At 65.7% G+C, this 57671-nt stretch carries 41 protein-coding genes (2 of these 41 cut by a window edge); 30 read left to right on the top strand and 11 right to left on the bottom strand.

Annotated elements, in window-relative coordinates:
- Window positions 1–571, top strand: partial view of a hypothetical protein gene (locus WJU21_RS05660; RefSeq protein ID WP_346322396.1) — the 3' portion only. 224 nt of this gene lie to the left of the window's left edge; only the last 571 of its 795 coding nucleotides appear in the window; its start codon lies off the left edge, out of view; the stop codon is at window positions 569–571.
- Window positions 572–642: 71 nt separating this feature from the next.
- On the opposite strand, the gene WJU21_RS05655 is transcribed toward WJU21_RS05660, so the two are convergent.
- Entirely contained in the window at window positions 643–1170 is a 528-nt protein-coding gene (locus WJU21_RS05655) for a VOC family protein (protein WP_346322395.1), read from the bottom strand.
- A 136-nt stretch (window positions 1171–1306) separates the two neighbouring features.
- Between WJU21_RS05655 and WJU21_RS05650 the strand changes: the two genes are divergently transcribed.
- A complete protein-coding gene (locus tag WJU21_RS05650; protein WP_346322394.1) occupies window positions 1307–2053 on the top strand; it encodes a rhomboid family intramembrane serine protease in 747 nt (248 codons plus the stop codon).
- 6 nt (window positions 2054–2059) lie between these two features.
- Here the strand turns inward: WJU21_RS05650 and WJU21_RS05645 are convergent, their stop codons facing one another.
- Window positions 2060–2356: a hypothetical protein gene (locus tag WJU21_RS05645; protein WP_346322393.1), complete on the bottom strand. Its 297-nt coding sequence runs from the start codon at window positions 2354–2356 to the stop codon at window positions 2060–2062.
- A gap of 48 nt (window positions 2357–2404) precedes the next feature.
- Here WJU21_RS05645 and WJU21_RS05640 point away from each other — a divergent pair, with 48 nt between their 5' ends.
- Window positions 2405–3715: an amidohydrolase gene (locus WJU21_RS05640; protein ID WP_346322392.1), complete on the top strand. Its 1311-nt coding sequence runs from the start codon at window positions 2405–2407 to the stop codon at window positions 3713–3715.
- A 276-nt stretch (window positions 3716–3991) separates the two neighbouring features.
- The gene (locus tag WJU21_RS05635; protein WP_346322391.1) at window positions 3992–4321 is read left to right on the top strand and encodes a hypothetical protein; all 330 of its coding nucleotides are present in this window, start codon (window positions 3992–3994) and stop codon (window positions 4319–4321) included.
- Window position 4322: 1 nt separating this feature from the next.
- Here the strand turns inward: WJU21_RS05635 and WJU21_RS05630 are convergent, their stop codons facing one another.
- Genes WJU21_RS05630 through WJU21_RS05620 form a run of 3 tightly spaced genes read right to left on the bottom strand, consistent with a single transcriptional unit; the run spans window position 4323 to window position 9089 of the window.
- The gene (locus tag WJU21_RS05630; RefSeq protein WP_346322390.1) at window positions 4323–7424 is read right to left on the bottom strand and encodes an efflux RND transporter permease subunit; all 3102 of its coding nucleotides are present in this window, start codon (window positions 7422–7424) and stop codon (window positions 4323–4325) included.
- The gene (locus tag WJU21_RS05625) at window positions 7411–8496 is read right to left on the bottom strand and encodes an efflux RND transporter periplasmic adaptor subunit (protein ID WP_346322389.1); all 1086 of its coding nucleotides are present in this window, start codon (window positions 8494–8496) and stop codon (window positions 7411–7413) included. Before WJU21_RS05625 ends, WJU21_RS05630 begins: the two co-directional genes overlap by 14 nt.
- A 2-nt stretch (window positions 8497–8498) precedes the next feature.
- Window positions 8499–9089, bottom strand: a complete 591-nt coding sequence (locus WJU21_RS05620; protein ID WP_346322388.1) for a TetR/AcrR family transcriptional regulator — start codon at window positions 9087–9089, stop codon at window positions 8499–8501.
- Window positions 9090–9241: 152 nt separating this feature from the next.
- Between WJU21_RS05620 and WJU21_RS05615 the strand changes: the two genes are divergently transcribed.
- The 10 genes from WJU21_RS05615 (at window position 9242) to WJU21_RS05570 (ending at window position 23101) form a co-directional block, all read left to right on the top strand.
- On the top strand, window positions 9242–9553 hold the full coding sequence (locus WJU21_RS05615) for a hypothetical protein (protein ID WP_346322387.1): 312 nt from the start codon (window positions 9242–9244) through the stop codon (window positions 9551–9553).
- Window positions 9553–10338: a glucose 1-dehydrogenase gene (locus WJU21_RS05610; protein WP_346322386.1), complete on the top strand. Its 786-nt coding sequence runs from the start codon at window positions 9553–9555 to the stop codon at window positions 10336–10338. The genes WJU21_RS05615 and WJU21_RS05610 overlap by 1 nt, the downstream gene beginning before the upstream one ends.
- A 9-nt stretch (window positions 10339–10347) precedes the next feature.
- Window positions 10348–12297: a S9 family peptidase gene (locus tag WJU21_RS05605; RefSeq protein WP_346322385.1), complete on the top strand. Its 1950-nt coding sequence runs from the start codon at window positions 10348–10350 to the stop codon at window positions 12295–12297.
- Between the two features lie 153 nt (window positions 12298–12450).
- Window positions 12451–12897, top strand: coding sequence for a (2Fe-2S)-binding protein (locus tag WJU21_RS05600; RefSeq protein ID WP_346322384.1), 447 nt, complete (start codon window positions 12451–12453; stop codon window positions 12895–12897).
- A gap of 3 nt (window positions 12898–12900) precedes the next feature.
- Window positions 12901–15051 carry a molybdopterin cofactor-binding domain-containing protein gene (locus WJU21_RS05595; protein ID WP_346322383.1) on the top strand — a complete coding sequence of 717 codons (2151 nt, stop codon included), beginning with the start codon at window positions 12901–12903 and terminating at the stop codon, window positions 15049–15051.
- Window positions 15052–15143: 92 nt separating this feature from the next.
- Window positions 15144–17054: a PQQ-binding-like beta-propeller repeat protein gene (locus WJU21_RS05590; protein WP_346322382.1), complete on the top strand. Its 1911-nt coding sequence runs from the start codon at window positions 15144–15146 to the stop codon at window positions 17052–17054.
- A 230-nt stretch (window positions 17055–17284) separates the two neighbouring features.
- Window positions 17285–18055, top strand: a complete 771-nt coding sequence (locus WJU21_RS05585; RefSeq protein ID WP_346322381.1) for a TIGR02281 family clan AA aspartic protease — start codon at window positions 17285–17287, stop codon at window positions 18053–18055.
- Window positions 18056–18160: 105 nt separating this feature from the next.
- Window positions 18161–19687, top strand: a complete 1527-nt coding sequence (locus WJU21_RS05580; protein WP_346322380.1) for a class I adenylate-forming enzyme family protein — start codon at window positions 18161–18163, stop codon at window positions 19685–19687.
- Window positions 19688–19793: 106 nt separating this feature from the next.
- A complete protein-coding gene (locus tag WJU21_RS05575) occupies window positions 19794–21317 on the top strand; it encodes a class I adenylate-forming enzyme family protein (RefSeq protein WP_346322379.1) in 1524 nt (507 codons plus the stop codon).
- 251 nt (window positions 21318–21568) lie between these two features.
- Complete coding sequence (locus tag WJU21_RS05570) at window positions 21569–23101, top strand: methyltransferase regulatory domain-containing protein (RefSeq protein ID WP_346322378.1); 1533 nt, start codon at window positions 21569–21571, stop codon at window positions 23099–23101.
- Between the two features lie 205 nt (window positions 23102–23306).
- Here WJU21_RS05570 and WJU21_RS05565 read toward each other — a convergent pair whose 3' ends face one another.
- Window positions 23307–24134 carry a crotonase/enoyl-CoA hydratase family protein gene (locus tag WJU21_RS05565; protein WP_346322377.1) on the bottom strand — a complete coding sequence of 276 codons (828 nt, stop codon included), beginning with the start codon at window positions 24132–24134 and terminating at the stop codon, window positions 23307–23309.
- A 419-nt stretch (window positions 24135–24553) separates the two neighbouring features.
- Between WJU21_RS05565 and WJU21_RS05560 the strand changes: the two genes are divergently transcribed.
- Together WJU21_RS05560 and WJU21_RS05555 are read left to right on the top strand one after the other, a co-directional pair.
- Window positions 24554–36604, top strand: coding sequence for a right-handed parallel beta-helix repeat-containing protein (locus WJU21_RS05560; RefSeq protein ID WP_346322376.1), 12051 nt, complete (start codon window positions 24554–24556; stop codon window positions 36602–36604).
- Between the two features lie 436 nt (window positions 36605–37040).
- Window positions 37041–37469 (top strand): hypothetical protein, encoded by a 429-nt coding sequence (locus tag WJU21_RS05555; protein ID WP_346322375.1) that lies wholly within the window; start codon window positions 37041–37043, stop codon window positions 37467–37469.
- A gap of 18 nt (window positions 37470–37487) precedes the next feature.
- Here WJU21_RS05555 and WJU21_RS05550 read toward each other — a convergent pair whose 3' ends face one another.
- On the bottom strand, window positions 37488–38276 hold the full coding sequence (locus tag WJU21_RS05550) for a DUF1295 domain-containing protein (protein ID WP_346322374.1): 789 nt from the start codon (window positions 38274–38276) through the stop codon (window positions 37488–37490).
- A 140-nt stretch (window positions 38277–38416) separates the two neighbouring features.
- Complete coding sequence (locus WJU21_RS05545) at window positions 38417–39655, bottom strand: acyl-CoA dehydrogenase family protein (protein ID WP_346322373.1); 1239 nt, start codon at window positions 39653–39655, stop codon at window positions 38417–38419.
- A gap of 69 nt (window positions 39656–39724) precedes the next feature.
- Between WJU21_RS05545 and WJU21_RS05540 the strand changes: the two genes are divergently transcribed.
- From WJU21_RS05540 to WJU21_RS05510, 7 genes are all read left to right on the top strand, one after another.
- Window positions 39725–40942 (top strand): threonine ammonia-lyase, encoded by a 1218-nt coding sequence (locus WJU21_RS05540; protein ID WP_346322372.1) that lies wholly within the window; start codon window positions 39725–39727, stop codon window positions 40940–40942.
- A gap of 36 nt (window positions 40943–40978) precedes the next feature.
- Window positions 40979–41746, top strand: coding sequence for an SDR family NAD(P)-dependent oxidoreductase (locus WJU21_RS05535; protein WP_346322371.1), 768 nt, complete (start codon window positions 40979–40981; stop codon window positions 41744–41746).
- A 10-nt stretch (window positions 41747–41756) separates the two neighbouring features.
- A complete protein-coding gene (locus WJU21_RS05530) occupies window positions 41757–43142 on the top strand; it encodes an amidase (protein WP_346322370.1) in 1386 nt (461 codons plus the stop codon).
- A 76-nt stretch (window positions 43143–43218) separates the two neighbouring features.
- Entirely contained in the window at window positions 43219–44562 is a 1344-nt protein-coding gene (locus WJU21_RS05525; RefSeq protein ID WP_346322369.1) for an AMP-binding protein, read from the top strand.
- Entirely contained in the window at window positions 44559–45464 is a 906-nt protein-coding gene (locus WJU21_RS05520; protein WP_346322368.1) for a class I SAM-dependent methyltransferase, read from the top strand. Before WJU21_RS05525 ends, WJU21_RS05520 begins: the two co-directional genes overlap by 4 nt.
- Window positions 45461–46246: a hypothetical protein gene (locus WJU21_RS05515; protein WP_346322367.1), complete on the top strand. Its 786-nt coding sequence runs from the start codon at window positions 45461–45463 to the stop codon at window positions 46244–46246. Before WJU21_RS05520 ends, WJU21_RS05515 begins: the two co-directional genes overlap by 4 nt.
- 2 nt (window positions 46247–46248) lie before the next feature.
- Complete coding sequence (locus WJU21_RS05510) at window positions 46249–47478, top strand: chorismate-binding protein (protein WP_346322366.1); 1230 nt, start codon at window positions 46249–46251, stop codon at window positions 47476–47478.
- 7 nt (window positions 47479–47485) lie between these two features.
- Here WJU21_RS05510 and WJU21_RS05505 read toward each other — a convergent pair whose 3' ends face one another.
- On the bottom strand, window positions 47486–48256 hold the full coding sequence (locus WJU21_RS05505) for an SDR family oxidoreductase (RefSeq protein ID WP_346322365.1): 771 nt from the start codon (window positions 48254–48256) through the stop codon (window positions 47486–47488).
- A gap of 202 nt (window positions 48257–48458) precedes the next feature.
- Here WJU21_RS05505 and WJU21_RS05500 point away from each other — a divergent pair, with 202 nt between their 5' ends.
- Both WJU21_RS05500 and WJU21_RS05495 read left to right on the top strand, forming a co-directional pair.
- Entirely contained in the window at window positions 48459–49244 is a 786-nt protein-coding gene (locus WJU21_RS05500) for a class I SAM-dependent methyltransferase (protein WP_346322364.1), read from the top strand.
- Between the two features lie 9 nt (window positions 49245–49253).
- Complete coding sequence (locus WJU21_RS05495) at window positions 49254–51401, top strand: acetate--CoA ligase family protein (RefSeq protein WP_346322363.1); 2148 nt, start codon at window positions 49254–49256, stop codon at window positions 51399–51401.
- A gap of 7 nt (window positions 51402–51408) precedes the next feature.
- On the opposite strand, the gene chrA is transcribed toward WJU21_RS05495, so the two are convergent.
- Complete coding sequence (gene chrA / locus WJU21_RS05490; protein WP_346322362.1) at window positions 51409–52755, bottom strand: chromate efflux transporter; 1347 nt, start codon at window positions 52753–52755, stop codon at window positions 51409–51411.
- A gap of 221 nt (window positions 52756–52976) precedes the next feature.
- Here chrA and WJU21_RS05485 point away from each other — a divergent pair, with 221 nt between their 5' ends.
- Window positions 52977–53858 carry an NAD(P)-dependent oxidoreductase gene (locus tag WJU21_RS05485; RefSeq protein ID WP_346322361.1) on the top strand — a complete coding sequence of 294 codons (882 nt, stop codon included), beginning with the start codon at window positions 52977–52979 and terminating at the stop codon, window positions 53856–53858.
- Entirely contained in the window at window positions 53858–55078 is a 1221-nt protein-coding gene (locus WJU21_RS05480; RefSeq protein WP_346322360.1) for a glycerate kinase, read from the top strand. The genes WJU21_RS05485 and WJU21_RS05480 overlap by 1 nt, the downstream gene beginning before the upstream one ends.
- A 107-nt stretch (window positions 55079–55185) precedes the next feature.
- Here the strand turns inward: WJU21_RS05480 and WJU21_RS05475 are convergent, their stop codons facing one another.
- A complete protein-coding gene (locus WJU21_RS05475; protein WP_346322359.1) occupies window positions 55186–55860 on the bottom strand; it encodes a helix-turn-helix domain-containing protein in 675 nt (224 codons plus the stop codon).
- A 278-nt stretch (window positions 55861–56138) separates the two neighbouring features.
- Between WJU21_RS05475 and WJU21_RS05470 the strand changes: the two genes are divergently transcribed.
- The 3 genes in view from WJU21_RS05470 to WJU21_RS05460 are tightly spaced (at most 52 nt apart) and all read left to right on the top strand, a layout consistent with a single transcriptional unit that may run on beyond the window.
- Window positions 56139–56750 (top strand): carbon monoxide dehydrogenase subunit G, encoded by a 612-nt coding sequence (locus WJU21_RS05470; protein WP_346322358.1) that lies wholly within the window; start codon window positions 56139–56141, stop codon window positions 56748–56750.
- Between the two features lie 37 nt (window positions 56751–56787).
- Entirely contained in the window at window positions 56788–57258 is a 471-nt protein-coding gene (locus WJU21_RS05465) for a (2Fe-2S)-binding protein (RefSeq protein ID WP_346322357.1), read from the top strand.
- Window positions 57259–57310: 52 nt separating this feature from the next.
- A protein-coding gene (locus WJU21_RS05460; protein ID WP_346322356.1) for a xanthine dehydrogenase family protein molybdopterin-binding subunit crosses the window boundary here: on the top strand, window positions 57311–57671 show its 5' end (the start). 2012 nt of this gene lie beyond the right edge of the window; 361 of the gene's 2373 nt are visible here — the first part of the coding sequence; its start codon is at window positions 57311–57313; its stop codon lies beyond the right edge, outside the window.

Here is a 57671-nt window from a genome sequence, read left to right as displayed (position 1 = left end):
CTACTGGCGCCAGCACCGGCACTGGCCGGATGGCTGGCGCCGCGAGCACGCGGGCGACTGGCGTGGCGGCCGTGGTCACGCCGACCGGCCGGGGCGCGGTGGACATGGCCGCCATCAGGATGCCAAGGTCGCGGGTGCCCAGCAGGGCCGGGCCGGGCCTGCATATGTCGGCGGCAAGGGCAAGCCGGACACAGCTCAGGCTGGTCAGGGCACTGGCTACAGGATGCCGAGGCTGGCCAGCAATCCAGCGCAGCTGCGCGGACAATTCAGCCGGGCCCGGGCGGCTGCGCGCCACGAATCCGCCGTCAGCCGCGGGATGCGGCAGGGCGGAGAGGGCAATTGGCGCGGCAGCGACCGGCGCCGCGAGGGCGGTATGTCGAAGGCGGAGCGACGGGACGCCGGTGCGGCTGCGCGCAGCTCTGGCAGGGGCAACAGCCGGTCGGATGGCGGCGCCCGGGGATCGGGCAGCGGTTCACGCGGCTCAGGCTGGAGCGGAGGCTCCGACGGCGGTGGCGGCTGGAGCGGCGGTTCTCGCGGCGGCAACTCCCGCGGCGGTGGCCGCGGCCGCTGAGGACAAGCAAACGGGGCGCCGAGCGCCCCGTTTTTTCGTTCCGGGAATTCGGCCCGGACCGGCGTCGGATATCAGCCCAGGTTCTTGAAGATGTCCTTGCCGTCCCAGGTTTCGGCGGCCTCGCGGATCATGGCGTACATACCGCGCACGCCGGGATGATCCTGATACAGCTCGATCATGTGGCCGAGCGCCTTGCGGGTGTCGGTGTAGCACAGGAACGTGGTCTCGCTGGTCTGGAACTCGTTGGCGATGGGAAAGCCCGCCGCCTCGAAGGCCTTCTTCTCGGCATCGTAATCCTCGCAGAAGATGGCGGTATGGTGGAAGCCTTCCTCGCCCGGCTTGAACATGTCGCGGTAGCAGCTCGGGCCGTCGTTGTGCTGCTGGATGAACTCGATGTTGAGATCGCCCGACTGGACGAAGGCGGCCGAGATGTCGAGCGGCGCCTCGCTGCCCCGATACCAGTTCTTCACCAGCGGGATGTGATCGAACACGAAGAACGGCCCGACGCCGTAAACTTCGTTATAGCGCTTGCACGCTTCGCGCAAGTCATTGACGACATAGCAGTTCTGGACGACGCTGGCGCGATTGAGCAACGGCATGACGGTTCTCTCCCCGAACACGTTGTGAGTCGCGGGTCATACTAGCCACGGTACATTCATGGATAAAGGGAACAATGGGCTCGTTCCGGCATTGAAAGCATGTGCGTGCGTGGCCAGCCCCCTGTAGAATCACCTGATGTTCCCACTTTTTGACGACAATCCGCATGGCGGCCGGTCCTATCTGACCTGGGCCATCATCGCCCTTTGCGTGCTTGTTTACCTCTGGCAGGCCGGGTTGTCGGAGCAGGATGCGCAGGAGGCTGTCTACGTCTTCGGCATGATCCCGGTGGTGTTGTTCAACAGCCTGCAACTGCCCGAAGAACTTGCCGTCATCCCGGCATGGGCGACGCTGTTCACCTCCATGTTCATGCATGGCGGGTTCATGCATCTGGCCGGCAACATGCTCTATCTGTGGATCTTCGGTGACAATGTGGAGATGGTGCTGGGCCGGGGGCGCTTCCTGCTCTTCTATCTGCTGTGCGGCGTGGCTGCGGCACTGACCCAGGCGCTGCTGCATCCCGACTCGAAGATCCCGATGGTAGGCGCGAGCGGCGCCGTCTCGGGCGTGCTGGGCGCCTATTTCCTGCTGTTCCCGCGGGCCAACGTGAAGGTTCTGATGTTCCCGTTCGGGCTGGTGTTCGTGCCGGCGCTGATCGTGCTTGGCCTGTGGTTCGTGCTGCAATTGCTCGATGGCCTACGCGGGCCGTCCGGCGAAGGGGGCGTCGCCTTCTGGGCCCATGTGGGCGGGTTCGTCGCGGGCATGGTGCTGCTGCCGTTTCTCAAGCCGGGGAACATCCCCTATTTCGCCCGCGGCCATCACCGCCCATTCAGCGTCATCCGCAAGAAGCGCGATCCGGCCGACGGCCCCTGGGGGCGGCGCTGACGCGGCTTATGCGTCGGGCGCCAGCCATCCCGCGAGGATATGGCGGGCGTGCCAGGGCTGGGTCTCGGGGTGATGGTGACGCAGGACGGTCACTGCCGCTTCGAAGGCACGCGGGTCGATCACGCCGCTCGCCCGCAACGCCGAATAGGCACGCAGCGCGGCATCGCGACTGGGGCTGCTTTCACTCAAAAGCTCCACCGGAATTCCTTTCATCGCCTGTTTCTTCCTCGGGATTGCGGACGCCGGATGGTCTGGCAGGGTCCACATCGGCGCATTGACCGGGATCAACCGTCTCGACAGCACGGACAGGGCCGCCTAGCCTCGATAGCCCGGCAAAGCGAGGAGCACGGCATGCGGAGAACGACCCTGATGCTCGGCGCGGTACTGACGTTGCCTCTGGCCGCGCCTGCCGCCGCTACCACGCCCGAACAGGCTGCCATCCGTGCGCAGGCCGCGGCCGTGGACGCGCAGGTGATTGCCTGGCGCCGCGACATCCATCAGCACCCGGAACTGGGAAACCGCGAGCACCGCACGGCGAAGATCGTCGCCGATCAGTTGCGCTCGCTGGGCCTGGAGGTGCGCACCGGCGTGGCGCATACGGGTGTTGTCGGCGTGCTGAAGGGCGGATTGCCCGGCCCGGTGGTCGCCCTGCGCGCCGACATGGACGCGCTGCCCGTGACCGAGCCCGCGGGACTGCCTTTCGCCTCCACGGTGAAGGCCGACTATAACGGCCAGCAGGTCGGTGTCATGCATGCCTGCGGGCACGACGCCCATACGGCGATCCTGTTGGGGGCTGCCACGGTACTGGCCGGCCGCCAGGCCGATCTGCCTGGCACGGTGGTGTTCCTGTTCCAGCCGGCCGAAGAGGGCGTGCCAGCCGGCGAAACCGGCGGCGCCAGACAGATGATCGCCGAGGGCGCGCTGGCCGATCCCAAGGCCGACGTGGTGTTCGGCCTGCATACCTGGCCGGGACCGCCGGGGCAGCTTACCGTGCGCAACGGCGGCACCATGGCGGGCTCCGACCAGCTTGCCATCACCGTGCACGGGCGGCAGACTCACGGCGCCATGCCGTCGAAGGGCGTCGATCCGGTGACCGCGTCGGCACAGATCATCCTGGGCCTGCAGACGATGGTGACCCGGCAGATGGACGCTTCGGCGTCCCCGGTGGTGATCTCGATCGGCCGGATATCGGGCGGCGTGCGCCACAACATCATTCCCGACAGGGTCGAGATGTCGGGCACCATCCGCCATTTGGACCCCGAGACCCATGACGCGTTCCTCGACCGCATTCGCGGGACCATCGACGGGATCGCGGAGGTGGTGGGCGCGAGCGCCGATGTGGAGATCAAGCCCTATGCGCCGCCGGTGTTCAATCCGCCCGGCCTGGTGGCGCGGATGATGCCGTCGCTGGAGCGGGTCGGCGCGGGCGCGGGCGGCATTTTGCGGGATGCGCCGGCGACCATGGGCGCCGAGGACTTCGCCTGGTACCAGAAGGAGGTGCCGGGGCTGTACTTTTTCCTGGGCATCAACAAGGCTGACGTGAAGGCCGGTGACGCCGCGCCCAACCACTCGCCGGACTTCCATGTCAACGAGGCCGCGCTGAAAACCGGGGTCGAGGCCATGGTGACCCTGACCCTGGATTACATGGCGGGCGCCAGATAAAGGAGGCCCCGGCCGGGGAGCCGGGGCCAAGTTGGGAGAACGGTACGGCGCGGGAAGCGTCTGCGGGTAAGCAATGTACCGTCCTGCGTCGGCGCGGACGGAGCCCGCGTGTCTGCATCACGATTTCACACCGGCGGGCAAGCGCCCGCATTGATCGCGATCAACGGCGCAGGGGACCGGCGGCGCCAGGGCGCTTTTTTCCGTCGCGGCATGGTCAAACTATCGGCGCTTTCTGGCGCTAGCGGTCGTGCAACGGAAATCGCAAGGGACAGGCAGATGCAGAACGTGGCAGGCATTGGGCTGGTGATCGCCCTGTGCGCCCTGTTCATGGGCGCGCCGTCGTGGCTTGCGGGTGTTGGGCTGCCCTTGCCGTTCGAAGTCAGAGGGGGCGCCGTCAAGCAGCTTGCCGACATGGCCGAGACCGGCGACGTCCAGATCTGCCTCGACGGCGACACGAACGCAGGAGCGACGATCAGCTACGACGGCAACGAGGGCATGCTCGCCTATGGCGATTGCGTGATGGTCCAGGCCCGGAACGTGGCAATCCGCGCCGCGGAGGACAGCCCGAGGGAAACGGTGGTCACCGGCGTCTACGCCATCCAGTAGGTCATTCCGCCGCGGCCGGGCGCCGGCCCAGCAGCCGGCGCGCCAGCCGTTTCACAGGCGTGCCGGCGTCTGCCATCAGCGTATAGGCGACGGGGACGATCAGCAGCGTCAGGAATGTCGAGGACAACAGGCCGCCGATCACCAGCACGCCCATGGGCCGGCGCCACTCGGCGCCGTCAGAGGTCGCGATGGCAATCGGCACCATGCCGAAGACGGCCGACAGCGCGGTCATCAGGATCGGCCGCAGCCGGAGCGGGGCGGCGGCGCGCATGGCCGCCGCCGCGTCCATGCCGCGGGCACGGAACTGGTTGGCGTATTCCACCAGCAGAATGCCGTTCTTCATCACCAGGCCCATCAGCACGATCAGGCCGATCTGGGCAAAAAGGCTGAGGCCGCTGCCGTCCAGCCAGATCAGCAGGAACGCACCGATGAAGGCGAGCGGGGCGCAGAGCATCATGATCGCCGGCTGCAGGAAGCTGTCGAACTGGCTGGCGAGCACCATGTAGATCACCAGCAGAGCCATCAGGAAGGCGAAGCCGATGGCGGCCGTCGATTCCTTCATGGTCTTGACCATGCCCTCCGACCGAACGGTATAGCCCTCGGGGATGTCCATTTCCGATACCAGCCGGCTCAACTCGGCGTCGGACTGTCCGAGCGTGACACCGGTGCTGTTGGCGGCGGTCACCTCGACCATGCGGCTGCGGTTCATGCGGGTGATCTCGACCGGCCCGTTGCCGATGGTGAGGCTGGCCACGTTGTCGAGATCGACCAGGTTGCCCCGGGCATTGGGGATCTGCAGCAGGCTCAGCCGCGACAGGTCGTCGCGCTGTCCTTCCTCCAGCCGTACCCTGACGTCGAAGCGCTCGCCGCCCTCCTGGTAGGTGCCGACGTCGACGCCGCCGACCAGCGCGCGGACCGTGCCGGCCAGCCGGTCGACCGACACGCCCAGATCGGCCGCGGTCTGCCGGTCGACGTGCACCTGAAGCTCGGGCTTGCCGGCCTCGAACGAGGTCTTGACGTCCTGGAAGACGGGCAGGGGACGCATCTGCGCCGCCAATTCCTGGGCAAGCCGGTCCAACTCGTGCAGGTCCTGTCCCTGGAACATCTGGTCGATGGGTTGAGCCGCGCCAGCACCCCCGGAAACCCAGGGAATCTCGGCAAGTTTCACCGATTTCAGCAGGCCGCTGTGCCGGCGCATGGCGGTGCGGACCTTGTCCATGATCTGGAACTGGGACAGGTCGCGGTCGTGCTTGGGCGTCAGGCCCACATAGAAGCTGGCCTTGTTCACCTTGTTCTGGACGCCGGCGCCGACGGTCAGGAACACCGATGCGACGCCCTCGATTTTCTCCACGTCGCGGGCAATGACCTGCGCCACCTTTCGGGTCTGCTCGATGCCGGCGCCCAGCGGCAGCTCGATCTCGGCAGTGAACTCGCTGCGGTCGGTCTGCGGCATGAATTCGTTGGGCACCTGCCCGGCGACCAGGACGCCCAGTACCACCGCGACGAACAGCGCGGTTATGGCGATCCAGCGGCGGCGCAGGGTGGCGTCGAGCATCCGGCCATAGGCGTGCTCCATTCTTACATGGAGCCCCTCGATACGCTGCAGCAGGCCGGCATGATCGTCATGCTTGGCAAGGAAGCGCGAGCTCAGCATGGGAGTCAGGGTCATCGACACCAGGAACGACACCGCCACCGCGAACGACACGGTCAGCCCGTACTGGAAGAAGAATGAGCCGACCAGGCCTTCCATGAAGGCGATGGGCACGAAAACGCCGATCACCGTCAGTGTCCCGGCCAGAACGGCCGCGCCGACCCGGCGGACACCCTCGGAGGCCGCTTCCCTGGGAGGCATGCCTTCCTCGATCAGCCGGTGAATGCTCTCCACCACGACGATGGCGTCGTCGACCAGCAGGCCCACGCATACCGACAACGCCATCATGGTCAGCATGTTGAGGGTAAAGCCGCAGACGTAGAACGCGAAGAAGGTCGACACGATCGCCGTGGGAATGCCGATGGCGACGATCATCGTGCTGCGCGGGTTGAGCAGGAACAGGAAGGTGATGATCACCGCCAGCAGGCCGCCCAGGATCATGTCCATGGTGACATCGCGGATCGACGACTGGATGAACCGGGCCACGTCCTTGGCGATGACCATGCGAATACCCGCGGGCGCTTGCGCCTGCAAATCGCCCAGCGCCTCGCGCACCGCCTCGGCAACGGACACCGTGTTCTTGCCCGACTGGCGCCTGATCTCCAGCGACACGCCGCGCTGACCGCCCAGTTCGGCATAGGTGCGCTCGTCCTCCATGCCGTCCTCGACACGGGCGACATCGCGCAGCCAGATCGGCGAGCCTTCGCGGAAGGCGACCGCGACATTGCCGAATTCGGCGACGGATTCCACCTCGCCCTTGGTCTTGACCGAGAACTCGCGGATGCCGCCGCCCGATTCCATGCGGCCGCCGGGGATTTCGGCGTGTTCGGAGCCGATAGCCGCGATCACCTGCTGCGCCGAGACGCCGAAGCCGCGCAGCCGGTCGATATCGAGCCAGATCCGGACCTCGCGGTCGCGGCCGCCGACCAGTTCCACCGAGCCGACGCCGGGAATGCGCTGCAGCGCCTCCTTGACCGTGTTGTCGGCATATAGCGTCAGGTCGCGGATCGGCAGGTCGCCGGCCACCAGCACCGACATGATCGGCTCGGAATCAGGGTCCACCTTGTCGACGATGGGCGGCTCGGTCTCCTTGGGAATGTCGCCGCGGGCCAGGGCGATCTTGTCGCGGACTTCCTGGCTCTTGGTGTCGACGTTCTCGGACAGTTCGAACTCGATGAAGATCTGGCTCAGCCCCTCGGAACTGACCGAGCGCATGGTCTTGATCCCGGCGATGGTGTTGAGCTTTTCCTCGATCGGGTCGGTGATCTCGGTCTCGACGGTCTCGGGTGTCGCGCCTTCCAGCACGGTCGAGACGGCGACGAACGGATATTCCACGCGGGGAAACAGGTCGATGCCGATCCGGCCGAGCGACAGCATGCCCAGCGCCACCAGTCCCGCGATCAGCATGACCGCGAAGACGGGTCGCCTTATGCAGAAGTCAGCGAGACCCATCGGCCGTTTTCCCCACGATGACGGGCGAGCCGTCCTTGACCTGGGCGAGCGCCGGGCCGGCCAGCGCCGAGTCTCCCGGCATGAGGCCCGACAACACCTCGACCAGCGCCGCGTCCACATCGCGGACCTGGACCGCCCTGCGGCTGGCCACATTGTCCTGCTCGACATAGACGTAGGTGTCTCCGGCCGGGCCGAGCAGTGCCGTGCGCTCGATCACCGCCGCGCGCCTCGGCGCGGGATGCAGGGTCAGTTTGGCGAACAGACCGGGCTTGATGGCAAGATCGGGATTGGGCAGGTGGAGCCTGATTTCCACGCTTCTGGTGCTGGCATCCACCTTGTCGTTGATCACGCCCAACATTGCATCGATCGGCGCCGGAACGCCTTCGACGGCGACGGTTACCCGTGTGTCGGGACGCAGCCGCGGCAGATGGGCGGCGGCCACCTGGGCGATCACCTCGACCGTATCGAGCTTGGCGATTTCCACCACGGGCGTGTTCGATGTGGCGACCTGGATCATGGTGCCTTCATCGACGTAACGCCCGGTGACGATGCCGTCATAGGGGGCGGTGACGGTGGCGTCCGCCAGGTTCTGCCGGGCCTGGGCCAATGAGGCGTCGGCCATCCCGAGCCGGGCGCGGGCGGTGTCGAAACGCGCCTGCACCTCGTCCATGCGGCCCTGGGAAACGACGCCCTTGCCGCGCAGCGACACGGCGCGTTCAAGGTCGCCCGACGCCTGTTTCAGTTCGGCCTGGGCGAGCGCCAGCGCTTGTTCGTGCTCGGCCAGCCGGTTGCGGTAGTCGGCCTGGCGTGTCCGGAACAGCGGCTGGCCCAGGGTCACGTGGTCGCCCACGTCGACGAAAACGGCGTCGATGGTGCCGTCGACCCGGGGCTTGATCTCGGTGATCTTGTCGGCGTGGATCTCGCCTGTAGCCAGGATGGGGTTGACCACGTCCTGCTCGCGCACCGGAATCGCCGTGAGGTGAAGCGGCTCTGCCTCGGGCGCCGTTGCCGACTGCCCGTTGCCGCAGGCAGCGAGCAGGACGGCGGCGATCATGGCGATCGGAAGTTTCATGGCTACACCATTTGCCTGAGAAGTTCCTCGGCAAGATCGTCGGCCAGGACTCCGGTGTCTGTCGTCAGTGACGGATCGAGCGCCGGGAGGATCGGCGCGAACACGCAATAGCCGTGGATCAGCGAGATCAGATAGGCCGCCGTCCGGACGGGGCTGCCGCCAGGCGCCAGTTCTGCCAGCAGTGCCGTCATGTGGGTGAAGGGGCGGGCGAAGATATCGCTGATCAGGCGTTCAAGCCGTTTCACGTCGCCATCCAGCAATTCCCGCTGCAGCAACCGCGCCGCGACGGGATCACCCGCATTGGCCTCGACCAGCGCCGACAACAGGGACTTCAGCCTCTCGCGCGGCGATCCGCCCGCCTGCAGCGCCTGCTCGATCAGCGTCACCCGGCGACTGAACACCTCCTTGACCGCGGCAAGATAGAGCGCCTCCTTGTCGGGATAGTGGTTGTAGAGACTGGCCGCCCGCATGCCGGCAGCCTGGGCGATGTCGCGCATGGACACGGCAGCGAAGCCGCGTTCGGCGAACAGGGGTGCGGCAACGGCGGCGATCCGCTCCCGGCTGGTGCAATCGGCGGTGGTCTGGGTGGACATCTGGATTCACTAACTAACGTTCGTTAGGTGAAATTAATGGTGGTCATCCGAAGGTCTGTCAAGCGAACCGGACGGTGACCGGGTGTTTGCCGATTTACCGGCCGGTCAGCTGCTCCTAGAGTGATCGTGCAACCGGGGAAGGATATGCCGGCATGGCCAGATTGATCGTCGCACTGGGAATCCTGTTTTTTCTTGGAGTCGGAGTCTGGGCATATTCGACCGGCGCGCCGCTGGACTGGGGCGCGTTTACCGCCGATCCGTGGGTGGCGCTGGGCATGGCTGACCTGACCTTTGGCTTCCTGCTTTTTTCCGTGATCATCGGGCTGGCGGAAGGGTCTGTGCTGCGCGCGGCCCCGTGGATCGTTGCATTATTCATCGTTGGCAATCTGGTTTCGGCGGTATACCTGCTGGTCAATCTCAACAGAATCGGATCCGCACTGCGGCGGACAAGGGAAGGGGCCTGATGGACGGCAAGGGGAAGGTCGCGATCGTCACCGGCTCGGCGACGGGTGTCGGCGCGGAAGTTGCGCGGCAGCTGGCCGAGCGCGGCTGCAACGTGGTGATCAACTACACCAAGAGCGAGGCCGAGGCGAAGGAAGCCGAGGCGGCCTGCAAGGCGCTGGGCGCCGAGACCCTGATGGTCCAGGCCGACGTGTCGGTCGATGCCGATTGCCGCCGCATGGCGCAGGCCGCGCTCGACAAGTGGGGGCGTGTCGACGTGCTGGTCAACAATGCGGGCACCTCCAAGTTCGTCGCGCATCACGACCTCGAAGGCCTGACCGCCGAGGACTTCCAGCGCATTTACGCGGTCAACGTCATCGGCCCTTACCAGATGACCCGCGCGGTCGCGCCCGCCATGCAGAAGCAGGGCGCCGGTTCGGTGGTCAACGTGTCGTCGCTGGCGGGCGTTCGCGGCGTCGGCAGCTCGATCGCCTATGCCGCCTCGAAGGGCGCGCTCAACAACATGACCATGTCACTCGCCCGCGCCTTGGGGCCGGAGATCCGGGTCAACACGGTGTGCCCGGGCTTCATCGACACGCGCTGGCTGCGCAGCGGACTGGGCGACGAGACCTTCGAGAAGCTGCGCGCGTCGGTGGCGAAGGCCAATCCGCTCAAGGAAGCCAGCACGCCGGCCGAGGTGGCCGAGCCGATCGTCTATTTCGCGCTGAGCGCCCGCCATACGACGGGTGAAACCCTCCTGGTCGACGCCGGTACCCATCTGGGCGCGTCGATGCGGGTAGAACGCTAGGCGACCCGATTGACGAGAAAGCGTGGCCTCATCTACTGGCTTGGCCCGCTTCTCGGCGCGGCGGCGGTTACCTTCGTCGCGTGCTCCCGGGACGACCCCTATGTGGAAACCCCGGCGTCCCATCCGGCGCTGGCTCAGATCCACCTGCCGCCGATCCTGACGCGCCAGGAACTGTTCGGCGAGCGGCGCGAGCCGTTCGCCTGGCGTCTGTCCGATGACGGCGCATTGCTCGCCTGGCTGGAGCCGGGCCAGGCCCATCGCACGCGGCTGCTGATCGAGACGCTGGCGACGCGTCAGCGGCGGACCATCGAGCTGCCCATGAAGCCGCAGGACATCAGCTGGGGGCCGGGCGCGACCACGTTGTTCCTCGACGTCGACACCATGGGCAACGAGCACTTCCGGACCTATGCGGTCAGGCTGGAGGACCCCAACCCGCTGCCGCTGCCGCTGTCGCCGGAGAGCGTGACCACCGAGGTCGAACAATATTGGGGCGCCGATCTGGTGGTCAGCGACAACCGGCGCGACCGCGACCTGATGGACGTCTATCGCCGCAACCTGCGCGACGGCAAGGAGACCCGGATCGCCCGCAACCCCGGAGACGTGATCGACTGGCACGCGCTGCGCGACGCCGGTCTGTTCGCCCGCACCAGGCGGGTCCCGTCCGGTGGCGTAGAGATCGACGTCCTGCGTGGCGGCGCGTGGGTAAAAAAGGCCGATGTGGCGGTGGAGGAGACTTTCCAGTTCATCGGCAACCGAATCATCGGCGGCGGCGTGCTGGCGCTGTCCAACCGGGGACGAGACAAGGTGGCGCTGGTCCGGTTCTCGCTCGCCGATGGCAGTGAGAAATTGCTTTATGCCGAGCCCGATGCCGACGTGGAATGGGTCTGGCGCACCGGTCCGGAGAATCGGCCGGTGGTCGCCGAAGCCTATCCTGCCCGGCGCGCCGCGCATTATTTCGACGCGGTGCTGGGTAGCGCATTGCACGATCTTGCGGGTGATGATCCGCGGACGGTGGCGTCCATCGAGGATCTGGACTCGCTGGGGCGGCGGGTGGTCGTCAACGTGGCGTCCGACGAAGGCCGCACGGAAATCTGGCTTGTCGACCGGCAGAGTGGCGAGCGCCGGCTGCTGCACAAGGACGAACGCGGCCGTCGCGCCGAAAATTTCGCCAGGACCGAGCCCTTCCAGTTCACGGCCCGCGACGGCCTGGAGATCCATGGCTACGTCACGGTGCCGCGCGGCGGCGAGGGCAGGCGGTTGCCGGCGATCGTCTGGGTCCATGGCGGGCCGTTCGCCCGCAGCTACTGGGGCTTCGATCCCATGGTCCAGTTCCTCGCCAACCGGGGCTATGTGGTGATCGACGTCAACTACCGGGGCTCGACGGGCTACGGCAAGAAGTTCATGGCCGCCGCCCGCGGCGAATTCTCGCGCAAGATGAACACCGATCTGGTCGACGCGCTGGACTGGGCCATTGCGCGAGGCATGGTCGACAAGGACCATGTCGCCATCGGCGGCGCATCCTATGGCGGCTGGGCAGCGCTGGTAGGACTTGCCGAGGCGCCGGACCGCTTCGTGGCCGGCATTTCCATCAATGGTCCATCGGATCTCACCAGCCTGGTCGCCTGGCTGTCGCCGACTGTCAGTATCTGGACGGTTTTCGCCGGCAACCCCGACCGGCCAGGTGCCGTCGCCGACATGGACAGCCGGTCGCCGCTGCAGAATGCCGAGAAAATCGTCGATCCGGTGCTGATCATCCACAGCACCGAGGATGACCGTGTGCCCATCAACCACGGCGAGCGCATGGCCCAGCGGCTGCATGCGCTGGGCCGCCCGGTCGAGACCATGTGGGTGCCCGGCGAAGGCCATGCCATGGCCACGCCGGAGCGGTTCGAGGCGGTTGCCGACCGGATGGAACATTTCCTCGCCCAGCACCTTGGCGGACGGGTCTCGAGACAGTAAAAGCAGCGGCAACGCGCCGGGCGCGAGACGGGCAGTTGGCGGATGCCACAATTCACTCTAACTTCGCTTTCGAGGCAGCCTGCGTTCGCTCGAACGGGGACGATCTGCACGGGCGCGTGATAACGGCAGCCAACGAGGGGGATTGGGAAATTCATGACGTTTTCGATCAAGGTGAACGGCTCGCAGCACAGTGTCGACGTTGACGGCGATACGCCGCTGCTGTGGGTCCTGCGCGACAATCTGGGCCTGACCGGCACCAAATATGGTTGCGATGCGGGCCTTTGCGGCGCCTGCACGATTCACCTTGGCGGCGTCGTCACGCGCAGCTGCGGCGTCGCCGTGCAGGATGCCGGCGACCGGGAGATCGTCACCATCGAGGCGCTGGGCGGATCGCATCCGCTCCAGGATGCCTGGGTCGAGAAGGACGTGTCCCAGTGCGGCTACTGCCAGGCCGGCCAGATCATGACCGCGGCGGCGCTGGTCGCCAACGGCGCGAAGCCGACGGACGCCGAAATCGACGCCGCCATGACCAATATCTGCCGCTGCGGAACCTATAACCGCATCCGGGCAGCCATCAAGCGCGCCTCGGGGCAGGTGTAGGACATGGCCATGACCAGAATCGTCAATGTCTCTCGCCGTGGTTTCCTCAAGGGCGCGTCGGCCGCCGGCGGCGGCCTCGTGCTCGGCGTCTCCTTGCCGGTATTCGACGCCTTCGGCCAGTTGGTCGCGCCGGCCCAGCCAGGCCGGCTCAACACCTTCGTCCAGATAGATCCTGACGGCACGGTGACCATCACGCTGCACCAGGCCGAGATGGGCCAGGGCGTGCAGACCTCGCTGCCGATGATCGTCGCCGAGGAACTCGAGGCCGACTGGAGCAAGATCAAGGTGGTGCATGCCGACGCGGTCCCCGAGAATGGCATGGAGCCGGCTGCCATGGGCACCGGGGGCAGCCGTTCGGTGCGGGTCAATTTCGAGCCGCTGTCGAAGGCTGGCGCCACCGCGCGGCAGCTGATGGTGCAGGCGGCGGCAAATCGCTGGGCCGTGCCGGTCAGCCAATGTACGGCGAGCAATGGGGCCGTCTCCCATCCCAGTGGCAAGACCGCCACCTATGGCAGCCTGGCGCGCGGCGCGGCGACCCTGGCCCCGCCGCAGAACGTGGCGCTCAAGGCGGCCGCCGACCGGCGGATCGTGGGCAAGCCCACAACCCGGCTCGATGCGCGGGCCCACGCCACGGGCGCCGCATCATTCGGCATCGATGTGGGCATGGCCGACCTGCTGGTCGGTACCGTGGTTCATTGCCCGGTGTTCGGCGGCAAGCTCAAGGCGCTCGATCCGGCGCCCGCCATGGCGATCCGGGGCGTGCTGCGCGTGATCCCCAAGGATGATTATTTCATCGTTGTCGGCACTGGTTTCTGGCCGGCGAAGAAGGGCGCGGCCGCGCTGGCGCCGCAGTGGGACGCGGGCCCGGGCGGCAAGAATTCCAGCGAGAAGATCGACACGTTGTTGCAGGCGGCGCTGAAAAAGCCGGGCGCGGTGGCTGTCGACCGCGGCGACAGCAAATCGGCCGCCAAGTCGGTCAAGAAGAGCTTCAGCGCCACCTACCAGGTGCCGCTGCTGCACCATGCGACCATGGAACCCATGAACGCGACGGCCTGGGTTCAGGGCGACAGGATCGAGGTGTGGGCGCCGACCCAGAACGCGGGCCGCGAGCGTTATTCCATCGCCGAGGAGTTCGACGCCCGGCCCGAAAACGTGAATGTTCACGTGCCCTATATGGGTGGTGGTTTCGGCAGGCGCATCGGCATGAGCTTCATCCGCCCCGCCATCGTGGCGTCGAAGGTCATGGGCAAGCCGGTCAAGGTGATCTGGACCCGGAACGAGGACATGGCCCATGGCATGCTGCGGCCCTGCGCCATCAGCAAGTTGACCGCCGGGCTCGACGAATCGGGCCTGCCGGCGCTGTGGAACAACCGCCTGGTGGTGCCCTCGATCGCCGAGCAACTGGCGCCGACGCGGGTCATGAACGACGTCGACCCGATTTCCGTCTTCGGCGCCGATGCGCCGGCCTACAGCCTGCCGAACCTCAAGCTGGATTACGCCATGCCCCAGGCCGGCGTGCCGCTGGGCTTCTGGCGATCGGTGCCGCACAGCTACAACGCCTTCTTCATCGAAAGCTTCATCGATGAACTGGCGCGCGAGAACGGCGCCGATCCGGTGGCCTACCGGCGGTCGCTGATGACCGCCTATCCGCGCCATCTGGCGGTGCTGGAACGCGCGGCCAAGGAAGCCGGATGGGATACGCCGCTTCCGGCCGGGCACGGCCGCGGCATCGCCGTGCATGAGAGCTTCGGCTCGATTTGCGCCCAGGTGGTCGAGTTGACCATGCCAAGCCCGGCAACCATCAAGCTGACCAAGCTGACGGCGGTGGTGGATTGCGGCCTTGCGGTCAATCCGAGGGGCATCGAGACGCAGATCGAAGGCGGCATGGTCTTCGCGCTGACCGCTGCCATGTTCGGCCGCATCGACATCAAGGACGGCGCGGCGGTGCAGAAGGACTTCGACACCTACAAGATGGCGCTGATGGCGCACATACCCCCGGTTTCCGTGCATATCATGGAAAGCGGACCGATCGGCGGCATCACCGAACCGGGCGTGCCGCCGCTGGCGCCGGCGCTGACCAATGCCATCGTCGCCGCTGGCGGCAAGCGCATCCGCAAGCTGCCGCTGATGGACGAGGGTATCGGTCTGGTCTGAACCGGGCAACCAGCCGGCATCGCCAGCAGCCACGCGCGCTTGCGTGGCCTCGTGCGGCCATGGCACGATCCGGGCTGTATGGGGAGATCAAGATGACGAAGTCAATGGGTCTGGTCGTGGCGGGCGTTCTCGCGCTTCTGCTCGCGGCGTGCGGCAAGTCCGACGAGACGCCGCCGGTGTCCGCGCCGGTAGAAGCGCCGGTGGAAGCGCCGGCGACGGCACAGATGACGCTGCCTGCCGCCACCGCCGACGCCGGCAAGGCGGTCTACCTGTCACTGTGCGCCAATTGCCACGACGGCCAGGTCCCGAAGGCGCCGCATATCTCCATGCTGCAGATCATGTCGCCCGAATCGATTTACCGGGCCATGACCGTGGGCGTGATGCAGGACGAGGCAGCCAGTCTCGACGACACCCAGAAGCGCGACGTGTCGCAATACCTGGCCGCCCGCGCCTTCGGCACCGCTGCGGCGCAGGCGGGGCCGTCATGTACGGGCAAGGCCGCCGCGTTCGACCGCGCGGCGACACCGGCCCTGACCAATTGGGGGCTGCAGCGCACCAATACGCGGCTGCTCCCGGCCGGCCTGTCCCGCGAGGATCTGCACGGATTGAAGCTGCTGTGGGCGTTCGCGTATCCGGACGCCCTGCGTGCCCGTTCCCAGCCGGCGCTGGCCGCCGGCGCGGTGTTCGTCGGCAGCCATGACGGCACCGTCTTCGCGCTGGATCAGGCGACCGGTTGCGTGCGCTGGACCTATAGCGCATCCGCCGAAGTGCGCACCGGCATCGCGATCAGCCCGTGGACGGCGGGCGATGCCGATGCCCGGCCGGCACTGTATTTCGGCGACCTGCTCGGCAATGTCTACGGCGTCGAGGCGTTCACCGGCCGCGAATTGTGGCGCGTGCGCGCGGATGACCATCCCAACGCGACGATCACCGGTACGCCGTCGCTCCATGACGGCCGGTTGTATGTGCCGGTATCGTCGCTCGAGGTCACGCCCGCCCTGGACCCCAGATTCGAATGCTGCAAGTTTCGGGGATCCGTGGTCGCCTACGACGCCGCCTCGGGCGCGAAGCTCTGGCAGACCTACACCATCGAGACACCCCCGGCCGTCACCGGCAAGAACAGGTCGGGCACCGATATGTACGGCCCGTCAGGCGCACCGATCTGGAACAGCCCGGCCATCGACGAGAAGCGCGGTCAGCTCTATGTGGGCACCGGCGAGAACTATTCGTCGCCGGCCACCCTGACCAGCGACGCGATCTTCGCCATCGACCTGGAAAGCGGCAAGGTCAACTGGCACTACCAGGCAACGCCCAACGATGCCTGGAACACGTCCTGCGACAGCGCCACGCCGGACAACTGCCCGAAGGAAGGCGGTCCCGACTTCGACTTTGGCGCCGCGACCGTGCTGGCGTCGCTCAGCGACGGCCGCGACCTGGTGCTGGGCGGCCAGAAATCGGGCCTGGTCACCGCGCTCGACCCCGACACCGGCAAGCTGGTGTGGAATACCAAGGTGGGACGCGGCGGCATCCAGGGCGGCATCCATTTCGGCATGGCTGCCGAGGGTGACGTGCTCTATGTGCCGATCAGCGACGGCGAGGATGGGCGCACCTATCCGGAAGAACGCCGCCCGGGGCTCTATGCACTGGATATGAAGACCGGTCAGTATGCCTGGAAATGGCCGGCCGTCGATGTCTGCAAGGGCCGTGAATTCTGCGAGCCTGGTATCTCTGCCGCCATCACCGCGATGCCGGGCATGGTGCTGGCGGGCGGCATGGACGGCGTGCTGCGGATCCATGACGGCGCGACCGGCAAGGTACTCTGGGAGAACGACACGACTGCCGGTGTGACCGCCACCAGCGGCGCCACGGCACATGGCGGCTCGATCGGTGGCGCGGCCGGGCCGGTGGTGGCGAATGGCCGCCTGTTCGTCAATTCGGGCTATGGCATCTATGGCCACATGCCGGGCAATGTTCTGCTGGTCTTCGGCATCGGAAAGCAATGATGCGGTCAATGAACAGGGATCAAAAAGCCGTGAACCGGCCGCCCCACTGGCCAACCGGCGCCGCCGGTCGTTCGCACGTGCATATCAAGACCGGTCGGTCTATATGACGGTGGTCTGTGCCGGGCCGGCTCCCGCCGGTTTCCTGGGTGGCGTGCTGGTCGTTACCGCTCGCCACGGCCGACAGCTCCACGTGCCGGACAGTGTCCTGCCGGTATTCGGTAAGGAATAGAATGGTGGCGCCGCAACCCAATTGGGAACACCATTACGACGAGCCTCCGAAGGGCAGAGGAGGCTGCTTCTGGACGCTGATCCTGCTGGTGCTGGTCGCCGGTCTGGTCGTCGGACTGCTGGTCGCGTTCCCCAATGCGCCAGGCATCGGCGAACAGGCTGCCGGCCTCGGCGATCAAATGCCGCGGCTGGTCTATCTCGTCGCCCTGCTGTCGATCCTGGTTGTAAGCCTGGGGGCCAGTTTCGCCGACAGTCCCGGCCGCACGCTCCGCCATATCGGGATCTGGGTTGCCATTGGCTCGGCGATCGCGCTGCTCTATGCGTTCCGGGGTGAGTTCGGGATGGCGCGGGACCGGGTCGTGGGCAATGCCTTGCCTGCCCAGGGTGTCGCCACCGTCACGCCGACCGAGCGATCGGTGACGCTCTATGCCCAGGGCGGTCACTTCTTCGCCGAGGCCGAGGTCGAGGGCAAGAAGATCATGTTCATGGTCGACACCGGCGCCAGCGTAATCGCCCTCAGCCGGGCCGATGCCCAACGGCTCGGGATCACCCCGGCGCCGCGGGATTTCAATCATCTGGTGAACACCGCCAACGGCACAACCCGCGGTGCGCGCGTCTCGCTCGACAGCGTCGCCATCGGCCCCATCGATCTCCGCAATGTCGACGCCATGGTGGTCGAGGGCGAGATGCTGGGCTCGCTGCTGGGCATGAGCTTCCTCAACCGGCTTTCCGGGTACCAGGTGAGCGGCGACCGCCTTGTCTTGCGACAATAGGCGCGGCAGCCATGCCGCCGGGCCGCCTGCCCAAATGCCGGTTGTGCGGCGGTGGCCGCTTGACGCACTATCCGGCTGATTTTCGTTATTCGCGGTGAGACCAACGTGCCTGCCTTCCCCAACCTGACCGACGCGATCTTCGACCATGCCGAGAAGCATCCGAAGTTGGTTGCGCTCGAGGATGTTACCGGCCGCCTGACCTACAAGCAGTTCGCCAATCTGATCGGCCGGGCCAGCGTCTGGCTGCGCAGCCTCGGCATCGAGGCGGGCCAGCCCATCGGCGTCCGTCTGACCAATAGTGCCGATCATCTCATCCTGTCGCTCGCCTTGATGCGGATCGGCGCGGCCAAGGTCGAGTTCGGCATCGGGAGCGACGGAAAGCAGTTCGATGCCACAGTCCGGGCCCTGAACGTGACGACGCTGTTCATCGAACCGCCCGCCAAGGCCATCGGCAACGTCCGCTGCATTACCATCGATGCGGGGTGGCGCAGGATGCTGGCCGGCTTCAAGGGTGACTGCCGCCATGACGCCGAGACTCCCGAGCCCAGCGATATCCTGCTGTCCTCGGGCAGCACCGGGCCGGCCAAGGGCGTGCCGTGCACCCATCGGATGACCCTGGGTCGGCTGGCGGACTGGTATCCGGCATGGCACAAGGCCGGCATGGTCTCGGAGGATTATTCCGGCAGCTTTCTGCTCGCCTCAAGCATGAGTTTCTCGGGCTTCCTCACCGGGCTGCTGTCCCGGCTGGTGACCGGCGGCAAGATCGTCATCCTGCCCGAATTCGCCAAGTTGCTGGACTTCGTGCGCGCCATCCAGTCGCACGAGGACGCAATCCTGATCGTGACGCCGGGCATGTGCCAGGAGCTGCTGTCCTGCGCCCCGGACGAGGGCCTGCTGTTCCCGGACATGCGCTGCATCATCTGCACCGGCACGCCGTTGCCGGCCCAGGCCAAACGCGACGCCATCCGGTCGCTGACGCCCAATTTCACCGAGATGTATGGCAATGCCGGAGCGGGCCTGGTGGCTGCGCTCTATCCGGAGGACATTCCCGGCCACGCCGACAGCGTCGGCCGTGTGCTGTCCACCGTTGCAGTCGAGGTCGTCGACGGCGACGGCCGCCCGGTGGGGCCGAACGTCGCCGGACACCTGCGGTGCAAGGGAGGCGGGGTTGCGGACGATCTGATCGGCAATTCGGGCAGCGGCGGCGGCCTCGAGGGCGTCCGCGACGGCTGGTACTATTCCGGGGATCTCGCGGCCATCGATGACGAGGGCTACCTGCATCTCAAGGGACGGGCGGCCGATGCCGTCGTCCGGCGCGGGGTGCAGGTCTTCCCGGCAATCGTCGAGATGGCGCTGATGTCCCATCCCGATGTGCGGGAGGCGGTCGTGCTGGGCATCGGCCAGGGCGCGGATGCCCAGGTCGTCGCCGTGGTCCGTGCCGCGATGCCGCCGCCGGAGCCGAAGGCCATGCTGCGTTACTGTATTGACCAGGTGGGTAACGCGCAGACGCCCAATCACTTCATGCTCGTCAAGGAGATGCCGCGCACCGCCGCCGGCAAGATCGACCGGGCAAAGGTCAAGGCGTTGGTCGTCAAGGAGCTGGAGGGGGTGCGGCGCCGGGCCGACACCTAGACGTCACTGCCTCGCGGCGGCATGCCGCGACAGGGCGAAACAGGCCAGGGTCCGGCACTCGCGCCGCGCCGCAGGCCGCCATATATGCCGCTACAGGAAGTCCGCCGTGCCCGACACATTCAACAACTTCACCGACACGATCTTCAACCACGCCGTCCGCATGCCCCGGGCGATCGCGCTTGCCGACGATTACGGGAAGCTGACCTGGAAGCAACTGGCCGATCTGGTGGGACGCGCCAGCGTCTGGCTGGACAGTCTGGGAATCGCGCCGGGCGATCCGGTCGGCGTGCGCATGACCAACAGTATCGACCACATCATCCTGTCGCTGGCGCTGATGCGCGTCGGCGCGGCCAAGGTCGAGTTCAGCACCAGCGAATCCGGCCGGAAGTTCGACGCAATGATCGAGACGCTGGGGATCCGGACGCTGTTCGTCGAACCGCCGGCCCGGTCGCTGGGCGGACTCCGAAGCGTGAATGTGGGGCTGGACTGGCGTGAAGGGCTGTCTGCGTTCAAGGGCGACCACAAGCATCCCGACGACTTCGAACCGTTCGACATTGCCCTGTCATCGGGCAGCACAGGCCAGCCGAAGGGCTATCCCCTCGGCCACGCGCAGCAACTTCGCCGCATGGAAGATTACCTGGAGGCGCTCGGCGCGGTCGGCGTGTTCTCGAATGACGGGACCGGCAACTTTCTGTTGACCTCGAGCATGAGCTTCGGCGGTTTTCTCTATACCCTGATGAACCGGCTGGGAAATGGTGGCCGGGTTACGGTGCTGCCCGAATTCGTAAGGCTCATGGACCTGGTGCGCGCGATCCAGGCGCAGAACGACGCCGTGCTGATCCTGACCTCGGCCATGTGCGAGGACCTGCTTTCCTGCGCCCAGGAAGAGGGTGTCCTGTTTCCCAAAGCGCGGGCCATCCTGTCCCTGGGCTCGCCGCTGGCGGCGCGGACCAAGCGCGGCATGCTCAGCCGGGTCACGCCGAATTTCGCGGAAGCCTATGGCGGCACCAGCTGCGGTCTGATCAGCGTGCTGCGCCCGGAAGACATGCTCGATCATGCCGACAGCGTCGGCCGGTTGTTCGCGGGAGTCGAGGTCGAGATCGTCGATGCCGAGGACAAGCCCGTGGCGCCCGGCGTGACAGGCCATCTGAGGTGCCGCGGCTCCGGCGTCTCGCCGGAGGTGATCAGCGAGGCGCCGCAAGGCCGCTTCGAGGGCTTCCGGGACGGCTGGTGCTATCCCGGGGACCTGGCTGCCATCGACGGTGACGGCTATGTCTATCTGCGCGGCAGGGTTTCGGAAGTGGTGCGGCGGCACGGCGTGGATGTCATGCCGACGACGGTCGAACTGGCGCTGATGTCGCATCCGGGTGTGCGCGAGGTCGCGGTGATCGGGGTCACCCGTGCCGGCGCGTCCGACATCATCGCGGTGATCCAGCCAAGCGGAAAGCCTGACCCGCAGGTGTTCCACAGCCACTGCATCGACAAGCTGGGCGCGGGGCAGGCCCCGGGCGGCTATCTGTTCGTCAAGGCGTTTCCGCGCACGTCCGGCGGCAAGATCGACCGGGCGAAGCTGCGCGAGAAGATACTCGGCGAGGCCGCCGCCGCGGCAGCGGGGCGCCGAAGCGCATAGCGCGCCTGCCTCGTTACGCCGGCGCAGTGCCGCGGCGCGCCGGTGGAACGGGGCTCCGGGCCGGTGCCGGGCGGCTACATGACGCAGAAATATCGGGCCTCCCCTCAACACAACCCTTGATATTCCGGCGCGGAACCTTCCAATAGGGGCGCTGCGCCATTGCCTCGGGCATTGACGCCGCGCGTGAGCGCGGCAATCGGTCTCAGAGTGGGCAAATCCCGGCGATCGAGTGGAACAAGAGGGGGAATCCCATGTCTGATTGGGCTGAAGGCTATCTGGTCGAAATCGGCTACACCTACGGATATTACAGCGAGCTGAATCCGCTGAGGGCGCGGCTGCCGCTGCTGAAGACAGGCTACGCGCCGCCAGCGATCGGCGCCGCCTGCGAGCTGGGTTTCGGCCACGGCATCAGCGCCAACATGCACGCCGCCGCCGGCACCGCCGAGTGGCACGGCACCGACTTCAACCCGTCCCATGCGGCCTTCGCCCAGGACATGGCCGCCGCGGGCACCGGCGCCAAGCTGTATGACGAGGCGTTCGCCGACTTCTGCAACCGGTCCGACCTGCCCGATTTCGACTTCATCGGCCTGCATGGCATCTGGAGCTGGATCTCTGAATCCAACATGCAGCACATCGTCGATTTCCTGCGCCGCAAGCTGAAGGTCGGCGGCATCTGCTACATCAGCTACAACACCTATCCGGGCTGGAACACGGTGGCGCCGATCCGCCACCTGCTGACCCAGCATGCGGCGACCATGTCGGCCGCCGGACTGGGTGTCCAGAGCCGGGTCGACGCGGCGCTGGATTTCGCCGACTCATTGATGAACACCAACACGCTCTACGGCAAGGCCAACCCGAACGCGGCGGCGCGCCTCAAGGGCATCCGCAGCAACGACCGCTCCTACCTGGCGCACGAATACCTGAACGAGTGCTGGGTGCCGATGTACTTCTCGGAAATCTCGAAGATGCTGTCGTCGGCCAAGCTGAATTTCGCCTGCACCGCGACCTACCGGGAACACATCGACGCGCTCAACCTGACGGACGAGCAGCAGACCATGCTGCGTAACATTCCCGACGCGACCTTCCGCGAGACGGCGCGCGACTTCATGGTCAACCAGCAGTTCCGCCGCGACTACTGGGTGCGCGGCGGCCGCGGCCTGTCGTCCATGCAGCAACTCGACATGCTGCGCGACGAGCGGCTGGTACTCAACGTGCCGCGCGAGGGCATCAAGCTCGAGGCCAGCGGCTTCCGCGGCGCGGCGACGCTGAACGAGGACGTCTACAAGCCGGTGCTCGATATCATGGCCGATGGCCAGCCCAAGACGCTGGGCGAGATCGAGGCGGCCCTGAAGCCGGACGGCAAGACCTTCAACCAGGTCGTGCAGGCCGCTCTCGTGCTGATCGGCAAGGGCGACGCGTCTCCGGCCCATCCGCCCGAGACAGTCGAGGCGGTGCGGCCCAAGACCGAGGCGCTCAACAACAAGATCCTGTCCATGGCGCCATCGGGCCGGCAGGTGAACTATCTGGTCAGCCCGGTCACCGGCGGCGGCATGCATGTCAACAACATCGGCCAGCTTGTACTGCTGGGCCGCCAGAAGGGCCTCAAGACCAACGAGGCATGCGTCGACTTCGCCTTCGAGCAATTCAACGCCCAGGGCAAGCGCATGGCGCGCGACGGCGTCGCGATCAGCGACCCGGCGGAGAACAAGGCCGAATTCGTGCGCGAGGCCACGGCCCAGCTGGAGCGGACCCTGCCGATCTATCAGGCGCTCGGCGTCGCCTGAGGGCTGGCGCCCGTGACATGGCCCCGTCTCGCGGCCCGGCGCTCGGCCGGCTGCGAGACGGGGCTTTTTCCGACCTGTGCGCTGCCCGGCGCGTTCGCGCCGGAAAGCCGGCCAAGTAACAAATCCGTCATTTCATTGAGGCCGCGGCCAGCCGGCGATCTGTGGCACGGCCGCCACGGCGCATTGGGGCCCGATTGAGGCAGGTTTAGCGTCCTGTAAACCGCGCCTTGCGCCGCTCCACGAACGAGGCCACCCCTTCCTTGACGTCGTCGCTGTCCCGCAGCCGGCCGCTCGCGGTGCCGAGCTCGGCGGTAGCGGCGTCGAAACCCTCGACATGCGCCTTGCGGCCGTTGGCGATGACCGCCTGGACGGCAAGCGGCGCCTGTTCCGCGATACGGCGGGCCAGCACCAGCGCGCGGTGCAGCACCGCCTCGGGATCGACCACTTCCTGGACGAAGCCAAGGCGCAGCGCGGTTGCCGCGTTCATCTCGTCGCCGGTCAGCAGGTAGCGCATGGCATTGCCCCAGCCGGCACGCTCGATCATCCGCGGTGTGCCACCACATGTGGGCATCAGACCGCGCTTCACCTCAAGCTGTGCGATTCGCGCGTCCGAGCCGCAGATGATGAAATCGGCCGCCAGGGCCAGTTCGAATCCGATGGTAAAGGTAATGCCGCGCACCGCCGCGATCACCGGCTTGGTCCGCAGCGGCGGATACAACCCGACCGGATCGAGCAGCGAGCGGTCGAACAGCGGCCGGCCGCGGTCGATATTCGGCAGGTCCAGACCGGCGGTGAAATGCTTGCCCGTGCTGTGCAGGACCGCGCAGCGCCAGGGGCCGGCCTCATAGTCCGCATAGGCCCGCGACAGCTCGTCGAGCATCTTGTTGGTGAAGCCGTTGAGCTTGCGGGGACGGTCGATGCCGACCAGCAGGACATCCCCATGCGCTGCAGTAACGATGCGGCCAAGCGCATTATTGTCGTCTCCATGCCCGGATTCCGCCGGTTTTCCACTTTCCGACTGTTTTTTGACCATGTCGAATCTCCCGCCCTGTTGCATAATGGCCACACTTGCGCGGGACCATGTTACCGTTCATACCCGAAACTATGGCGAAATCTTGGGCTAACCCCCGGAAATTCGCCGCTAAGTTCATAACATTTTTGGCATTCCAGCCTTCGAGGGCTTGCAAAGCGACATTACTGCAGCGTATTAATATCGTCGACCGAAAGGCCCGTAAGCCTTCGGCGCCGTGGGGTAAGGGATCCGTTCCGCTGCTAGGACGGCCTCCGGGAGGGGTAATGAGGAGCCGATCTGCTTGATCTGTCACCGAAAGTTTCAACTTTGGGCGTCGTGTTGTGTCACGCGCCATGGCCTTCCGGCCGGGATTTTCCAATCCGCGGCGCCCGCTCAGGGCGCTTTTGCTGCTGTTTCCGCTTAATAGGGAGTCGAGATCGATGAATCTCTCCAACGAAAAGAACACGCTGCTGAATTCCGTATCGCGCCGTGCAGTCGCGCTGAGCGCTCAGCCGCTTCTGCGTGTCGTCACGCGCGGCGCCATGTTGGGCGTGGCGCTTACCGCCTTCGCCAACTTCTCCATGGGCAGCAACTCCGCATTGGCGGCCTGCACCGACGGCACCGGCGGTGATTCTGTCGCCGGCGCCAACAATGACACCGTAACCTGCGGCGTGGGCGCTGGCGCAACCGCGGATGGCTACGACACGGACGGCTATGACGGTGTGGACATCGTCGTGGTGGCCGACGGCGTGGCGATCGGCACGACCGGCGACGGCATCGACATCGACGGCTCCGACGGCACCGTCGTGGTCATTCTCAATACCGAGTTCTCCGGCACCAATGCGGGCCAGGTGCAGGGCTTCTGGGGCGACGGCATCGACATCGATGGCAACAATAACGAAGTGTTCAACGGTGGCGGCACGTCCATCGGCGGTGGTTCGATCACCAGCGTCAACGGCAACGGTATCAGCATTGACGGCTTCGGTAACGAGATCACCAACGTCAACAACGGCAATGGCGGCGCGACGACGCCCGGCCTGATCGCCGGCGGCGGCGGCTCGGGCGATGACGGCATCATTGTCGAGGGCGGCACAGTCGGCAGCCCGAACGTCATCAACAACGGCTCCACCGGCAGCGGCACCGCCTACATCATCTCGGGCGGCACGACCGGCGCGGTCACCGGCGACGACGGTATCGATGCCTCGGGTTACCTGACCGTCAACAACAGCGACAAGGGCGCGATCATCGGCGGTGATCGCGGCATCCAGCATCATGGTCCGACCGGCGCCACGCTGACGGTCGACAATGACGGCAGCATCACCGGTTACACCGACGACGGTATCGTCATCCAGAGCAGCGACACCACGCTCAACTACACCGGCAGTGGCACGGTCACGGGCGGCTCGAAGTCGGTCAGCGACGGCGCCGGCATCGACATCTCGCCCGGTGTCAATGACGCCAATGTCAACGTCACCTTCAGCGAGACCGGCGGCATCATCCAGGGTACATCGCACGGCATCGAGGTCGGCGAGACCGGCAAGGACGGCGACAACAACACCATCGTGATCAAGGGCACCGGCACGGTCCAGGGTATTGGCCAGGGGTCGTCCGACGGCATCCACGTCTTTGACTCCAGCGACGGCACCGACATCACCATCGATGAAGGCGCGACGATCCAGGGCAAGGACGATGGTATCGACCTGGGCAGCAACAGCACCCTGCTGGTCGATGGCGCATCGACCGTCCAGGGCGACACCGATGGCGTCGGCGGCGGCGACGGTATCCAGGGCAACGACAACAACAATGTCCATGTCACCGGCGCGTCGAAAGTTATCGGCGATCCGGGCATCCTGATGAATGACAACAACATCATCACCATCGACGGCGGTTCCGACGTCACGGGCGACCCGGAAGACGGCATCAACGTCGATGACGACAACACCATCCTGATCGGCGGCGCAGGCGGCGCGGGCACGGTTTATGGCAACGGCGCCAACAGCGACGGTATCTCGCTGACTGACGCCATCGGCGGCGGCACCGGCTCGACAAACGACAACTCGGTCACCATCGGCGATGGTGGCACGGTCGACGCCCAGCGCGACGGCATCGTCGTCGGCAACGTCGATGTGGACAATGACGACAACAGCGTCCTGATCCAGGACGGCGGCAACGTGATTGCCGGCCGCGACGGCATCGTCGTCAACGGCCAGGATGACGGCGCCGACGACAACACCGTGACCATCAATGACGGCGGCGAAGTCAATGCCGGCGGCGACGGCGTGCGCCTGCTGGGCGACAGCATCGTCACCAACGTCTTCGACGCGCTGGCGGGCGGCGGTCCGATCCTGATCGGCGATGCCGACGGGACCGGCAACGACCTGGTCAACGAAGGCATCATCCGTGCCGGTGGCACGGGCGTGCTGGTGTCCAACACCAACAGCGATGTCGACAATTCGGGCGGCGAAATCTATGCCGGCGAGGACGGCGTGCGCTTCACCACCCTGCACACCGACGAAGCCGATGGCGACGGCGGTGGTTTTGGTGAATCCGGCTACCAGTCCGACGCCGACTCGCTGATCGTGGCGGGCCGCGACGGCATTCACTACGACAACTACAATGACGACGCGTTCAGCGACCAGTCGGCCCATGTCTCTTCAACGGGCGGGGACGTCAACGGCCTCGGCTATGTCGACGCGAAGCTGCTCAACGTCATTCCGCTTTTCAGCGGCGACTATCCGGAAGTGGTCGAGAACGAGGGCACCATCGAGGCCCAGCGCCACGGCATCAGGGTCAACGACAACTTCGACGTGACCAATGGTGAAGATGGCGTGATCGTCGCCGGCGGTCTGCCGGGCGAGGGCGCTTCGGGCGGCGACGGCATCCATGCCGATGCCAACAACCGTATCGACAACTTCGGCACCATCGCGACGGGCCTTGACGCCGACGGCGACAGCCACGGCATCGAGATCGACGGCGAAAGCAACACCGTCATCAACGCCGGCCTGATCGACACCCGCGGCGACACCTTCATCGACCGCATCGACAACACCACCCACGAGGCGGGCGTCGACGAGAACCAGGACAACGGCGCCGGCGGTGACGGCATTCATGCCAATTCCGACGGCCTGACCCTCAATGGTCTGACCAAGCTGGACTACGACCAGCAGCAGATCCGCAACTACGGCACCATCATTGCCGCCGATGACGGCATCGACGCCCAGAGCGGCCTCGGCATCCCGGGCGGCGAGCAGATCATCTACAACGGCGAAGGCGGCGAGATTCACGCCGACGACGACGGTATCGTTGCCGAGAACTACAACGACATCTGGAACCGCAACATCATCCACGCCGACGAAGACGGCGTGGGCGGCGGCGACGGCATCAATGTCGGCCATTCCAACCTGGTCACCAATGACGGCGAGATCACCTCGGACGGTGGCAACGGCATCGTCATGGGCGGCCAGAAGGGTCCGTTCAGCTTCGGCAACGAAGTCTACAACAACGGTGAGATCGTCGCGGGCGAGGATGGTATCCAGGTCAACGGCGAACAGAACTACATCGAGAACACCGGCGACATCAAAGGCGGCGTCAACGGCGTTGCGCTGAATGACGAAGAGAACGATTTCGCCAGCTACAGCGGCACCATCGAAGGTGGCTCGGGCGCCGGCATCTACTCGAACGAAGACAACGACATCGAGCTGAGCGGCACCACCACCGTCACCTCGACCGCGGGCCTGGGCGGCGACGGCATCTTCCTCGAGGACGATAACAGCCTCGAGATCGACGACGGTGTGACCGTCAATGGCGACAATAACGGCATCGTGCTCGACGGCGACGACAACGACGTCGACTACGAAGGCGACGGCGTCAACGGCGTGGCCGAACTGTCCGGCACCACCGGCGACGCGCTGCAGATCAACGGCGACAGCAACACCTTCGACTCCTCCGACGATCTCGACCTGCAGGGTGGCGACGACGGTATCCACATTTCCGGCAACACCAACTCGGTCGACATCGACGGCAACGTCGGCGGCGAAGATGACGGTATCTACCTCGACGGCGCCACCGGCAACGTCATCACCGTCGGCGGCGACGTTACCGGCGACACGGACAACAACGATAGCGGCGACGGCATCGACATCGCTGGCGGTGGCAGCAACAACGTCACCGTCACCGGCGCCATCAGCGGCGATCCCGGCGTATTGATCACCAACTCCAGCAACAACGTGGTGTCCGGCGCGACCATCAGCGGCACCGATGGCGGCGTGGTGATCGGGAACGGCAACAACAACTCCGTCAGCGCCACCGCGGGCAACATCGAGGGTAACACCGATATCGACGGCGATGGCGTGGGTGTCGACATCGGCGGCAATTCCAACGTCGTGACCGCATCCGGCAGCATCAACGGCTCGGGCGGCGTCTCCATCATTGGCGGCGCCAACATCGTCACCGCTGCCGGCGGGACGATCGACGGCAGTGTCGGCACCGGAACCGGATCGGGTGTGTCGATCAGCGGTAACGGCAACCAGGTCGGTGCCGCGACCGGCATCGTTGGTGACGACGGCGGCGTCCTGATCTCCGGCAATTCCAACAATGTCGATGCCGGTGATGGGGTTATCGAAGGCAACGCGGATTTTGGCGTCAACGACACCGGCACCGCCGTTTCCATCGTCGGCAACTCCAATAATGTCATTGCCGGCGGCAGTTTCACTGGCGAAGACGGCGTCGTCATCTCGGGTAACAGCAACTCGGTCTCGACGGGTGACGGCATCTTCGGCGCCGACAACGACTTCGGCGGCTTCGGCAGCGGCGTGACCGTCGATGGCAACAACAACAGTGTTACGGCCGTCAATTCGATCACGGGCACCAATGATGGTGTTAACCTGGACGGTACCAACAACACCGTCACCGCGGACGGCATTATTGGCGAGCAGGGCGATGGCGTCGAAATCGACGGCTCGGGCAACTCGGTCGACGGTGGTTCGATCGGTGGCGGCCTGGACGGCGTCAACGTCGACGGTGACAACAACGAGGTCGACGCGACCACGATCTCCGGCGGCGAGAGCGGCGTGGCCATCGCCGGCGACGGCAACGACATCGACGCGTCCGGTGCGATCACCGGCAACGGTGACGAAGGCGTCGACATCGACGGTAACAGCAACAACGTCGCGGCAAGCGGCGTCCAGGGCAACTGGGATGGCGTCGACATCAACGGCAACACCAACACCCTCACCATCGGCGCCGGCGGCATCGACGGCGACCAGGGTGATGGTGTCGACATCACCGGCTCCGGCAACGTCATCACCTCGGGCGGCACTGTTTCGGGTGACGACGACGGCGTGGTTATCGACGGCGACACCAACAAGGTCTCGGTCTCCGGCGACATCACCGGCCTCAACGGCGACGGCGTCGACATCACCGGCAACACCAACCTCGTGACCGCGACCGGCGCCATCACCGGCGACCCGGGCGTGATCATCGCCGGTAACTCGAACTCGGTGTCGAGCGCCTCGATCAGCGCCACCAACGACGCCGTGAACATCACCGGCAACTCCAACTCGGTGGACACTGGCGCCATCGACAGCGCCAACGAGGACGGTGTCGACATCACCGGCAACACCAACACCGTCACGGCCACCACCATCGAGGGCGGCCTGGAAGGTGTGGTGATCGCCGGTTCCGGCAACATTGTGACCGCGTCCAGCACGATCACCGGTCAGGGTGACGAGGGCGTCGCCATCGACAGCGGCTCGAACAACACCGTGTCGGGCACCGACATCTCGGGCTTCAACGATGGCGTCGAGATCCAGGGCGGCGGCTCCAACAACACCGTCAATGCCTCGGGCACCATCACCGGCCAGAACGATGATGGCGTCGTGATCAATGGCGGCTCGAACAACTCCGTCACGGCGGGCGGCACGATCAGCGGTCCGGGCACCGGCGCGCTGATCCTGAACACCTCCAACGCCACGGTTACCAGCGGCGGCTCCATCAACGGCGGCAACACGGCCGACAATGATGGCGTCCAGATCGTTGGCAGCACCGGCGCGACGGTTTCGGCGGTCGGCGGCATCGACGGCCACGACGGTGTCGTGATCTCCGGCGGCGGCGAGAACGACGTCACGGCCGGCGGCCTGATCAACGGCAACGGCGGCGACGGTGTCCTCATCATCAGCGACGACAACAGCGTCACGGGCGGTTCCGTGGCCGGCGCCGTCAACGGTGCCACCATCGTCGGTGACGACAACGAGCTGACAACTACCACGGGCGGCATCGCCGGCTCGGGCGGTTATGGCCTCGGTATCGCGGGTGACAACAACGATGTCGATGCGGAAACCGATATCGGCGGCACCACCTTCGGCGTTGCCATCAACGGCGGCAGCAACACCGTCTCGTCCGCCAGCATCACCGGTGGCAGCGACGACGGTGTGGACATCGACGGCAACCAGAACACCGTCACCACCGGCGCGATCAGCACCACCGGCGGCGACGGCGTCGACCTGAACGGCGACCAGAACTCGGTCACCGCAGACACCATCTCGTCGACCAACGGCAACGGCATCAGGATCAACGGCGACCAGAACGAAGTCGATGTGACGACCTCGATCGACGCCGGCCTGAACGGTGTCTGGTTCGACAGCGGGACGGACAACAACGTCGATGTGCGGGATGTCGAAATCACCGCGGGTGCCGATGGCATCCTGGTGGACGAGGACGGCAACACCTTCCAGCACAATGCCGGCACCAGCATCATCGCCGGCGACGACGGCATCGAGTTCGAATATGGCGGCCTGGTCAATGCCTACGAATCGCTTGTCTGGCTGGGCACGATCAATGCCGACGATGACGGCATCGTGGCCGACAGCGGCTTCTTCACCATCATCAACAACGGCACGATCAATGCCGATGTGGACGACAACAATGATGGCAACGGCATCTCGGTAACCGACGACAACACGGTCGAGAACAACGGCACGATCACCGGCTGGAACGGCATCGTTGGCGGTGACAAGAACGACGTCACCAATGACGGCACCATCACCGCTGAAAACGACGGCATTCAGGTCGAAGACGACAATACGGTCATCAACAACGGCACCATCAATGCCGGCGACGACGGCATCGACGTTGGTGACAACAACTATGTCGAGAACAATGGCTTCCTGTCGATCCACGCCGACGACAACGGTATCGAAGCCGGGGACGACAACGTTATCGTCAACAACGGTCTGATCGAAGCCGACGCCGACAAGAACAGTGACGGTGCTGGTATCTTCGCCGACAGCAAGAACACCATCACCAACAGCGCCGGTGCCGATATCGACGCCTTTGACGGCATCGACGTGGCTGACTTCAATACCGTCACCAACGAGGCCGGCGCCGATATCGACGCGGTCAATGTCGGCATCTACGCCGATTACACGAACACGGTAACCAACGCCGGCAACATCGACGCCGGCAACGTCGGCATCCAGGCCACCGACTACAACGTCATCGACAACTCCGGCACCATTGACGCGACCAATGGCGGCGGCATCGGCGTCTACCTGGTGGACGACTGGAACGACCTGACCAACAGCAACCACATCCAGGGTCAGCAGGATGGCGTGGTGGCCCTTCAGGACTACAACACCATCACCAACGAGAGTGGCAGCGAGATCATCGGCATCACCGACGATGGCATTCAGTTGGGCTCGAGTGGATCTGCCTACGGCAACTTCGTGTCCAATGCCGGCTCCGTGAAGGGCGGTCAGACTGGTATCGAGATCAGTGGTTCCGCCAACTACGTCGACAACACCAACAGCATCGTCGGCACCAACGAGGACGGCGTGCATGTCCTCACCGGCTCATCGAACACGATCGACAACGAGGGGCTGATCGAGGGCGGCGACGACGGTGTCGACTTCGAGTCGGGCTCTAACGACCTCTACAACTACAACTCGGTTTATGGCCAGAGCGACGGCGTCGAGATGAGCGGCGGCAACCAGTACGTCTACAACAGCGGTACCATCGAAGGTGAATTCGACAATGGTATCCGGTCGACTGGTGATGACGACCTCATCTACAACTGGGGCTCGATCCTGGGTAACGATGACGGTGTCAGCTTCAACGGTGAAGACAACACGCTGAACAACTACAGCACTGTCCGCGGCTACAACGACGACGGCGTCGACATCAATGGCGAGGACAACACCGTCTACAACAACGGGTCCATCACCGGTGAAGACGAAGGCATCGAGATCGATGGCGACAGGAACTCGGTCCAGAATGACAATGAAGGATCGATCATCGGCCTCGAAGGCGACGGCATCGACATCAACAGCGGTACGAATAACTCCATCGCCAACGAAGGCCTGATCCAGGGCTACTGGGAAGGCATCGACAATTATTACGGCAACCTGACCGTCGATAATTATGGTGGATCGATCGTTGGCCAGAACCGTGACGGTATCCGGTCGAACCTCGACGGCAGCTCGTACTGGACCTCGATCAATAACTATTCGGGCTATTACGGCGAGGACGGCTATCAGACCGGCTCCATCGTTGGCGCGGATGACGGTATCGAGGTCGGCGGCGCTGAGCTTGACGTCTACAACGGCGAGGGCTCGAACATCACCGGCACCAAGGGTGACGGCATCTACACCACCGCCTCCTACAACGAGATCATCAACTACGGCACGATCAGCGGCGCCAATACCGGCATCACCGACGGCACCAACTATTCCGGCGAGGATGACACCTACATCTTCAACGGCGCGACCGGCGTGATCGTCGGCAGCGAGGCGGGTTACCTCTACGAAGATGGCAGTTACTATTACGGCAACACCGTCCAGATCGATAACGTCGGCCGCATCGAGGCGACGGGTCCGGGCGTTCTGCCGACGCCGGAAGAGGAGGCTGAAGAAACGGCCGTCAACCTCGACCTGATCAATGGCGAGGATGCCGATCCGGTCGCGGCCATCGACACCAGCAACGGTGGTCCTGGCCTCGACGTGTTCATCTACAACTGGGGCCTGATCGAGGGCGCGAACGAGTTCTCGGCAGCCGTGGTCGACGATCCGGAGACCGAAGAGGACGAGACCGCACCGTCGGTGCAACTCACCAACCGCTTTGCGATCCTGGGCGGTGAAGGCAACGAGTACATCGCCAACTTCGCGGGCGGGACGATCAACGGCGACATCGCCACCCAGGCGGGTGACGACGTGCTGGCCATGGAAATCGGCTCGACCCTGAACGGCGACGCCGATCTGGGCCAGACCATCGAGACCACGGAAGTGCTGGGCTTCGTTCCCGACGATCCGGCCACCAAGGACGTCGATGAATCCAAGGGCGGCACCGCCGTTGGCTTTGTCTCGACCAAGGATGTCGACGTGGGTGTCGATGCGGTGATCCTGTTCGGCGAAGGCTACCAGGCCCATGCCGGCGACATCACCGAGGCCGAAGTGCTCTACGTCAACGACCGGATCACCGAGGACGACCTGTACTACGGCAACGTGTCCGTCGCGGTACAGCCGGTGCTCGAGAACCAGCCGTTCCCGAACGGTACCTGGAGCCTGAACGGCAACGTCACGATCGATGGCGTGAACCGCTGGACCTCGGGTGACATCGACACTGACGGCGACGGCGTGACCGATGACGAAGTCGGTTACATCGACGGCACCTTGGGTACGGTTGTCGACAATGGCCGCCTGAATATCGGCGCGACCGAGCCGGTGACCTTCCTGGCCCCCGGCGACAGGGTGACCCAGGACGCCGATGGCAAAGTCATCGACGACACCAAGGGTGACGGCGTCGAAGACTTCGAGTTCGTCGATGTCGGCGGCAAGGACGTCAAGACCAGCCTGCAGTATGACAACGTCAAGCTGGACGTGATGAGCACGGCAGTGCTGACCTCGCCGGTCGTCGATGTTCTGTCCGGCGGCACTCTGGGCGGTCACGGCACCATCGTGACCAACCCGGGCGCCAATGGCGGCAACGGCGGTGTCAACCTCACCGGCGCTGTCCAGGGTGACAAGACCACCTATGTGGGCGTCAATGAAGACAACATCCTGGAGCAGTACACCCCGGGCGAAGCTCGCGGTGCGCTGATCGTGGGTGTGTCGACGGGCGACCTGGTTACGCAGGACCTGGACACCGGTGAGATCACCGACGCCACCAAGGGCGACGGCACGCCGGACTTCAAGTTCGTCCCGGCCGAGGATGAGGAAGACGATCCGACCAAGGTCGACCTGCTCTACACGATCGACAGTGCCGACAAGCTCTATCCGGATATCGCACTGCCGGTTGGCTTCATCGAGGAAACCGGCCCGTCCGCCTTCGATTTCACCACCGACAGCCCGCGTTATGCGACGCTGGCCCCGGGCGATGAAATCACCCGCATCGGCACGCTGACCGTGTTCGGCAACGTGACCATGGACGGCCGTGAGACTGCCATGACCCAGTTCAAGGTGGCCGTGGCCGACGATCCGGAAACCGAGCAGGACGAGTCGGAAGGCGGCACCGCCTTCACGCTGCAGAATTCGCGTGAAGTCGTCACCAACTGGGGCAGCCAGTTCCAGGCCGACCTGAAGGACAGCGGCGAAGGCGATCAGCTGCTGGTCAAGAAGACCGGCGTGACGACCGCCTTCACCGGTTCGACCTTCGACATCGTGGGCCCGGGTCCGGTGGATCTGGTCACCCAGGACGATGAAGGCACGATCACCGATGACGAGGCCGGCGACGGCGTCAACGACTTCGACGTCGAGATCGACGGTGAAGACATCATCAAGACCGACATCATCGTGGCCGGCGAAGGTGGCCCTGACGGCGTGCCGGACGGCGTCGCCTACACCCAGTCCACCGTGCTCGATGGCAATGCCTCGATCGACGGTCGCCTGGATATCCGCCTCGATGGCGAGTTCGTCGACCTGGTCGACAACAGCCAGTCGCCGCTGATCGACGATCCGTCGGGTCCGACGGGTTGCGGCGATGACCCGGATGGCGCGGACAGCTGCCCGCAGATTCCGAACCCGCTCTACAACATCCCCGACGGCATCGCCGACGTGGACGCGGACGGCATCGCCAAGCACAACGCCGACTTCTCGAAGGACACCAAGGTTTGGGACGTCATCGTCGCTGAAGGCGGTGTGACCGGTAAGTTCGAGACGCTCGGCTTCGACGGTGGCCCGAACGACGGCGCCGTGGTCGTCCGCTACGACGATCCGGATACCGCCGAGAACGAGGAAGTCCGTGTCCAGCTGCTGAAGGCCTACCTGCAGTACCTGCCGGATCGGGTCCGGATCATCTCGATCCCGGATTTCGGCCCCAAGGGCACGACCATCAATCAGATCGCCACTGGTGAGTACATCGACTCGCTCACCCAGTACGGCCTGAACGAAGACCTCCTGCACTGCATCATCGCCTCGGTCGGCCTCGACGGAGACATCCCGGCTGCCCTGGATGCGCTGCACCCCGAGTGGTACAACGCCTTCAACGAAGTCGGCTTCTCGATCGCCCGTGGCGCCGAGCAGCAGGCTTACATCCGGACCATCGAAGCCCAGGGCTTCTCGGGTGGTCAGTCGAACCGCGTCGTGATGAACGTGGGTGATGACTCGGTGGTCGGCTCCAGCGCCAGTGACAAGCGCGCCAGCTTCTGGCTCGCCGGTTCGTGGGGCAACGCCGACGTCGACGATGGCAGCAATGAGGGCTGGCTGGAGTACAAGTACCAGACGCTGACGGGCTACGCCGGCTTCGACTACCTGATCAACCCCAACCTCCTCATCGGTATCCTGGGCGGCTTCAGCAACTCTGACGTCGACTCCCGGAACGGCACCAAGGAAGGTGACGTGGACAGCTGGCAGGTGGGTGGCTACGCCAGCTACTTCACCGAAAGCTGGTTCCTGAACATCGGCGGCGGTATCGGTGACATGAACATCGAGAGCATCCGCAACATCGCCTTCGGCAGCGGCACCGGCATGCAGGTTTCGCAGGTTGCCACCGCGGATTACGACGGCGATATCACCTACTTCTACGGTAAGGGTGGCTACAGCTTCGACCTGGGTGACTCGGGTTGGAAACTGTCGCCTGAACTGGCCCTGTCCTACGTGAAGGTGAAGCAGGACGCGTTCTCCGAGACCGGTGTCGGCAATTTCGGCCCGATCCTCCTGAACGTGGATCAGCAGTCGGTCGAAAGCCTCCGCGGTACCGCCCAGCTGCGTCTGTCCAAGACGTTCATGTCGGGTAACGGCGGCGGTTGGATGCCCTACGTCAGGGCCGGTGTCGCCAACGAGTTCGAAGACGATCTCCGCCCGATCACCTCTGGCTTCCAGGGTGCCCCGGGTACGGACTTCACCGTCTTCGGCCAGGTGCCGCGTCAGACCACGGTCATCTTCGGCGCCGGTGTCACCGGCAAGGTGTCCGAGAGCTTCAGCCTCTACCTGGATTACTCGGGTGAACTGGGCGGAAGCTTCAGCGAACACGTCATCAGCGGCGGCGCCCGGTTCCACTTCTAGGATCTAGATGTCAAGTTGATAGGGATAGGGGAGCACCTTCAACTGGTGCTCCCCTTGTCTTTTGGGAGGTTGCTATGAGAGCCCTTAGAGAGACGAAGTCTTATTTCCCAGTAACTGCCGCCTTCGCTACATCGGTGGTAATTTCTCTCTGCTATGTGGCGACCGACTTCATTCACAACGGTGTATCAATGGAGTTGATTGTATCTTGCATCGGTGTCGTATCAGCCGCAGCTGTGGGTGGGCGAATACTTAGGTGAACTAAAAGAGTGATCTCAAAAAAAAGGGGCAGCACTGCTGCCCCTTTTCTTTGTGGTTAATCCGATCATTTTAAGCAAATGTGGGATTTGTATTGCAACCGGTACGACATGCCTGATATATGGCGAACAGGGGGCGAAAACGGGGGGATAGAAGTTACCACTCTAGGGGAGTGTGTGTGATGCCTCACGAACACTACGACAGTGACGGGGAACTGTTGGTCCGGAGCCTGTGTTGGCTTGCTATATGGGCAGGACAGGTCCTGTGGCTAACTGTGGGGCCGGATCATAGGCTTACTATTGCAGTAATTAGTGTGTTTACTGGTCTAATATCTCTTCTAGCGATTGCGTGTTACAAAGATCCGATTCTTTATCGGCTGACAATTAGCTCGCAAGTATCTCCAGAAAGGTTTTTGAGCAATTTGATGCTCATGGCGTTCTGCAGCGGATTTGGAACCTTCTCCTTATATATCTTTTATCAATGGAAGGCTTTATCTGATGGTGATTTTGGCTTTCGAGAGATTATTTTTGTGGTTCATCTGCCGCTGTTACTTGCCATGATGAGGATTGCAACAATTGTTGGTTGGCGACGTCTATCAAAGCCAGGTTGAAGCTACCGCTATGTACGCTTATATGGTTCGGTTACTCGGCGGCCAGGGAATGAAGCTGCTGGTGCGCTTGATATAGGTCCGGTAGCCGGGACGGTGGCCGCGCATATGCCGCTCGGCCAGCGGTACGCCCGATACACGGGTCAGCAGCACGGTAACCAGTACCGGACTGCAGACGGTCAGGGCGACCCAGGGCGACGGACAGGCGGCGAGCCACAGGCCCCACCACACACAGGTCTCGCCAAAATAATTGGGGTGCCTGCTGAAGCGCCACAGGCCCTTGTCCATCACCCGGCCTGCATTGGCGGGGTCTTGCCTGAACCGCCACAGCTGTGCATCGGCCACGGCCTCGAAAATGAACCCGGCCAGGAACAGGGCCGCGCCCAACGCGGTCAGCGGATGGGACAGGGCGCCGGCCGGCGACAGGCCGATGCCGAGCTGCAAGGGCAGCGAGATCAGCCACATCAGCGCGCCCTGCAGCAGGAATACGGTGACATAGCTGCGCAGCGGCCAGCGGGCGCCGCCCGACTCGCGCATGGCGCGGTAGCGCCGGTCCTCGCCATGGCGCAGGTTCCGGCGCAGCAGATGAAACCCCAGGCGCAGCGACCACAGCGCCGTCATGGCCGCGAGCAGCAATGCGTGGCTGGTGGGCAATGCCGTCATGGCCAGCGTGACGGCAACGACGAGGGCGAAACCCGGCCCCCAGAAGGCGTCGGCGATGCTGGCGTCGCGCCGCGCCAGGCTGACCAGCCACAGCACGGTCATGGCGATCCAGATGGAGATCGCGGTGGCGGCGAATATTCCGGTCATGGCCCGCCCTCCGTTTCGGCGCGGTTAGGGAACGGAATTGTTACGGCCGCCGGCCGTCCGTGGATGACCGGCACCGGACAAGAAAACGCGGGCCGCAGGGGCCCGCGTGAAGTTGAGGGTTGTGGATAGTCTGAATATAGTCATTCCGCGGCGATATTGTGCAGCCTTTCGCGCTTCTCGCGCTGTTTTTTCAGCTCGACCTTCGCCACGGTCCGGCGGTGGACCTCGTCGGGACCGTCGGCAAGCCGCAGGGTGCGCTGTCCGGCGAAGGCGCGGGCCAGCGGGAAGTCGGACGAGACGCCGCCGCCGCCATGGATCTGGATCGCCCGGTCGAGCACTTTCATGCACATATTGGGCACCGCCACCTTGATCTGGGCGATTTCGCTGCGCGCGACCTTGTTGCCGTATTTGTCCATCATCCAGGCCGCCTTGAACACCAGCAGGCGGGCCTGCTCGATCTCGATGCGGCTGTTGGCGATCTGCTCCTCGACCACGCCCTTGTCCGACAGCCTCGAGCCGAAGGCGACTCGGTCGTCGGCGCGGGCGCACATCAGCTCCAGCGCCCGCTCGGCGGTGCCGATCGAGCGCATGCAATGATGGATGCGTCCCGGCCCCAGCCGCGCCTGGGCGATCTCGAAGCCGCGGCCCTCGCCCAGCAGGATGTTGGAGACCGGCACGCGCACGTCCTCGAACAGCACCTCGCCGTGGCCGTGTGGCGCGTCGTCATAGCCGAACACGGGCAGCCAGCGCTGGATGGTGATGCCGGGCGTATCGCGCGGGATGACGATCTGCGACTGCTGCTGGTGCTTCGGCGCGTCGGGATTGGTCTTGCCCATGAAGATCAGCACCTTGCAGCGCGGGTCCATGATGCCCGACGTCCACCATTTCCGACCGTTGATGACGTAATCGTCACCGTCGCGGACGATGCTCGATTCGATATTGGTGGCGTCCGAGGAGGCGACCAGCGGCTCGGTCATGGCGAAGGCCGAGCGGATCTCGCCGTCGAGCAGCGGCTGCAGCCACCTGGCCTTGATCTCCTCTGAACCATAGCGTTCGAGGATCTCCATGTTACCGGTGTCGGGCGCCGAGCAATTGAATGTTTCCGACGCCAGGCCCGAATGCCCCAGCAGCTCGGCGATCGGCGCATATTCCAGGTTCGACAGGCCGAAGCCCTTGCGCGATTCCGGCAGGAACATGTTCCATAGGCCGGCCTCCTTGGCCTTGGCCTTCAACTCTTCCATCACCGCCGGCACGCACCAGCGGCCGCCGTCCTCGGTCTGCTGGGCATAGACCTTTTCGGCAGGCACCACATGTTCGTAGATGAACGATGCAACGCGCTCCTGCAATTGCTTCACTTTGTCGCTAAACTCAAAATCCATGATCTGTCCCCGAATGAGTGCTGAACCGGCTCCTTCGCTTCGTCGCGCGGCGCTTCTGGTGATTCGGCGATGATGTTAGCAGATATCCAGAAGGCGGCTGACGCGATTCGCGGCGCCGTGCCGGAGACGCCGTTTCACCATTCGGTGACCCTGTCGGCGGTCACCGGGGCCGAACTTTTCATCAAGTTCGAAAACCTGCAATTCACCGCCTCGTTCAAGGAACGCGGCGCGCTGAACCGGCTGTTGAGCCTGACGCCCGGGCAACGGAAGGCGGGTGTGGTCGCCATGTCGGCGGGCAATCACGCCCAGGCCGTCGCCTATCACGCCAGCCGGCTGGGCATCGCCGCCACCATCGTCATGCCGGGCGACACGCCCGAGGTGAAGGTCGCCGCCACAAGGGCGCATGGCGCCGTCGTCGTGCTGGAAGGCGCCACCCTGTCGGATTCCGAGGTGGAAGCGCGCCGGCTGGCCGGGGAACAGCAGCTGGTGCTGGTGCATCCCTACGACGATCCGGCGGTCATCGCCGGCCAGGGCACGATCGCGCTGGAAATGCTGGCGGCGCAGCCGGACCTGGATGTGCTGGTGGTGCCGATCGGCGGCGGCGGCCTGATCGCCGGCATGGCGACGGCCGCAAAGGCGATCCGGCCGGACATCGAGGTGATCGGCGTCCAGGCGCAGCGTTGCCCCAGCATGGACGACGCATTGCGCGGCCGCGCGCCGGCGCCGTTCACCGGCACCATCGCCGAAGGCATCGCGGTGAAGCGGCCGGGCTCGCTCGCCCTGCCGATCATCCGCGACAAGGTCGACGGGATCGTGCTGGCCGACGAAGGCCAGCTGGAGCAGGCCATCGCGCTCTACATCGCCATCGAAAAGACCGTGGCCGAGGGCGCGGGGGCGGCGGCGCTGGCCGGTATCCTGGCCGAGCCGGAACGATTCCGCGGCCGCAAGGTGGGCGTGGTGCTGTCGGGCGGCAATATCGATACGCGGCTGCTTGCCTCGGTGCTGATGCGCGACCTGGTGCATCAGGGCCGCATCGCCCGGCTGCGCATCGACATTCCGGACCGGCCCGGCGTGCTCGCGGTGGTGGCGGGCACCATCGGCGAGGCGGGCGGCAACATCCTGGAGGTGCAGCACAACCGTACCTTCTCGCACACCCAGGCCAAGGAGACCGATCTGGGGGTGGTTATCGAGGCGCGCGATCCAAACCATCTGAAGGCGATTGTCGGCGCGCTGTCCGCCGAGGGCTTCCGGGTGCGATTGCTTGACGCTGACGGGCCGGGGCAATAGCGTCCGGCCGCTCATGACACAAGACGGGGATATTCCATGGCGCTGCCCAATTTCGACCTGACCGGAAAGGTCTGCTTCATCACCGGCACCACCAGCGGCCTTGGCCGGCAATTCGCCCTGTGCCTGGCTGAGGCGGGGGCGAAGGTGGTGATCACCGGCCGCCGCAAGGAACGGCTGGAGGCATTGGCGAAGGAAATCAACGACGCCGGCGGTTTCGCCTGGCCGATCGCCTTCGACGTCACCGACCTGCCGGCGGGCGCCGCCGCCATCGCCGAGGCCGAGGAGAAGGTGGGGCCGATCTGGTGCCTGGTGAACAATTCGGGCATCACCATCATGGGCGCGAGCCAGAAGATCGGACAGACCGAGTACGATCAGGTGATGGACACCAATCTGCGGGCGCCGTTCTTCCTGAGCCAGGAAGTGGCCAAGCGGATGATCGACCGCGGCGCGCCGGGCCGGATCATCAACGTGGCGTCGATGCACTCCTATGTGGAGCTGAAGGGCGGCATCACCTATTGCATGTCCAAGGCCGCGGTGCAGATGATGACCCAGGTGATGGCGCTGGAATGGGCGCGCTATGGCATCAAGGTGAACGCCATGAATCCGGGCTATATCCGCACCGACATCAACAGCGAATATTACGACAGCGAGGCCGGCCAGAAGGACATCAAGGCATGGCCCATGCGCCGTATCGGCAAGGATACCGACCTCAATGGCCTGCTGCTGCTGCTGGCCTCCGAGGCCAGCGACTTCATGACCGGCACGGGCGTTCGTATCGACGACGGCCAGCCGCTGGGCTTCTGAGGAGGACGCCATGACCGACCTTGTCCAGCTTTCCGCGACCGAACTTGCCGCCCGCTACAAGGCTGGAACGCTGTCGCCGGTCGAGGTGGCGCAGGCGGTGTTCGAGCGCATCGACGCCCGGAACGAGGGTGTGAACGCCTTCATCCTGCTCGATCGGGAAGGCGCGCTGAAGGAGGCCGGCAAGTCCGAGGCGCGCTGGAGCAAATGCAAGCCGAAGGGGCCGCTCGACGGCGTGCCGGTCTCGATCAAGGAGCACATCGACGTCAAGGGCTGGCCCAGCCGCAATTCATCGCCGGTCATTCCAGCCTCGCACCGGGCCGAGCGTGACGCGCCGCTCACCGCCCGGCTGCGCGAGGCCGGCGGCATCATCCTGGGCAAGACCGCCACGCCCGAATTCTGCTGGAAGGGCGTGACCGACAGCGCGCTCCACGGCGTCACCCGCAATCCCTGGGACCAGGACAAGACGCCGGGCGGCTCGTCGGGCGGCGCGGCGGCGGCCTGTGCGCTGGGCATGGGCGCCCTCCATGTGGGCACCGATGCGGGCGGCTCGGTCCGCATCCCGGCGGCGTTCTGCGGCGTGTTCGGGCTGAAGCCCACCCAGAACCGGGTGCCGCACAATCCGGGCAGCGTCTCGGCGCTGATCTCGCAGGCCGGTCCGATCACCCGGACGGTCGCGGACGCGGCGCTGATGCTGAACGTCATCACCCGGCCCGACATCCGCGACCCGCTCGCCTTGCCGGCCGACGCCGATTTCGCGGCCGGCCTCGAGGACGGGGTCAAGGGCCTGCGGATCGCGTTCTGGGACGGAACCCGGCTGATCCCGTTCGATCCGGAGGTGACCGAGGCGCTGAAGGGCGCGGCGGAGACCTTCCGGGCGCTGGGTGCCGAGGTGGTCGAGGCCGATCCGGGCTTTGACAACCAGCTTTCGACCTTTCTCGCCTTCTGGCAGCCGATGAGCGCCCGCTACCTGGAGAATGCAAGCGAGGAGGCGCTCGCCGCCAGCGATCCGTTCCTGGTGCGTTCGGCGCAAAAGGGCGCGCTGCAACCCATCCTGCGGCATTACCAGGCCATGGCGGACCGGGGCGCGCTGGCCGAGCGCATGGCGCGGTTCCATCAGGATTTCGACCTGCTGCTGTGTCCGGTCACGCCGGTACCGCCGTTCAAGGCCGGGCGGGGCATCTATGGCCCCGAGGGCGAGGCCTACAAGCGCACCTGGACGCCGTTCACCTTCCCCTTCAACATCTCCGGCCAGCCGGCGGCCAGCGTGCCCTGCGGCTTTACCCGGGCGGGCCTGCCCATCGGCCTGCAACTGGTCGGTCCGTGGAGCGCCGACGCGCTGATCCTGCGCGCCGCGCGGGCGTTCGAATCGGTTCGGCCGTTCACGTTTCCGGACTGACCACCAGCAAGCCGCCTCGGCAATGTCGCAAATCCCGGAAACCATGTAGAGTTTCCGGGAAATCGAGGGGTAAGGGTTGCTAAGGTCCCATTCTCAATCGCTGGTCTGGCCGGCAGTCATCGACCCGAAGCAGGCGCAGGCTTTTGCCTATCTGAGCCAGCTGGAGCGCAGCCAGTGGATGAAACCCGAGCGGCTGCGCCGCCTGCAGGCAGCGCAGCTGGCGCTGCGGCTGCGCCATGCCGCCGCGACCAGCGCCTTCTTCGGGCCCAGGCTGCAGGGACGCGAGATCGATCAGCGTACGGCGTTCGATGTGCTTGGCACGCTGCCGGTGCTGACCCGGGCCGACATGCAGGGCAGCGGCGACGGCATCTACTGCGAACCGCCGAAGGACCACGGCACGGTAAAGGTCCTGCGCACATCCGGCTCCACCGGCCAGCCGGTGGCGGTGCGTTGTACGGCGGCGTGTTTCTCGCTGCGCGGCGCGGCGACCATGCGCAGCCTGGGATGGCGCGGTCTCGACATCCGGAAGAGCTTTGCCGCGATCCGCGCCAGCATCAAGACGGGGACCGTCGACAATCCCTTGCGATATCGGGGCTGGGGCGCCCACCTGTCGGCGCTGTTTCATACCGGCCCCGCGATCGGCCTGCCGATCAATGTGCCGGTGAGCGGGCAACTGGAGTTCCTTGACCGGTACAAGCCGGCCTATTTGCTGACCTATCCGTCGAACCTGCGCGCCCTGGTCGACAACGCGCCGACAAGGCCGGCCGGACTGGAATGCGTGATGACCATCGGCGAAACCCTGTCCGACGATCTGCGGGCGGACATCCAGGCCCGCTGGGACGTGCCGCTTTTCGACGAATACAGTTCCGAGGAGATGGGGCCGATCGCCGCCCAGTGTCCCCACGGCAACTACCATTGCACAGCCGAGGCTCTTGTCGTCGAGGTGCTCGACGACCAGGGACGGCCTTGCCAGCCGGGAGAAATTGGCCGGGTCGTGATTACCGACTTCGCCAATTTCGCGACCGCCATGCTGCGCTACGAAATCCGGGACTATGCCGAAGTGGGCGAGCCCTGCGCCTGCAAGCGCACCCTGCCGGTGCTCAAGCGCATCGTTGGCCGCGAGCGCAATCTCATGCAGCTGCGCGACGGCAGCCGCTTCTGGCCGCAATTCGGCATGCGGGATCCGCAGGCGACCCGGCTGGTCAAGCAGTACCAGATCATCCAGACCAGCCTGGACCGCCTGGAGATGAAGGTGGTCGCCGATCATCCGCTGACCGGGGATGAGCGGACCTGGATCACGACGCTGGTACGCGAACGGCTCAGGCATCCGTTCGACGTGGTCATCGAGCAGGTGGAGGGCGAGATTCCCAAGGGACCCAACGGCAAGTTCCACGAGTTCATGTGCATGGTGGGCGCATGAGCACGGCATCGGTCCCGGCCCGCGCCGGCATGTCCGCGGCGGATGTGGAATTGCTGGAATCAGCGCTTCTCGCACATGGCTGGGCGCCCGGCCTGTGCCAGCACGACGCCCGCACGGAAAGCTGCGCCTGGTACCACGGCGCCTGGCAGACGCTGAGGATGCTCGGCCTGATGTCCACGTCGGGCGTCAATGCCGCCCATTACGCGGCCGAACTGGCCCGGTCCCGGCACGATCCGTCGTTCCGGAGGGTGCTGGTCACCGGCTCGGCCGATTATGCCATGCTGAAGCTGATTGCCGACTCGCGCGATCCGTCGGATGCGCCGCTGACCTATGTGGTGCTCGACCGCTGCGCCACACCGCTGCGAATCTGCGAATGGTATGCCCAGCGGCACGGTCTGCATCTCGAGACCCTGCACCAGGATGTGCTCGACCCGCTTCCCGAAGCCGCCTTCGACGCGGTCTATACGCATGCGTTCATGGGGAATTTCGATGCCGACGACCGCCAGAGGCTGGTGCGGCAATGGGCGCGCGTGCTGCGGCCCGGCGGCCGCGTGGTTACCGTCCAGCGGGTGCGCGACGACTATCCCGGCGACATCGTGAGCTTTTCCGACGCTGAGGCGGAGGCGTTCGTTGCGCGGGTGGCCGAGCTGGCGCCGGCCTTGTTGCCGCCCGCCGCCGCCGGCCTTGATGTGGTGGCCATGGCGCGCGAGCATGCGCGGCGCTTCCGGGCCCTGCCGGTGCGGTCGGCGGACCGGCTGCGCGGCCTGTTCGAGGACGCCCGTTTCCGGCTCGACCGGTTCGAGCGCAGCGCGCCGGACGGACCAGCCGGCGTTACCGGTCCATCCGTCCCGAACACCGCTGGCCACTACCTGATCACCGCCGAAAGGCTTGCGGCCGAATGACCATCAATCCGAATATCGTTTCACTTATCGACCGCTGCGAGCGGCTCTGGGCCGCCGAGGCGGAGGTGGCGAGAACCTACTGGGATTCGCCGATCCGCACCGTGGAGACCGACCGCTTGTGGCTGCTGCGCCAGATGTACAAGGAACTGCTCGACGGCGCGTTGCCCAGCCTGCACTGGGCGCGGGACAATTTCGACGGCATTGCCGGTCCGGATAGCCGGTCCGAATTCCTCGAGGAAATCGATGTGCTGCGCGAGGAATTCATCCACTACAAGGGCTTCGCCGAAGTGTTCGAGGCGCTGGCCGGCACTACGCCCGACGCTGCGGCCCTGCGCGACCTGGGCGCCTGGCCGGAAAACGACCGGCTGCAGGCGTTGCGCGCCCAGCACCGGCGCGATCACGGCGCGCTCGGTCTGCGCGCCCAGCGCTTTACCGAGGGCGGCTATTGCACGCTCTATTCGGAAGGCATGAAGCTGGCGGCGCGCGAGGGGGTCGACGGCATGATCGCCAGGGCGTGCGCGGTGGTGTTCAACGACGAGTTTGGCCATATGCTGCGCGGCATCGCCCATCTGGACGACGCCGTTGGCGGCCTCTCCAGCGCCGAGTGGGCGCAGCTGGGAGAACTGGTCGAGCAACAGCTCAGCCACCGCATCGTCATGCGGAACGCCCAGTTTTCCAACCCGGTGGCGCCTGACCGGCTGACGGCGATCCAGAACGGCGCCTGCGAGCCGCTGTCCTTCGACTACCAGCGCGCCTTCGGGCAGACGCCGTCGCGGGCGTGACCGTGGCGACGAGCCGTTCGCCCGTCCCCCTGCACTGCGCACGCGGCGACGCCAGGTGCAATGGCGCCAGGCTCGTGCGCGCGCTGGAGGCGGCGGGCGTGCCGGGACCGTTCTTCCTCTACGGCAGCGAGGCTTCGGTCAGCCTGTGCGCGGGCGCGCGGGAGCGGCTTTCTCCCGGACGCGAGGATCGCGGCGATGTCTGGGGCCGCGTGAAGACGTTTCTGGCCGCGCACCATGACCGTCATGTCTTCGGCTTCTTCGGCTTCGATCTGAACGGCGGGCCCGGGGATGCACGGGCCTCGCCGTTTCCGGATTGCTGGCTCGGCGTCGCGGATCTGGCGCTGCTGGTCGGTCCATCCTCCTGGACGGCCCTGGGGGCCGTGCCGGTCCTGACCGACGTGCCCGCATGCACATGCGGCGACAGGCCTGTGCACTACGCCGCCGGGCTGGACCGGTCACGGCCGGACGAGTATCGCCGGACGGTGGAAGCGGCACTCGCCTGGGTCGGCGGCGATCCCCGCAAGCGGATGACCGTCGCCCGTCGCCTGTCCCTGCCGTCTGTCGACATGCTGCGCTCGGTATCGTGCATCCCGTCGGCCTGCGATCACAGCCGCAGTTTCTACCTGGATCTGGGTGAGCTGGGACTGACCGGCCAGTGTCCCGAAGTGCTGATGGTGGGCGACCGGGAGGGATTTGTGTCCTACAAGCTGTCCGGCACGTTTCCGCGCAGCGACGATCCCGCAGCCGACGATGTTCTGCGGCGCCAGTTTCAGGTCGATCCCAAGAACCTGGCCGAGCACGCCAATTCCGCCGCCTCGTTCGGCATGGCGCTGTCCGGACTGGGCGCGGTGACCTCGACCGGGCCCGAGGTGCTCGACCTGCGACAGCTTCGTCACCTGATGACGCGGTTTCAGGTGGCCTACAGCACCGGGTGCGGTGTCGCCGACGGGATCCGCGCAGTCCTGCCGCTGGGCGTTGCGCCGGCGGCCGGCGGCTACCACGCGCTGATGGCCGCGGAAGCCGGCGCGCGGGGGCCGTTCTACGGCCTGGTCGGGCTGATCGAGCCCGGCGGCGCCGTCTCCATGACCCAGGTCCTGCGCACGGTCTACCGCGCGCAGGACGAGTTCTATTCCTGGGTGGGCGCGGCCGTGACCAGCCAGTCCACGCCCGACGGCGAGTGGACCGAGACCATGATCAAGCTGGGCGAGGTCGGCCTCATACTGGCCGACTGACCGGTTCCTAGCGGCCGAAGTCCTCGGCCGACGGGAATTTGCCCAGCTGGGCGCCGCCGCTGATCTGCAGATTGATGCCGGTGACAAATGCCTCGTCGCTGGCAAGCCAGAGCGCCGCGTTGGCGATGTCATCGACCGAACCCAGCCGCGGCAGACGGGTCTCCCTCAGGAACGCCTTCGGCACCACGGGCGCTGCCGCGATGATTCCGTTGGTCATTTCGGTGGGAATGAAGCCCGGTGTGATGGCGTTCACCCGGATGTTCTGCTTGCCGTATTCGTTGGCGGCGATGATGACCGCATGATCGACGCCGGCCTTGGTGGCCGCGTAGGCGGTCATGCCCTGCGGGTGAAGCGTGGCGGTCAGCGACGAGGTCATGATGATCGAGCCGCCGGATTCCGGCATGGCCGCCGCCATGTGCTTGATGAACAGGATGGCGCCGGTGAACTGGATGTCGATGGCATCCTTCAGCTTGCTGGCGTCGATGTCGGCGATGGGCGACTGGACGTTGATGCCGGCGAAGTTCACCGCGATGTCGACACGGCCATACTTGTCGGCGGCCGCCTTGGCGAGGGCCTGGATCTGTTCGTCGCTGGCGATGTCGCAGGCGACCGCGGTGGCGCCGATCTCGGCGGCCAGTGCTTCGAGCGGCTCCAGCCGGCGCGCCGCGATAACGACCTTGGCGCCTTCCTCGACAAACCGGCGTGCCGTGGCCTGGCCCATGCTGCCCTTGCCCGACGCTCCCATGACGACGGCAACCTTGCCTTCAAGACGTCCCATCATTTCCTCCCTGTCGATTGAATGTGGCGGGCAGGGTACATCCCAATGGGGTGGACGTCGACAAGCCGCGTGATAAAGTCCCGCATCCATGCATATTGGTGATGGCGCGCCCGGCGTGGCGCGGCGGTGCCCCATGGACTAATATGGAGTGGTGGCCGGCGCGGATGTTGCCCCCGGCCGGCAAGCTGAAGGATCGATCCTAATGGCCGAACGCAAGGCGTCTCAGTTGGCGCTCCACGCAAATGCTCCGGCGGCCAGCTACGAAGATTTGTTCCAGCTGCGCGGCGCGCCATACGACAGCGCGATGAGCCGCTATCCCGAAGCGCGGCGGGAGGAGTTCCTCAACACCATCGCCCGGGCAAACCTGGAGGCGGGCGCGCTGGTGGCGGATGTGCCGGCGGGCGGCGGCTATCTGGCGAAATATCTGCCGCAGGGATGCGTCTGGCTGGGTCACGAGCCCTGCGCCTCGTTCGGCCACGGCGCCACCGAGCTCGACCGCGACCTGCTGCCGCTGCCCTGGCCCGATGCCAGCGTCGATGCGGCGCTGTCCATCGCCGGCGTGCATCATCTTGACGACAAGCTTCCACTGTTCGCCGAACTGGCGCGGGTGGTGAAGCAGGGCGGGCGGCTGGTCCTTGCGGACGTCCATGAAGCGTCGGCGGTTTCCCGCTTTCTCGACGGCTGGGTCGACCGGCACAACAGCACCGGCCATGAAGGCAATTATCTTGGCGGCCATACGCCGGGCGAACTCCGGCAGGCGGGCTGGGATGTCCTGTCCGCCGAACGGGTTCCGTTTCACTGGCGGTTTGCCAGCCTCGCGGACATGGGAGAGTTCGCTCACAGCCTGTTCGATCTTCGCACGTCGTCGCCGGCGGATACGGCCCGCACGATCGGAGCGGAACTGGGCGTGGACACAATGGCTGACGGCGTCGGTATGCGGTGGGAATTGTACATGGTGGTGGCGACGCCCCTGGCCTCGCGCGCCTAGAGCACAACCATGACCGGACCAACGACGACAGGCACGGCCCCTCGCTGCATCTTGAAGGTGGTCCGGCGGGCCTATTCGCGTGGCGGCTTCGGCTATGGTCTGAGGCAGGAATTCCTCAAGGCCGTGATCGAATACGCGGTTCCGCAAGATGCCGACTGGGATGCGGTCGACAGGATGCTGTGCGCGGTGATTCCGCGCAGCGGCGCCGATCTGCCGGACCCCGCAGCGGCCACGATCGGCAGCCGGATGTTGCACTGGACCGCCGAACTACAGCGTGCTGGCGGCCAGCCTGTCTTCGGCCACGGCAAGGTAATCGGCGTCGGGGCAGGCAGCGGGGCGCTCGTCCTTGCCTGTCCCACCGTCAATGTGGCTGCGGCAAGCGAGGCCCTGCTGATTGTCGCCGACCTGATCTCCGGCGCGATCGACGGCGCAGGGGCCGAGGTCGCCGGGGTTGCCCGCCAACGGATCGATTCCTTCGTGAAGTTTTATTCGACCGACCGCCTCGGCGGGTCGAACACGCCGCTGTTCCTCAGGGCAGCTTTCGACAGCGGCATGCCATGGTTCCGTGTCGCCGGTGATGTATTTCAGATCGGCATGGGCTCGAAGGCGCGCTGGATGGAGAGTTCACTGTCCGATGTGACGCCGGCGATTTCCATGCGGCTGGCGCGGAACAAGATTGCCGCTGCCGAACTGCTGCGCCAGGCCGGCCTGCCCGTGCCGGCGCACGAATTGGTACAGTCGGCTGCCGAGGCCGTCGCGGCCGCCGGGCGGCTCGGCTACCCGGTCGTGGTCAAGCCGGCGGACCGTGATGGCGGGCTCGCCGTGGCGGCCGGTCTGACAAGCGATGCAGGCGTGAGCCGTGCCTATGAAACGGCGCGGAAGGTCTCGCAGAATGTTCTGGTTGAAAAGCATGTGGAAGGCCGCGATTACCGCCTGGTGGTCCACGACGGCCGGATGGTTTGGGCGCTGGAGCGGGTTCCCGGCGGCGTGACAGGCGATGGAATCAGCACCGTGGAACAACTCGTCGTGCGCCTGAATCAGGAACCGGCGCGGGCCAAGCGCGCCGACGCGCCGCTCAAGCCGCTGAATTTCGACCGCGAGGCGGCGGAACTGCTGGCCGAGCATGGCCTGACTCTTCAATCGGTGCCCGCCTCGGGTCAGCGGATTCGGTTGCGCCGGGCCGCCAATGTGGCGTCAGGGGGAACGCCCGAAGCCGCATTCGAGCGCGTGCATCCCGATAACCGGCGCCTTGCCGAGCGGGCAGCGGCCGTCATGCGGCTGGACATCGCTGGCGTTGACCTGCTGATCCGTGACGTATCGCGGTCATGGAAGGAGATTGGGGCGGCGATCTGCGAGGTCAACGCCCAGCCCACCATCGGCAACACCACGGCCAGCCATCTCTATGGCCAGATGCTCAAACGTCTGGTGAAAGGCGATGGCCGTATTCCGATTGCCATGATTGTCGGCGTCGACGAGAACTCGGCGCTGCCAGCGCTGGTCACGCATATCCTCGAGGCGGCCGGACTGCGGACCGCCATCGCCTCGTCGCGGCAGGCCAGTGTCGGCGGCCGGACCTTGCACGATGCCCCTGGCAATTTGTTCGCGGCGGCACGTGCGGCGCTGATCGATCCGGATGTCGATGCGGTGGTGGCTGCGGTGTCGGATGCCTCGGTGCTGTCCTCATGCCTGCCATTCGACCGCTGTTCCACGATCGTGTTGGCCGGATCGAGGCTTGCGGGCGTGGCCGATTCCCCTGCCGCGTTCAACACCCTCGCCCAGTTGCTGCTGCCCGTCAGCCTGGGCGGCGTGGTCGTCGACTCCCGGCAGGACGCGTGGCGGCGTGTTCTGAAGTCAGCGCACAATGCGCAGATCCTGGTGGCATCGGCCGGGGCGGACCCGGCGAGCAGCACCGAACCGGACATGGCGGGACACGAGGCGGTTGTTCTCGACACCAGCAGCGGCGGATGCAGGCTCAGACTGGACGGGACCACGATCGACCTGGAGGACCTGGAATCGGGGGACGGCCCGCGGACAGCCTGCGCGCCGGAGGACATCGCGCTTGCCGCAGCGACCGGGTTGAGCATGGGGTTGGGCGTCGACGTCATTTGCAGCGGCCTCGCGGCGGCAAGGATCACGGTGGCGGCCGTCGCCGGCTGATTGTCCTTCAGCCGCGCACGAACACCTGCAGCGCCGCGCCGGCAACGGCGCAGCCGGCGAGGGTCGGCAACACGCCCCATTTGAACCGCATCAGCGCGATCATGGCGGCGGCGGCCAGCAGCAGCGCCAGCGGGTCCAGCGACGCCGGCACCGGCAGTTCCATGTCGAGTGGTCCCAGGGAAAACGCTCGATGGTCGGCGAACAGCATATGCAGCCCGAACCACAGGGCCAAATTCAGGATCACGCCGACGACGGCGGCGGTGACTGTGCTCAGCGCCATGGTCAGCGCGCGGTTGCCCAGCAAGCGCTCGACATAGGGCGCGCCCAGCAGGATCCAGAGGAAACAGGGTGCGAAGGTCACCCAGGTGGCGAGCAGCGCCCCGATCAGGCCGCCGATGACAGGGTCGAGCCCCGCCGCGTCGCGAAAGCCGGCGATGAAGCCCACATAGGTCAGCACCATGATCAGCGGCCCGGGCGTGGTCTCGGCCAATGCCAGTCCATCCAGCATCTCGCCAGGGCGCAGCCAGGCATAGGTGCCGACCGCTTCCTGCGCTACGTAGCTCAGCACCGCGTAGGCGCCGCCAAAGGTCACCACCGCCATCTTGGAGAAGAACAGCGCGATGGGTGCATAGACGCTGTCCCAGCCGAACAGGCCGACCAGCAGCAGCGGCAGGCTGCCCCAGATGGCAAGCCAGACGGCGGTCAGGCCCAGTGCCCGCCGCACGGTTGGCTGGACCGGAGACCGCGCATCGACCGCCATGAGCGCGGCCGGGCCGGCGTGGCCGGAAGGCAGGGCGATCAGGCTAGGCCTGATCCGCGCGGCCAGATAGCCGGCGAGGGCCGCGGCGGCGATCACCAGCGGGAACGGCAGCTTGAACAGAAACAGCGCAAGGAAGGCCAGCGCCGCGACCGCAACCATGGCCCGGCTCTTCAACGCACGCCGCGCCACTTTCAGCAGCGCCTCGACGACAATGGCGAGCACGGCGGCCTTCAACCCGAAAAACACGGTGTCGATCCAGGTGGTTTGCTGGAAGAGCATGTACGCCGTGCTGAGGGCGGCGATCACGCAGAATCCCGGCAGGATGAACAAAAGGCCAGCGACGATCGCGCCCCGTGTCCGGTGCAGCATCCAGCCGATATAGGTGGCAAGCTGCTGCGCCTCCGGGCCAGGCAGCAGCATGCAGAAATTGAGCGCATGCAGGAAGCGGTCTTCGCCCACCCACTTCTTTTCATCCACCAGGATGCGGTGCATCAGCGCGATCTGTCCGGCAGGCCCACCGAAGCTCAGCAGTCCGATCTTGCCGAAGGTGCGGAACGCCTCGCCGAACGAAACGTGGGGTGCGGGTGCTGTCATGCCATCCATCGCTATTGCTCCGTCAAGGGCGTCCACACGGATGCCGGAGGCGCCGCGCTTGGATGGATGGTCCATCTGCGGGGAGACGGCGATCCCCTCAAGAAGGCTATTCCGCCATCATCCGGTGTGCAACATGCATCGGTCCCGTGACGATCCGGTGACGGCCTTTCCTCTGCAGGGGAAGATTTCTATGCTGGCGCCGAACGACGAAAGGCAGGGCGATGGAGAAGGTGGCGTTTCTGGGCCTGGGCGTGATGGGGTATCCCATGGCCGGGCATCTCAGGGCGGCGGGTTACGATGTTTCGGTCTTCAACCGGACCAAGGCGCGCGCAGACGCCTGGGTGGCGCAGCATGGCGGCGCAGCCGCGGCCACGCCCGCCGAAGCCGCGGAGGGCTGCGCCATGGTGTTTTCCTGTGTCGGTAATGACGACGACGTGCGCCAGGTGATCCTGGGCCAGGATGGCGCATTCACCGCGATGGCGGCGGGCAGCATCCTGATCGACCACACCACGGCCTCCGCCGTGCTGGCGCGCGAGCTGGACGCCGCGGGCAAGGAACGCGGGATCGGCGTGCTCGACGCCCCGGTCTCGGGCGGGCAGGCGGGTGCCGAGAACGGCAAGCTGACGGTGATGGTGGGCGGTGACCCGGCGGTCTTCGACCGGGCGGAAGCCGCCATGAATGTATTCGCCAAGGCAGTGCGGCTGATGGGACCGGCAGGCCACGGCCAGCTCACCAAGATGGTCAACCAGATCTGCATCGCCGGCGTGGTGCAGGGGCTGTCTGAAGGCATCCATTTCGCCAAGCAGGCCGGACTCGATCCGCGCGCCGTCGTCGATGTCATCCGTCATGGCGCGGCGCAGAGCTGGCAGATGGAGAACCGCTACGAGACCATGACCGACGGCCGGTTCGAGCACGGCTTCGCCGTCAACTGGATGCGCAAGGATCTCGGCATGACGCTCGACGAATCCCGGCGCAACGGCGCCCACCTGCCGCTCACCGCGCTGATCGACCAGTTCTACGGCGAGGTCCAGGGCCTGGGCGGCGGCCGCTGGGATACGTCCAGCCTGATCGCCCGGCTGGAAGCGATGACCCGGCGCGACTGATGGAGCTGTTCCGGCGCATGTTCGCGGCGGCGGTCGAAGCGGCCCAGCCGGAGCATTGCCTGCCGCTGCATCTGCCTGTGCCGCCCGCCGGGCGAACCATTGTCGTTGGCGCGGGCAAGGCCAGTGCCGAGATGGCACGGGTGCTGGAGGCACATTATCCCGCGCCGGTCGAAGGATTGGTCGTTACCCGCCATGGCCACGGCGCGCCAACGAGCGGCATCGAGATCGTCGAGGCGGGGCATCCGGTGCCCGACGCCAGCGGCGAACGGGCGGCGCGGCGCATTCTGGGCCTTGTCGGCGGATTGACCGCTGACGATCTTGTTATCTGTCTGCTGTCCGGCGGCGGCTCGGCGCTCATGCCGCTGCCGGCGCCCGGCCTCACGCTTGCCGACAAGCAGGCGGTAACGGCCGCCCTGCTCAGGGCAGGCGCCCCCATCGGCGAGATCAACTGCATCCGCCGCCACCTCTCGGCGATCAAGGGCGGCAGGCTGGCGCAGGCAGCCCGGCCCGCGCGCCTGCTGACCCTGGCCATCTCGGACGTGCCGGGCGACGACCCACTGGTGATCGCGTCCGGTTCGACCGTGCCTGATCCCACCAGTTTCGCCGACGCGCGCGCGGTGATCGCCCGTTATCGCCTCGACGTGCCCGAGGCCGTTCGCCGTCACCTCGAGGCAGGCACGGACCCGGTCGCAGCGCCTTGGGGCGATTATGTGCTGGTTGCCCGGCCTGCCGATGCGCTGGCCGCGGCGGCTACCGTCGCCGAGACAGCCGGCTACAGGGCGGTACTGCTGGGCGATGCGGTAGAGGGTGAGGCGCGGGAGGTAGCGGGCCGGCATGCGGCGCTGGCGATGGATTATCTCGCGCGCGGAGACAAGGTGGCGCTGATCTCGGGCGGCGAACTGACCGTCACCATCGCCGGCGACGGCATCGGCGGCCCGAGCCACGAATATGTCCTTGCCCTGCTGGTCGCTTGCGGCGGGGATCCGCGCGTGTCCGGCATTGCCTGCGACACCGACGGCATCGACGGCGCCGCCGATGCGGCGGGTGCGTGGTTCGACGGCGGCACGCTGGCGCGCGCGGCGTCGGCCGGCATGGCCCCGGCGGACGCGCTCCGGCGCAACGATGCGGGTCGCTTTTTCGCCGTCATGGGCCAGCAGATCGTCAGCGGCCCGACGCACACCAACGTCAACGATCTGCGGGTGATCCTGGTCGATCCGTAGGACGCATGTGCCGCGGGCCGGAGTCCGCCGGGTCCCTGCATGCAAAGGCCCGCCTTGCAGCGGGCCCTGGCGATCGGTCCGGCGAACTTGCGACCGGCTGCGGGACGTTACTCGGCGGCGCGGGTGGCAACCAGCGGACGCAGCTCGCGCAGCCGCGTCTCAAGATAATCGAGCATCCGCTCGCTGTGCACGTTCGGGCGACCGTCGGCCAGGTTGAGGGCCATGCCGTCCAGCACATATTGCAGCAGGTCCAGGGCGGTCTCGAGACCTTCCGGATCGTCGCGCCATTCCGGGAACAACTCGCGTGCCGTGTCGGTCCATTCCTCATCGAACGCGGCCTGCGCCGGATCGAGGATTTCGGCCAGCTCGGGATCGGTCCGGCCGTTCACTTTCAGCTCGACGAAGGCGAAGAACAGCGGATGGGTCACGTGCGCCCAATAGGCCCGAAGCGCCGAGCGAAGCCGGTCCTTGCCCGGCTGGATCGCGGCGATGGCCTTGCGGAATGCCCGCAGCCTCTTGGTGTGCAGATGGTCGATCGCCGCCTTCACCACCTCGGCCTTGGACGGGAAGTGATGCAGCATGGCGCCGCGCGACAATCCGGCCCGATCGGCGATCAATGTCGTCGTCGTCCGTGCATAGCCGACTTCCACGAAGCAGGCGATCGCGGCTTCAAGCACCCGGCGCTGGGTTGCGGCGCTCTTCTGCGCCTGCCAGCCCATGGCCGCTGTCTGGCCATTGTCGAGGTTCAGGTCGCGCCGACGCGCGCGTCTCAGGACTGGCACTCTGGTTCTCCATCCAAACAAATCCGTCAGGACTGTCTAAAAAAGACAATCTGACGAGAATGTAGCTTTTTTCACTGCACTCGACCACAAAAACCGACCGGGGCCATGCGCATGACTGCGTTGAACTTTTGCCTTCATGTGCGACTGAGCGACGTGGCGCGCACCAAGGCTTGCGCTGGACATAAAACAAAAGACTTGGACATCAATCATCGAGGCTCTAGTTTTCCCCAGCGGTGACGCGAAGCTGCCCTGCGCGAGCCATTGGAGAGCATCCCGACATGGAAATGAACGGCGAATACCACATCCCGGCTCCGCGCCAGCGTGTGTGGGAAGCGCTCAACGACGCCGAAATCCTGGGCCGTTGCATCCCGGGCTGCGAGTCGATCCAGAAAACGTCGGATACAGCCATGTCCGCGGTGGTCCAGGCCAAGGTCGGTCCGGTCAGCGCCAAATTCACCGGTGACGTGACCCTTGAGGACATCGACCCACCCAACGGCTACACCATCCGCGGTGAAGGCAAGGGCGGCGTCGCCGGCTTCGCCAAAGGCACCGCCAAGGTGGCGCTGACCGATGAAGGCGACGGCACGCTGCTGACCTATGTGGTCGACGCCCAGGTTGGCGGCAAACTGGCCCAGGTCGGCGCACGGCTGGTGGCGGGCACCATCAAGAAGATGGCCGATGAATTCTTTGGCACCTTTACGGCGATCGTCGCCAGCGCGGAGCAGGACCAATCGGGGAGCCAGTCGCAGTCCCAGGGCCAATCGGCGCCATCGCCCGCTTCGGTCGCGCCGGCCATACCGGTCATGCCAAAGAAGCGTGGGGTCTCGCCATTCACTATCGGCGTTCTCGTGATCGCTGCCATTCTGGTGATATACTTCTTGGCGAAGTGACGGGATTCGGGGAGTTCTCAGGGATTATGGGGATAGCATGACGGTAAAAGTTACAACAACGGTGAACGGCAAGCCCGTATCGGGCGACGTGGAACCGAATACGCTACTGGTGCATTTCGTGCGCGAGAATCTGGGTCTGACGGGCACCCATGTGGGCTGCGACACCAGTCAGTGCGGTGCCTGCACGGTGCATTTGGACGGCCAGCCGGTCAAGGCGTGCACCATGCTGGCGGTACAGGCGGAAGGCCATCAGGTCACCACCATCGAGGGCATCGGCCAGCCGGGCAACCTGCACCCCATGCAGGCGGCGTTCCAGGAGAATCATGGCCTGCAATGCGGCTTCTGCACGCCCGGCATGATCATGGCCGGGATCGGCATCGCCGATCGCGCCAAGGGCACGACGCTGTCGGAAGAAACCATCCGCATCGAGCTCGAGGGCAATATCTGCCGCTGCACCGGCTATCACAACATCGTCAAGTCGATCGCCGCCGGCGCTCGCGACATGTAGTCACCGGACGGCGAACCGGATTTTCGCCGAAGACTGAAGCGGGGAGTCGGCGATGACGGCAGAGACCGGAATCGGCGCGCGGGTCAGGCGCAAGGAGGACGTTCGGTTCATCACCGGACGCGGGCGCTATACCGACGATATCAACCGTCCAGGACAACTCCACGCAGTCTTCGCGCGCTCGTCCCATGCCCACGCCCGCATCGGATCGCTGGACATATCGGCGGCCGAGGCCTCGCCCGGCGTCGTGGCCGTGCTGACCGGGGCCGACCTGGCCGCCGACGGCATCGGCTCTCTGCCGTGCGGCTGGATGATCCATTCCCGCGATGGATCGCCCATGAAGCAGCCACCTCATCCGGCCCTGGCGCAGGGGATTGTGCGTTATGTGGGCGAGCCCTATGCGGTGGTGATCGGCG

It is taken from the genome of Emcibacter sp. SYSU 3D8 (genome assembly GCF_039655875.1).
Classification (GTDB): Bacteria; Pseudomonadota; Alphaproteobacteria; order SMXS01; family SMXS01; genus RI-34.
The sequence above is the reverse complement of the archived record's forward strand: the minus strand, read 5'-3'. Positions and strand labels throughout refer to the sequence as shown.

Excerpts from the sequence above, each read along its gene's own strand:
- WJU21_RS05655 (WP_346322395.1), bottom strand. The coding sequence starts at position 1,170 with ATGCCGTTGCTCAATCGCGCCAGCGTCGTCCAGAACTGCTATGTCGTC.
- WJU21_RS05650 (WP_346322394.1), top strand. The coding sequence starts at position 1,307 with ATGTTCCCACTTTTTGACGACAATCCGCATGGCGGCCGGTCCTATCTG.
- WJU21_RS05640 (WP_346322392.1), top strand. The coding sequence starts at position 2,405 with ATGCGGAGAACGACCCTGATGCTCGGCGCGGTACTGACGTTGCCTCTG.
- WJU21_RS05635 (WP_346322391.1), top strand. The coding sequence starts at position 3,992 with ATGCAGAACGTGGCAGGCATTGGGCTGGTGATCGCCCTGTGCGCCCTG.
- WJU21_RS05630 (WP_346322390.1), bottom strand. The coding sequence starts at position 7,424 with ATGGGTCTCGCTGACTTCTGCATAAGGCGACCCGTCTTCGCGGTCATG.
- WJU21_RS05625 (WP_346322389.1), bottom strand. The coding sequence starts at position 8,496 with ATGAAACTTCCGATCGCCATGATCGCCGCCGTCCTGCTCGCTGCCTGC.
- WJU21_RS05620 (WP_346322388.1), bottom strand. The coding sequence starts at position 9,089 with ATGTCCACCCAGACCACCGCCGATTGCACCAGCCGGGAGCGGATCGCC.
- WJU21_RS05615 (WP_346322387.1), top strand. The coding sequence starts at position 9,242 with ATGGCCAGATTGATCGTCGCACTGGGAATCCTGTTTTTTCTTGGAGTC.
- WJU21_RS05610 (WP_346322386.1), top strand. The coding sequence starts at position 9,553 with ATGGACGGCAAGGGGAAGGTCGCGATCGTCACCGGCTCGGCGACGGGT.
- WJU21_RS05600 (WP_346322384.1), top strand. The coding sequence starts at position 12,451 with ATGACGTTTTCGATCAAGGTGAACGGCTCGCAGCACAGTGTCGACGTT.
- WJU21_RS05595 (WP_346322383.1), top strand. The coding sequence starts at position 12,901 with ATGGCCATGACCAGAATCGTCAATGTCTCTCGCCGTGGTTTCCTCAAG.
- WJU21_RS05590 (WP_346322382.1), top strand. The coding sequence starts at position 15,144 with ATGACGAAGTCAATGGGTCTGGTCGTGGCGGGCGTTCTCGCGCTTCTG.
- WJU21_RS05585 (WP_346322381.1), top strand. The coding sequence starts at position 17,285 with ATGGTGGCGCCGCAACCCAATTGGGAACACCATTACGACGAGCCTCCG.
- WJU21_RS05570 (WP_346322378.1), top strand. The coding sequence starts at position 21,569 with ATGTCTGATTGGGCTGAAGGCTATCTGGTCGAAATCGGCTACACCTAC.
- WJU21_RS05565 (WP_346322377.1), bottom strand. The coding sequence starts at position 24,134 with ATGGTCAAAAAACAGTCGGAAAGTGGAAAACCGGCGGAATCCGGGCAT.
- WJU21_RS05560 (WP_346322376.1), top strand. The coding sequence starts at position 24,554 with ATGAATCTCTCCAACGAAAAGAACACGCTGCTGAATTCCGTATCGCGC.
- WJU21_RS05555 (WP_346322375.1), top strand. The coding sequence starts at position 37,041 with ATGCCTCACGAACACTACGACAGTGACGGGGAACTGTTGGTCCGGAGC.
- WJU21_RS05550 (WP_346322374.1), bottom strand. The coding sequence starts at position 38,276 with ATGACCGGAATATTCGCCGCCACCGCGATCTCCATCTGGATCGCCATG.
- WJU21_RS05545 (WP_346322373.1), bottom strand. The coding sequence starts at position 39,655 with ATGGATTTTGAGTTTAGCGACAAAGTGAAGCAATTGCAGGAGCGCGTT.
- WJU21_RS05540 (WP_346322372.1), top strand. The coding sequence starts at position 39,725 with ATGATGTTAGCAGATATCCAGAAGGCGGCTGACGCGATTCGCGGCGCC.
- WJU21_RS05535 (WP_346322371.1), top strand. The coding sequence starts at position 40,979 with ATGGCGCTGCCCAATTTCGACCTGACCGGAAAGGTCTGCTTCATCACC.
- WJU21_RS05530 (WP_346322370.1), top strand. The coding sequence starts at position 41,757 with ATGACCGACCTTGTCCAGCTTTCCGCGACCGAACTTGCCGCCCGCTAC.
- WJU21_RS05520 (WP_346322368.1), top strand. The coding sequence starts at position 44,559 with ATGAGCACGGCATCGGTCCCGGCCCGCGCCGGCATGTCCGCGGCGGAT.
- WJU21_RS05515 (WP_346322367.1), top strand. The coding sequence starts at position 45,461 with ATGACCATCAATCCGAATATCGTTTCACTTATCGACCGCTGCGAGCGG.
- WJU21_RS05505 (WP_346322365.1), bottom strand. The coding sequence starts at position 48,256 with ATGGGACGTCTTGAAGGCAAGGTTGCCGTCGTCATGGGAGCGTCGGGC.
- WJU21_RS05500 (WP_346322364.1), top strand. The coding sequence starts at position 48,459 with ATGGCCGAACGCAAGGCGTCTCAGTTGGCGCTCCACGCAAATGCTCCG.
- WJU21_RS05495 (WP_346322363.1), top strand. The coding sequence starts at position 49,254 with ATGACCGGACCAACGACGACAGGCACGGCCCCTCGCTGCATCTTGAAG.
- chrA (WP_346322362.1), bottom strand. The coding sequence starts at position 52,755 with ATGACAGCACCCGCACCCCACGTTTCGTTCGGCGAGGCGTTCCGCACC.
- WJU21_RS05485 (WP_346322361.1), top strand. The coding sequence starts at position 52,977 with ATGGAGAAGGTGGCGTTTCTGGGCCTGGGCGTGATGGGGTATCCCATG.
- WJU21_RS05480 (WP_346322360.1), top strand. The coding sequence starts at position 53,858 with ATGGAGCTGTTCCGGCGCATGTTCGCGGCGGCGGTCGAAGCGGCCCAG.
- WJU21_RS05470 (WP_346322358.1), top strand. The coding sequence starts at position 56,139 with ATGGAAATGAACGGCGAATACCACATCCCGGCTCCGCGCCAGCGTGTG.
- WJU21_RS05465 (WP_346322357.1), top strand. The coding sequence starts at position 56,788 with ATGACGGTAAAAGTTACAACAACGGTGAACGGCAAGCCCGTATCGGGC.